The sequence below is a fragment of the Amycolatopsis sp. NPDC000009 genome (genome assembly GCF_055563465.1).
The window spans coordinates 739,922-791,790 of sequence record NZ_JBVHDI010000002.1; the positions used below are offsets into that span (position 1 = coordinate 739,922).

Below are 51,869 nucleotides of genomic sequence, written 5' to 3' on the forward strand. Positions count from 1 at the left end.
ATGTCCTGTAGGGCCCTTTCCCCGGCGCCAGCCCCTTGTAACGGGGCCTTCCTGTACTGGCCCACCTGAGCGCACGACTCGCGGCGGGACCGGTCCCGCCGCGAGTCGTCCGGCTGGACACGTGTGTCGTCCACTCGGTCACGCGTGTCGTCCGTCGGATCACCCGTGCTGCCCGGCGCTGGGTGTCCAAGCCACGACCGGCTCTGGCCCGATCAGCCCCGGTCTTGACTTCGACCAATGGCATCAGCTCACTCACCGTGAGTAGGCGTCCTCCGGCGTTTTCGGGTGCCAATGTGGTCACGCACCGTATTCGGACGGGCGTTCTTCGTTAAAGAAAGGTCCTTTCCCGACAATTCCGAGGGAAAGCCGATCTCCATTTCGGACGGTGTTCACAACACCGGAACACCCCGGACGGAACGGCGCCGGAGCGGCCGCCTGCGCCGCGCCGAGAACGCGGATCCGGGCGGGCGCGAAACAAAAGACCCTAAATGCGTCCGGATAGGACTCACGGTCGCGATCGTTTCGGTCGTCAATCGTGCGGTGGCGAACATTCCGGCGGCCGTTCCGGAATGTTCCGGGTTTGCGGAACCGATTGCCGGGCGGGCGCGCTTCGGCCGCTCCGAAAAGCCTCGGCCGGGCAGGAACCCCGGGGGCCTCCCGGACGTCCACCGGAGGAGGACGGCATCCGGTCGGGCGACGGCCGGGCCGATATGGGAATCTCGCAGCCGAGGCCATGTCGGGCGTGATAGCTCTATGGCGACGTGGCGAGGGACAAACCAGGAGGATCCAGGCGTGCGGTCACGGACCACAGCGGCACCCATGCTGGCGTGCGCGGCGGTGCTCCTCGCCGCCTGCAGCAACACCCCGCCCCCGCCCGTGGTCAGCTCTTCAGCCTCCCCGGTGAGCTCGTCGACCACGAAGACGCCTTCGCAGGTCGTCGTGGGTGTCGACGACGTCCTCGGCGGCTACAACCCCCACAGCCTCGCCGACGCTTCCCAGGTCACGTCGGCGCTTTCGCAGCTGCTGCTCCCGTCGGTGTTCCGCCCCAAGGACGACGGCAGCTTCGAGCTGGACAAGAACCTGATGAAGTCCGCCGAGGTCGTGTCGCAGCAGCCGTTCACGGTCGCGTACACGATCCGCCCGGACGCCTCCTGGTCCGACAGCGCGCCGATCGCCGCCGAGGACTTCGCCTATCTCCGCGAGGCGATGCGCGACCAGCCGGGCGTCATCGGCGCCGCCGGCTATCGGCTGATCTCGGACATCCAGTCGCGTGAAGGCGGCAAGCGGGTCGAGGTCACCTTCGCCAAACCGTATCCGGGCTGGCAGACGCTTTTCGGCAACCTCCTGCCCGCGCATCTGCTCAAGGACGCCCCGAACGGGTGGCAGGGCGCGCTGGCGTCGACGTTCCCGGCGGTCGGCGGCCCGTACTCGATCAAGGGCCTCGACACCGCGCGCGGTGAGATCACCCTGGAGCGCAACGAACGCTATTGGGAGAAACCCTCCGCCCTCGACCGGATCGTGCTCCGTGCGGCCGATCAGGACGGCACACTGGCCGCCCTGCGCAGCGGCAACGACCAGTTCGCGATGACCAGGACCGACGGCACCGGCCTGAAACGGCTCGGGGAACTCGGCTCCGCCGTCCAGCTGCACACGGTCGCGCGTCCCACGGTCGCGCAGATCCTCCTGCGGCCGGTGAGCTCGACGCTGTCGGATCCCAAGGTGCGCGAAGGCGTCACCGCGCTGATCGACCGCGGCAAACTGATCACCGAGGCGACCGACGGCGGCCCGTCCGACAAGCTCCGTGCCGACGCGCAGGTCCGCGTCCCGTCGGCTCCCGGTTTCCAGCCGACGATCCCGGCCCCCGGCCCGCCGTCCGCGGCCGATCCCGTCAAGGGCGAGGAACTGCTCAAATCCGCCGGATACACCAAGGAAGCGGGCACCTGGCGGAAGAACGGGAAGAACCTTTCGCTGGTCGTCGCCTCGCCCGCCAAACAGGAGCCGTACGCGACGATCGCCAAGGAGCTGACGGCGCAACTGGTGGCCGCGGGGATCGAGGTCAACGCGATCGCCCCGCAGCCGAGGGAGCTCTTCTCGACGATGCTGGCCATGCCGGTGCTCGACGGGATCCAGCAGACGACGCCGGAGGGCGCGGGCAACGTCGGCATCGACATCGCGGTGATCGGCCAGGTCACCGGCGGTGCGGACGTCGCTTCGGTACTGGCGTCCACCTTCGGCTGCCGTCCCGATCAGCTCGCCGACCCGGCCAAGGCGGTCGTCCCGGGGAACCCGCTGGGCTTCTGCGATCCGGCCCTGCAGCCCTCGATCGACGCCGCGCTGACCGGCGCCACCCCGGCGGCCGAGACGCTTTCGGCCCTGGAACCGGAATTGTGGCGTCGGAATGTTGCCATTCCGTTGTTCCAGCTGGCCGATACCCTCGCCATCGGCTCTGGTATTTCCGGAGTAACCGCAGGTCCTCCGATGGTGGGCCCTTTCGGGTCCGCGGTGAACTGGACACGGGGTCCGAAGTAGCCGTTTCGAGTCCGAGTCGGACCCTGGCGGGTGACCTTTCCCGGCACGTTCGAGTGGTGGACTGATTCCTCAAGGTAACCAGTGTATTTCCCGATGTCGGCCGCAAGTTACCCTTTGGTCACGATCGCCCCGGAACTGGTGACTGTTCGTGCATTTCCTTTCTAGCGTGCACCGGCAGTGCGCCAAATGAGTGTTGCTTGGCGTGTCATAGGCTCCGGGCCATCTCACCGGAGCGGTGTGGGGTCCTGTTCCGATCTCAGGAACCCAGTGCTAGGAGGGCACACTTCATGAGGAAGTCCAAGGCAGTCTCCGCCTGGTCGCTGGTCGCGGCCTCCGCGCTCGTGCTGAGCGCATGCAGCGGTGGCGACAGCGGCAGTTCCGACCAGAACGGGTCGTCGACCGATATCAAGAGCATGGCGACCGGCAAGGCGCAGAGCGGTGAGAACTTCAAGCTCGCGGACACCCCGGGGTACGAAGGCACCGTCACCGTGGGTATCGACGACGGGTACTCGGGCTACAACAACGACACGCCCGACACCAACACGTCGTACAACACCTACATCCTGACCGCCGTGCTCGCCGGCGCCGACGTGCTCGACGGCAACAACAAGGTGCTGCTGAACAACGACGTGTTCGACTCCTGGGAGGTCACCTCCAAGGAGCCGCAGACCGTCGTCTACAAGATCAAGCCGAACGTCAAGTGGTCGGACAACGAGGCGTTCGACTGCGACGACATGTACCTGTCGTGGCTGGCGCACTCCGGCAAGGCGAAGACCTCCGACGGCAAGCAGGCCTTCCTCGCCGCTTCGACGACCGGCTACCAGCTGATCAACGAGGCGACCTGCAAGGACGACCTGACCTTCGAGACCAAGTACACCGAGCCGTACCTGGACTACAAGGGTCTGTTCAACTCGACCGCGATCATGCCCGCGCACATCGTCGAGAAGAACTCGGGCGTCGCCGACATCACCAAGCTGACCCCGGCCAGCGACCCCGCCGAGCTGGCGAAGGCCGGTGACTTCTGGACCAACGGCTTCAAGGGCTTCAAGGCCGACGTCATGCCGGCTTCGGGTCCCTACAAGATCACCGCGTTCGACGCCAACCAGAAGGCCGTCACGCTGGAGAAGAACCCCAACTGGATCGGTGGCAAGGGTGGCCCCTCCAAGATCGTCGTGAGGGCGATGGAGGACACCAAGGCCATGGCGACCGCGCTGCAGAACGGTGAGATCGACGTCGCCGCTTCGACCCAGCCCGACGCCACCGCGGCCAACACCATGAAGAGCCTTTCCGCCCAGGGCATCACCTACGGTTCGGCCTCGCAGCTGACCTTCGAGCACATCGACCTCAACTACGGTCGCATGTTCAAGGACAAGGACCTGCGCAAGGCGTTCTTCGAGGTCGTCAACCGCCAGGAGATCACCGACAAGCTGCTCAAGGAGGTCCAGGCCGACGCGACCCCGCTGAACAGCATCGTGTTCATGCCGGGCGAGCAGGGCTTCAAGGACCTGTACAGCAGCAAGGCCGGTCTGGGCGCCGAGGCCGCGGCCAAGACGCTGACCGACGCCGGCTGGGTCAAGGGTGGCGACGGTATCTTCGCCAAGAACGGCCAGCGCGCGTCGTTCAAGATCTCGCACAACCAGAACGCCCGCCGTCAGCAGACCGTCGAGATCATCATCTCGCAGGCCAAGGCCGCCGGTATCGAGATCACGGACGACCAGGACGCGAACTTCCTGAAGGGTGGCCGTCTCGCGGCCAGCGACTACGACGCCGCGCTCTTCGGCTGGTCCGCCGCTCCGTTCAAGGCCGAGCAGAAGTCGATCTACATCACCCGTGTCGACGACAGCAGCCAGAACTACCAGGGCCTGTCGAACCCGACGATCGACGCGGCCTTCGAGGCTGCCGTGAAGGCCACCGACGAGGCCGTGCAGCTGGAGAACTACCAGAAGGCCGACCAGGCGATCGCGGACGAGTACGCGACGCTGCCGCTGTTCCAGACCCCGTCCATGTGGGCGTTCAAGGGCATCGACCGCACGTACATGCAGTCGTACAACGGTGTCCTGTGGAACGTCGGTGAGTGGGAGCAGAAGAAGTAGGCTTTTCGCCCGCTTTTTCTCACCATTCGCTTACGCGATCCTGGTGGTACGGGGGTCCGGCCAAAAGCCGGGCCCCCGTACCCGCCGGAAGTAGCTGTTGGCCGTAGGGTTACCGCCACTACGGTGGACAACCGGGCAGCGGTCCAGCACTTCGGCGGCCAGGCCCGGATGAGGAGCAGTTCGTTGAACCTGGTGATCTACATTCTTCGCCGTCTGGCGATATCGATCCCCGTCCTTCTGGTCGGGACTTTCCTGTGTTTCATCATGGTCGCCGGCACCGGTGACCCGCTCGCCGAGATGAAGAGCAACCCGGCCATGAGCCAGGAAGCCATCGCGCAGATGGCTTCGAAGCTCGGGCTGGACCAGGGCATCGTGCCCCGGTACTTCACCTGGCTCGGCAACTTCGTCACCGGCGACTGGGGCGTGTCCATCGCACAGGGCAACGCGCAGGCCGAGGTGTTCCCGAAGGTCATGGCCGCGTTCGAGGTCACCTTGAAGCTCGTCGTCGGAGCCGAGATCCTCGCACTCGTCCTCGGCGTCCTCGTCGGTGTGGTCGCGGCGGTCAAGCAGTACTCGATCATCGACTACATCGCCACCACGCTGGCCTTCCTGCTGTTCTCGATGCCGATCTTCTGCGTCGCCATCGTGCTCAAGCGCTACGCGATCGAGTTCAACGGCTGGGTCCGGGACCTGGGACTGTCCGATGTGCTCGGTAACCCGTGGATCCGCACCACGAGCCCGGAATCGCTGAATTTCGACGGTCCAGGCGGTTTCCTGGCCAGTTACATCGGCGCGTATCTGCTTCCGACGCTGTCCATCATGGCCATCAGCTTCGCCGCGTACAGCCGGTTCCAGCGCGCTTCGATGCTGGAGACGCTGAACGCGGACTACGTGCGGACCGCGCGCGCCAAGGGACTCGCCAACGGCCGGGTCATCTTCCGCCACGCCTTCCGGAACGCGCTCATCCCGGTGACCACGCTGTTCTCCGTCAACTTCGGTGCCGTGCTCTCGGGCGCGATCATCACCGAGACGGTGTTCAACTGGAATGGCATGGGCAAGCTGCTCGTCGAAGCCGTGACCAAGAGCGACACCCAGGTGATGATGGGGTGGCTGGTGCTCATCGCCAGCAGCATCATCGTCGCCAACCTGATCGCCGATCTGATGTACGGCATCCTGGACCCGAGGATTCGCGTTGGCTGACTTGAACTCCCTCATCGCGGCGGAAGGCTCCAAGCCCGCCGATGGCTCGCTTCCGGAGGAGGCGCTCCCCGAGCCGCAGAGTCAGGGCAAGCTGGTCCTGCGGAAGTTCCTGCGGCACAAGCTGGCGATGGTCTGCACCGGGATCCTGCTGCTGCTGGTGCTCACCGTGCTGATCATGCCGATCTTCTGGCCGTACAACTACGAGGACAGCTCGTTCCCGTCCTTCGCGGACCCGAGTGCCGAGTACCCCCTCGGCACCACCCAGGTCGGCAAGGAGATGGTGTCGCAGATCCTGCGCGGCACCCAGTACTCGTTGCTGATCGCGCTGATCGTGTCGCTCGTCGCCACCACCATCGGCACCGTTTTCGGTGCCATGGCGGGGTATCTCCGCGGCTTCACCGACTCGGCGATCTCCCGCGTGACGGACCTGTTCCTGATCGTCCCGCAGATCGCGGCCGCGGCCATCCTGGCCAAGGTGTTCGGCGGCGGTACCTGGTACATCGTCGCGATGGTGCTGGCGGCCTTCGGCTGGATGCCGATCGCCCGTATCGCCAGGGCCGAATCGATGTCGCTGTCCCAGCGCGAGTTCGTGGACGCCGCCCGCGCGTCCGGCGCCGGGACGTTCCACATCGTGTTCAAGCACCTGGTGCCGAACATGGTCGGCCTCATCACGGTCAACGCGACCCTCGCGATCGCGCAGGCCGTGCTGATCGAGGCGGCCCTGTCGTTCATCGGGCTCGGGGTGCAGCTGCCGGACACTTCGCTCGGCCGCGTCATCCTCGAGAACTACGCGCAGCTGCAGGCGCGGCCGGCGCTGTTCTTCGGCCCGTTCGTCGTGCTGGTGCTGATCTCGCTGACGATCAACTTCATCGGTGACGGCCTGCGGGACGCTTTCGACCCGCGGCAGCGCAAGATGAAGGCGTAAGGCTCCTATATCGCGTGAAGGCCCCCTTCCCTCGGCTCAGCCGCGGGAAGGGGGCCTTCACGCGCGTCAGGGGCTCTCGCGACTCGAGTGGGGCGACGACACCCGTGTCGTCCATCCAGTCACGCGAGTTACGCCTCCAATCACGCGAGATACGCCTCCAGACACGCGAGTGTCGCCTTGATACGTGAAGGCCCCCTTCACCGCGTCAGACGCGGTGAAGGGGGCCTTCACGGACTTCCGAGGGTCAGTCGGCCACCGGGGCCAGCTTGCCCGCCTCCCAGGCCGCACGCCGCTCGGCCTGCAGCACCGGGTCCGCGACCGGGGCGGCCGACAGCAGGCGACGGGTGTAGTCCTCGCGCGGCGAGTGCAGGACCTGGTCACGCGTGCCGACCTCGACCAGCTTGCCGTGCTGCATCACCGCGACGCGGTCGGCCAGCAGGTCGACGACGGCCAGGTCGTGGCTGATGAACAGGCAGGCGAACTGCAGCGAGCGCTGCAGGTCCAGGAACAGGTCCAGCACCCGCGCCTGCACCGACACGTCCAGCGCCGAGGTCGGCTCGTCCGCGATCAGCAGCGCCGGGTCGAGCGACAGCGCCCGCGCGATGGCGACGCGCTGGCGCTGGCCGCCGGACAGCTCGTGCGGGTACCGGTTGCGGTAGTGGCCGCCGAGCTCGACCTTGTCCAAAAGGGACGCCACGCGCTCGTTCAGGGCCTTGCCCTGCAGGAACTTGTGCAGCACCATCGGCTCGGCGATCGATTCGCCGATGGTCATCTTCGGGTCCAGTGTGGACGCCGGGTCCTGGAACACGATCGAGAAGTAGCGGCGCAGCGGGCGCAGCTCCTTGTTCGACATGTTCGTGATGTCCTTGCCCGCGATCGACACGGTGCCAGCGGTCGGGCTCAGCAGGCGGATCGCGCAGCGGCCGACGGTCGACTTGCCGGAACCGGACTCACCGACCAGCCCGACGATCTCGCCCTTGGCGATGCTCAGCGAGACGTCGTCCACCGCGCGGTTCTTCGCCTGGCCGCGACGGCCGGGGTACTCCAGCACGAGGTTCTTGATCTCGAGCGCGGGCGCGTTCTCCTCGATCACCGCGGCGAGCTCGGAGTCCTCGAGGCGGATCTCCTCGGCGATCTTCGTGGCCTCGTCGCTGTCGGCGGAGATGCCGTCTTCGAGCAGGCGGCGGCCTTCCGGACGCTGGCCCAGCACGGGGACCGCGGCGAGCAGCTTGCGGGTGTACTCCTGCGACGGCGACGCGAACAGGTCGCGCACCGGCGCCTCTTCGACGATGTTGCCCTGGTACATCACGACCACGCGGTCGGCGAGGTCGGCGACGACGCCCATGTCGTGCGTGATCAGCACGATCGCGGTGTTGAGGGTGTCGCGCAGCTTGCGCAGCAGGCCGAGGATCTCCGCCTGCACGGTGACGTCGAGCGCCGTGGTCGGCTCGTCGGCGATGATGACCTTCGGGTCGCACGAGATCGCCATCGCGATGACGACGCGCTGCCGCAGACCGCCGGAGAGCTGGTGCGGGTACTGCTTGAAGCGCAGCGGCGGGTTCGGGATGCCGACCATCTCCAGCAGCTCGATGGCACGCTTGTCGGCGGCTTCCTTCGAGATGTCCTGGTGCGAGCGGAGCGCCTCACGCAGCTGCCAGCCGACGGTGTAGACCGGGTTCAGCGCGGTCATCGGCTCCTGGAAGATCATCGCGACCTGGTTGCCGCGGATCTTCTGGAGGTCCTTCTCCTTGAGGTCGGCCAGGTTGCGCTCGCCGAGGCGAAGCTCGCCCGCGATCCGGCTCGTCTTCGGGAGCAACCCGAGCACCGACATCGAGGTCACCGACTTACCGGAACCGGACTCGCCGACCACCGCGACGATCTCGCCGGGCTTGACGTCGAATCCGATGCCCTTGACGGCGTCGACCACGCCGTCGTCGGTCGGGAACGAGACGCTCAGGTCGGAGATGGACAGAACCGAACCCGACACGCCGCCGAGGTCCGACGATGCTGCTTCAGTGCTCACCAAGATGCCCTTCGTGGGGGTACATATGGCCACGGCGCAAAGCCCGTGACTCGCGCGAGGATAACCGAGAGTCGCCCGACTAAGGTCGGTGCTCTCCGGCTTCCGTTCCCGACACCCTATAAAGGAAAGCGCGCCGTGTTCGAATTAGTCTTCAAGCCGTGATCTCCGATCTGCCCAAATTGCTCCTCGTGCACGCCCATCCGGACGACGAGAGCATCACCACCGGTGGCACCGTCGCGCGTTACGCGGCCGAAGGCGCCGAAGTGACCGTTGTCACGTGCACTCTCGGTGAGGAAGGCGAGATCATCCCGCCGTCCCTCGACGGTCTCGGTTCGTGGGCTTCGGACCAGCTCGGCGGCTACCGCGCGGGCGAGCTGGCGTCGGCCTGCGCGGCGCTGGGCGTCACCCGGCACCGCTATCTCGGCGGCATCGGCCGCTGGCGTGACTCGGGCATGGCCGGGACGCCGTCGGCGGCCCATCCGCGCGCGTTCTCCGGCGGCGACCTCGACGAGCAGGCGGCTCAGCTCGCCGAGATCCTCGACGAGGTCCGGCCCCAGGTCGTCGTCACGTATGACGCCTTCGGGGGTTACGGGCACCCCGACCACATCCGTGCGCACGAGGTCACGATGGCCGCCGCGCCGAAGGCCGCGTCGGTCGAGCGGGTCTTCCACACCGTCTCTTCCCGCGACGCCGTCGCGGCCGGCCTCGCCGCGCTGCGCGGACGCTCCTCGTTCCGGGTTCCCGAAGACGGCGAGCTGCCGGTGACCCCGGACGAGACCATCACGACCGTCCTCGACGTGAGCGAGCACATCCCGGCGAAGGCGGCCGCGCTGCGGGCTCACGAGACCCAGGTCAGCGTGCCCGCCCAGCCGCATCTCGCGGATCACTTCGCGCTGAGCAACGACATCGCGCAGCCGATCACCCCGAACGAGTACTTCGTGCTCGCCCATGGACCGGCCGAAGGCGCCGCGGCCGATCTGTTCGGGGGCCTCGCGAGGTGAACACGCCGCTCACGTCGCGCCAGCGTCTGCTGCTCGCCCTGCTGACCTTCGACGCGTTCCTGCTCGGCCTGCTCGAACTGTTCTTCCTGCCGCTCCGCCTCGACGGGATCGTGCTGCCGAAGGTCGGGGACGCGCCCCTGCCGGTGACCGTGGTGCTCGCGGTGATCACCACTCCGCTGCTGGTGCGGACGACCGCGAAAGTGGTGCGGCCCTCCTTTTCGGTGATTCCGCTGCTCGTCTGGGTACTAGTCGTACTGGGAATGGGCGCGACCGGACCCGGTGGTGATCTGGTGCTGATACAGGACTGGCGGGCCTTGCTGCTGATCGGCGGCGGGGCGTTGCCGGGAGCACTGGCGCTGGGTGGCGGTCTGGGAAGGACGGCGAAAGCCGCGAAGGGAGTCAGCGGTGGGTGATGCGATTTCGGACCGTCAGGTCGTGGCGGTGCTGCGGCCGTTCGTCCGCGCCTGCGGGCCGATGGTCGACGCGCTGCGCGACGCGGACCCGTTCGGCCTGCAGGCCAGAGGGCGCCGTCACGAGGATCTCGACGGCGTCGAGCCCGGGCTGAAGGACAAGCTGCTCAACGGGATCACCTCGGTCAAGGTGCCCGGTACCGCGGCGTGGGCCGAGATGTCGAACTACCAGCGGACCGACTGGTGGGTGAACCGGGTCGGCCGGTTCACCGCGCTGATCACCGCGATCCCCGGTCTCGGCGGCGCGCTGGCCGACCGGCTCCCCGTGCAGGACGCGCTCGGCTCGGCGGCACAAGGCGTGTTGCTGTGCGCGATCGCGGGGGAGTACGGCGTGACCGATGTCGGCGCCCGCGTCCGGCTGATCGCGTGGGTCCTTTTCGAACGCGACATCGACCCGGTGATCGCGGCGGGCAAACACGCCGAACACGACAAGGCCGCCGAAGACGACGAAGCGGCCAAGCTCACCGAAGAACTCGACGACGCGAAGAAGAAGCACGGGAAGATCACCCTGAAGGCGGCCGCCGGCACGTTGTGGCGGCTCGGCCGGGGCCTGCTGGGCATCGTCGACGAACTGGAGAAGCGGCCTCGCGGCCGTCTTTTCCACCGTGCGCTCGGGAAGCTGCCGGTCGTCGGCATGGCGGGCGACTACCTCGGCGAGCGATCAGGCCTCAAACGCGTCTGGAAGCGGGCACACGAATGGTTCACCGAGCACCCTGAGGGCGAGCTCACCGCCAGAACATGAACGCGTCTTGTCCGTACTGCGCGGCGCGCGTGAAGCCGCCGACGGAATCGAAGATCGCGTAGGACACCTCCCAGAACAGGGCGCTGGCTCCGGGAACGGCGATCAGCACCGCGAACAGCGCCAGCGGCGCCCACGGCCGGACCTTCGCGCCGAACTCCCGCGCGCCGGGCGAAAGGTACGGCTCGATCGCGCCCCAGCCGTCGAGTCCGGGGATCGGCAGGATGTTCAGGATGAACGTGACGACCTGAAGCAGCGCCAGGAACGAAAGCCCGATCACGAGACCGGACGACATCGGCACCAGCGCGATGACGAGGGTCAGCAGGACACCGACGCCGAGGTTGCTCAGCGGCCCGGCGAGTGACACCCACGACTGGACCGCGCGTGACCGCAGGCGTCCGTGTTCGATCCAGACCGCGCCGCCCGGCAGCGGGATGCCGCCGATGACGAGGAATACCAACGGCAGGACGATGGACAGGATCGGATCCGTGTACTTCCGGACGTCCATCGACAGGTAACCCTTGTGGGCGACGCTGTGATCACCGCCGCGGAACGCGACGACCGCGTGTCCGAATTCGTGGAGCGTCAGTGACGCGACCCAGCCGCCGATGACGAGCAGGATCACGCCGATGGTGATCAGCGGGTCGTAGTCCTGGCGGGAAATCGTGGTGTTGTCACCGAAAGCCGCCAGTACACCGCCCAGGACGGTGACCGCGAGGATGCCGAGGAAGATCGGGCTGGGCCGCACTGCTGATCTCTGCACCCCTCCAGTCTTCCGTATGCCCGATGTGAAGTTCTCGGCGTGTCCCCTTGCGCTCCCGCGCGCGGGTATCCCCCGAACTCGCTACTCCGCTTGACCTGACCGCACTACACGGGTGTAATCACAGTGATGTCATTCGTCGCTGGAAGGGGGCGGCGGATGGTGTTTCAACACCGCCAGCCTGGGGAGTGCGTGGACAGCGAGGAGGCGGACGTGCGGTTGGAAGCAGATGGAAGGGAATGGGGGCAAGTCGTGGGTTGGGGTGAGGTCCCGGAGCAGCAACTGGGCGATCTCACCGAGCTTTTCGACGACGCCTCCGCGGAAGAGCAGGACTGGCAGGAACGGGCCCTCTGCGCGCAGACGGACCCGGAGGCGTTCTTCCCCGAGAAGGGCGGCTCCACCCGTGAAGCCAAGCGGATCTGCCTCGGTTGCGAGGTCAAGGACGAGTGCCTCGAGTACGCCCTCGCGCATGACGAGCGGTTCGGTATTTGGGGCGGGCTCTCCGAACGTGAGCGTAGGAAACTGAAAAAGCGAGCTGTGTGACGGCGATCTCCGGCGGCCTGTGCGCGCCGGAGATCGCTTATGCCCGCTTCCACATAGTGGGGCCACCAACGGGTGACAGGGTCGCGTCGTAGGGTGGCGGCACTCGACTTCGCCGCCACATCTGGAGTGCCCGTTGTCCCGCACTGCCGCGTCACCTGTGTTGCGCACGGTCCCCGTTCTGGCCATTGTGGTCTGTCACGACGGCGAGAACTGGTTGCCACTGGCGCTTTCCGCGCTGCGGCGCAGCGGAGTCCGGCCGCGGCACATCCTCGCGGTCGACACCGGATCCACCGACGGGACGGCGAAGATCCTCGCCGACGCGGCGTCCGTCGGCGAAGCACCGGTCCTGGACGGAATTCTCACACTTTCCCGTGATGTCGGCTTCGGCGCCGCCGTCAGCGAGGCCGTCGAGCACGCCGTCGAACGCTGGGGTGATCCCGGTGGCTGGCTCTGGCTGCTGCACGACGACTGTGCGCCGGAGCCCGACTGCCTCGAAAACCTGTTGTCAGCGGCCGAAAACGAGCCCGAGGCGACGGTGCTCGGCCCGCTCGCGGTGGACTGGAGCGACCCGCGGCTCATCGTCGAAGCCGGGTTGTCGACCGACGCCATCGGCCACCGGCAGCAGATCTCACCGGACGAGAACGACACCGCGGTGCTCGCCGTGCCGAGCGCGGGATCGCTGGTGCGGCGGGAAGTCTGGCACGAACTCGGCGGCTACGACCTCCGATTTCCCTTGCTGCGCGAGGATCTCGACTTCGGCTGGCGGGCCAACGCCGCGGGTGGCCGCGTGCTCTCGGTGCCGGCCGCCCGGATCCGGCACGCTCGCGCGCTCAGCACCGGGCAACGCGAACCGGACGCCCTCGGTCTTTCCCTGGCGACGGCGAACCGCGCGCACGGGCTGCGGGTGTTCCTCGTCAACTGCTCCCCACTGTCCTTTTGGTTCGGGCTTTTTCGAATTCCGGTGTTCGCGGTGCTACGGGCGCTCGCGTTCCTGGTGCTCCGGCGCACCGGCGAGGCGGGCGCGGAACTTTCGGCCGCCTGGTACCTGCTGCGCGGCCGCGGCGGGCTGCGCGCGGCCCGCGCCGAACGCCGGAAGACCGGCAGGCCGGGCCGGGTACGCGGGCTGTTCACCGGCCGGATGACGCGGGTGCGCAACGCGGTGCGCGCCGGTGTCGTCGGTCTCGTCCGGCGTGGGGTGGAACGGGATTTCGCCCTCGGGACGGTGCCGGAGAGCGTCGATCAGGAAGGGGCCTGGATCCCGCCGGAGGCGGTGAAGGCCGGACAGGATCGTCCGGTCGGCCCCGGGGCGCTGCCGGCGGGGGCGATGCGCGGTGTCGGCTCGCGGGGGACGGGCCTGCGGCGGCCCAGCGGTGTCGTCGCGGTCGCCGTTCCCGAGCAACCCGCGGCGGAGGGGCCGAAACCGTCGCCGGTGCCGCGGGACGGCGGACGACGGCCGGAACCGGAACTCGTGTTCGTCGAGGTCGACCGGAAACGCGTGCTCGGCGCGACCGTGTTCGCCCCGCCGGTGATCGTGCTCGTCGTGTTGACGGCCCTCGCGTTCGTGGTCAACGGTTCCCGGCTCGGGCTGGATCTCTTCGGCGGGAAGCTGCTGCCGGTCGGCGGGCTCGGCGAGATCTGGTCGTCGTATCTCGCGCCGTGGCACGCGATCGCGGGCGGGACGGCGAGCCCCGCGCCCGCGACGCTGCCGGTGCTGGGGACGCTCGGCGCGATCTTCACCCCGATCGGTGGCCCCGCCGCGCTGGTCGCCATCCTGCTGATCGGCGACATCCCGCTCGCCGCTCTGAGCGCGTACGCCGCCACTCGGCACCTTCGCGTTCGGCGCTGGGTTCGGGCCGTCGTCGCGGCGGCGTACGGCGTGCTCCCCGCGGCCACGGCTTCGGTCGCGCAGGGACGGCTCGACGTCGTCGTCGTGCATCTGCTGCTGCCCCTGGTGATCGCGGGCATCGTCGGGCTGCTGGTGCGCGCGGACTCGCGCTGGCTGCACGTTTCCGCGCTGAGCGCGATCGGGCTGGCGCTGATCGGCGCCTTCTCCCCACTGGCGCACGCGCTGGCGCTGGTCGGGTTGCTGATCGGGTTCGTGGTGCTGCCGTCGCCGACCGGGCTCGCGCGGCGGATCGCGTCGGTCGGCATCGTGGTGTTCCTGCCGCTGGCGTTGCTGCTGCCGTGGCCGAGTGTGCTGCTGCGGCATCCGGAACTGCTGTTGCACGGGCTCGGCGGCGGCGCCACCGCCGCGTCCGGGGCCGACCTCGCCGGGCTGGACCCGGGCGGTCCCGGTGCCTGGCCGATCGGGGTGGCGCTGGTCGCGGCCGCGATCGTCGCGCTGGTGGTGCGGCCGTCGAAGGGCGCCGCCGGCGGTGTCGCGGTCGTCGTGCTGGGTGTGCTCGGGCTGGTGGCGGTGCGGTTCGTGGCCGTGACGCCGATGTCGGGCGGCGCCCACGCGACCGGATACGCCGGGGTGCCGCTGCTGGTGATCAGCGCCGGACTGCTGTGGACGGTGCTGGCGACCTGGCAGCGGGGCGGGTCCGGGGTCGACCCCGCGCCGTGGCTGGCGAAGGTCACGGCGGTGGCCGGGGTGTTCGTGCTGCTGGCGCTGGCGACCGGTGCGGTCGTCGCCGGCCGGGAAGGGCCTTTGCGCGCGGGTGAGCGTCCCTCGCTGGCTCCGGAGATTTCGGCGGAACTGGCCGCGAGTGGCCGCTCGGTGCTGGTGATCGGTGCTGTTCAGGATGGTGCCCGGCAGACCGGTGGGCGGTTGCCGAGTTTCGGCGACGACGAGTTCGCGCCGACGCCGGGCAGCGCCGACCGGCTCGCCTCATGGCGCCGGGACCTCCTGCAAGGCTCGCCGGACGCGGTCAAACAGGCCTTCGCGGCTGCTTTGGCCTCGGGGGTCGCGTACGTTGTCCTGCCGAGCGGCGCCGATGGTGGCGCCTTCGTCGAACTCGCGCGTGACCTGGTGGTTTTGGCGGCGCCGACCTCGGACGGGCGTCCGGTGCTGCGCTTGCTGCCCGCCGGTGGGCAGGTGGCGTTGATCTCGCCGGAACTGGCGCAGGCGGCCGTGACCGGGAAGGGCGCGCCGGGGGCGTCGCCCGGGGTGGCGCCGGTGCAGGCCGGGCTGCCGGACGTGCGGGTGCGCGTCTCGGAGGGACCGACCGGGCGGCTGCTCGTGCTGGCCGCGGAGTTCGAGGCGGGCTGGCAGGCGAGCGTGGACGGCAAGGCGGTGCCGATCGTGCGGGCGTGGGGGCATCAGGTGGCGGTCTCGGTTCCGCCGACGCCGTCGGAGGTCGTCGTGGAGCATCAGGGGACGACGCGGAATCTGCTGCTGCTGGCGCAGATGGCGGCGGTTTTGTTCACGCTGCTGACGGCTGTTCCTACGCGGAGGCGTACTTCCGCTTCTTGAGGTGCTTGGTGTCCTGAAGGCCCCCTTTGAGACGTTGGGCGTCTCAAAGGGGGCCTTCAGGACGTTCGGCCGCCTTGCGCTTCGGGCTCCGATGTCCCCAATGTGGCATTGGGGACACTCAGCGTCCCCAATGTGGCATTGGGGGCATCTCCGCCTCCCGGTGCGGAGGGCAGGTACCCGGCTCAGGTTTCCTGATGTCGCATTGGGGTCGCACAGCGTCTCGAATGCGGCATCGGGAACCTTCTGAGCCACCTGCCCAAGACCGAGCCATCCAGTTGTCCACAGCCCCTTCCCCTTGTGGACAACTCGGCGCTCCAGTGCCGTTTCCGCAGGTCCCGTCGCTGTCGCGCGATACACTGGGCTGGGGACGCCCCCCGGGGAAGGGCGGGGGCTGGGGTGCGGAGGTGAGGGCTATTCGCCTTCGATGACGTCGGGTTCGACGCCGAGGTAGCCCGCCACCTGTTCGACGAGGACATCGTGCACGAGTTCCGCGAGTTCGCCGGGGTCCTTCGCGCGCGCTTCGAGGGGGCGGCGGTAGAGGACGATGCGGGCCCGCGTCGGGAGGCCGGCGCGGTCGACGCCGGCGGGCACGAGCCGCGAGAGCGGGACGGCGCCGTCGTGCAGCACGCCGTCGACTCCGGCCGGTGCGCCATCCGAGCGAACTTCGGGGACGTCGTCGACGGCGACGTCGAGCTTCGTCAGCTCGTGCCGCCACCGCGCTTCGATCGGTTCGAGCGCGTCCAAAACCAGCGCGTCGAACCTTTCCGCCCTGCTAGCGGCGGCGGGAAGGGTCGACGGATACAGCGCCCCGCGCAGGCCCCGGCCGTGCCGGTCCCGGCGCATCCGCCGTCGCTGTCGGGAATCACGAGCCGTCGCCACGAACCGAAGGGTACGCGCTCGGCGATTCAAAGCGCGTGTCGCCGGTACGCCCGGCTCGCGACGCGCTATCGTTCTCGATCGTGCGGAGCGTACGAAAGTGTTCGCGAACGGGTTGTCTCGAACCCGCTGTCGCCACGCTCACGTATGCCTACAGTGATTCGACAGCCGTCGTGGGCCCACTGGCCACCGCGAGCGAGCCGCACTCCTATGACCTCTGCGAGGCGCACGCCCTCCGGCTGACCGTGCCCAAGGGCTGGGAAGTCGTCCGGCACGAAGGGGCCTTCGCCGCCCCGGACCCGTCCGCCGACGAGCTGACCGCGCTGGCCGAGGCCGTGCGCGAGGCGGGCCGGTCCGACAAGCCCGCGCCCGAGCCCGAACCCGAGGGCCCCTCGGGCAGGCGCGGCCACCTGCGCGTCCTGCCCGGCCGCGCCTGACGCGAGGGCTCGCCGGTAGGCTTTCGAGCGCGCCAGAGGGCGTTGTAACGAGACTATTGGCGGGGAGCAGGCGTGCCAGACCTTTCGGGCATCGTGAAGGCCTACGACATTCGCGGCGTGGTCGGTGAGCAGCTGGACGCGGCACTCGTCCGCGACATCGGATCGGCGTTCGCCCTGTTGATCAAGCCGGAGTCCGACTCCGTGGTGATCGGTCACGACATGCGCGACTCCTCGCCCGAGCTGTCCGCCGCGTTCGCCGACGGCGTGACCTCGCAGGGGCTCGACGTCGTGTCGATCGGCCTCGCCAGCACCGACCAGCTGTACTTCGCGTCCGGGTCGCTCAACCTGCCGGGCGCCATGTTCACCGCCAGCCACAACCCGGCGAAGTACAACGGCATCAAGCTGTGCCGTTCGGGCGCCGCCCCCGTCGGCCAGGACTCCGGTCTCGCGGAGATCCGCGACACCGTCGAGCAGGGCGTGCCCGCCTTCGAGGGCCAGCGCGGTTCGGTGACCGAGAAGGACGTCCTCGCGGACTACGCGGCGTACCTGCGCAACCTCGTCGACCTGTCGGGCAGCCGCCCGCTGAAGGTCGTCGTCGACGCCGGCAACGGCATGGGCGGCTACACCGTTCCGACGGTTTTCGCGGGCCTGCCCATCGAGGTCGTCCCGATGTACTTCGAGCTCGACGGCAACTTCCCGAACCACGAGGCCAACCCGCTCGACCCGAAGAACATCGTCGACCTCCAGGCGAAGGTGCGCGAGGAAGGCGCCGACGCGGGACTCGCCTTCGACGGCGACGCGGACCGCTGCTTCGTCGTCGACGAGCGCGGCGAGCCGGTCTCGCCGAGCGCCATCACCGCGCTGGTCGCGATCCGCGAGCTGGAGAAGGAGCCGGGCGGCACCATCATCCACAACCTGATCACGTCGAAGGGCGTCCCGGAGATCGTCGCCGAGCACGGCGGCAAGCCGGTGCGCACCCGGGTCGGGCACTCGTTCATCAAGGCCGAGATGGCCAAGACCGGCGCGATCTTCGGCGGAGAGCACTCCGCGCACTACTACTTCCGTGACTTCTGGCGTGCCGACACCGGCATGCTGGCCGCGCTGCACGTGCTCGCCGCCCTCGGCGAGCAGGCGGGACCGCTGTCCGAGCTGACGGCGGAGTACTCGCGCTACTCGGCCTCCGGTGAGATCAACTCCACCGTCGACGACCAGGTCGCGCGCATGATGGCGGTCAAGGACGCGTTCGGCGCCCGCGACGGCGTCGAAATCGACGAACTGGACGGGCTCACCGTGCAGCTCCCCGGCGGCGGCTGGTTCAACCTGCGCCCGTCCAACACCGAGCCGCTGCTCCGCCTGAACGTCGAGGCCGCCGACGCCGAGGCCGTCCGGGCACTGACCGAAGACGTATTGGCGATCGTCCGTGGGTAACGAATGTGTCGTGAAAACACCCATAGAGACGTCCCACAGGTAGGGAGTAACCATGGCCGTCACGTTCGACGCACAGTTGCTGGAGATCCTGGCCTGCCCGTCCCCCGATCACGCGCCGCTGCGGCCGGGGACGCCGGCCGACCCGGAGGCCGACGCACTGACCTGCACGGAATGCGGTCGCGTGTATCCGGTCCGTGATGGAATCCCGGTACTGTTGCTGGACGAAGCCACCGAGCCGACGACCCCGGATGGCGCCCATGCCGACGGTCCCTGACGAATCCCTGCTCGACGATCCCGCGAGGCTGGCCGAGGCCGACACCGCGGGGCTTCTCCGTGCCGCCGCCATGGCGGGCGCCCAGGTCCGGGCGACCGCCGAAGCCGCGGCCGAAATCGAGCTGAGTGATCGCCTGGACGTCGGGCGCCCGCGCTCGCTCGTGCTGATCGACCGGCCGGGCGTCAGCCGGACGCTGACCAGGCTGGTCGCCGCGCTCCTGACCCCGTCGTGCCCGGTGCCGGTGGTCGTCGCCGAGGTGGTGCCGAGCTGGATCGGCGCGCTCGACGTGGTCTTCGCGCACACCGACGACGCCGGTGACCGCGAGCTGGCCGCCTCCTTGGAACGCGCCGCCCGGTTCGGGGCGACCGTCGTGCTGTCCGCGCCCGAAGAAGGCCCCGTCGCGGCCGCCGTCGCGGGCAAGGGGCTCCTGCTCGCGCCGAGGCTCCCGGTCCCGCCGGAGATGGCGTTCCCCCGTGGGCTCGCCGCCGCCCTGCTGACCGCGAACGCGCTCGGCCTGCTGGTGGCCGATCTGGAGCAGCTCGCGGACCACCTCGACGCGGAGGCCGAGAAGGACTACCTGGCCAGGGACTCGTTCGCGAACCCGGCCAAGGCGATGGCGCTGAAACTGGCCGAGCGCCAGCCGCTGCTGTGGGGGCTGGACCCGGTCGCGGTCGCCGTCGGCGAACACGCGGCCCACGCGTTCGCCGCGCACGCCGCCCTCGTCTGTGACGTGGAGGACTATCGCCAGGCGCTGGCCAGGCCCGCTTTGCGGCGGGCGGCGTTGTCCGGGGGCGTGGATCGCGATATCTTCGCGGACCCGGAAGAGGGGGCCGTCGCGACGCCGAGGGTGCTGCTCCTCTCCGTTCGCACGGGGCCCGCCGCCGAGGCGGCCCGCTATCAGGCGGAAGACCTGCTGCCCGGCGGCGACGTGATCGCCCCGGCCGAAGAGATCGAAACGGACGAGATCGTGCGTGCGGCCGTTCTCGCGCTCCGTTTCGAGCTGGCCGCGGTCTATCTGGGGCTGGCCGTCGGCAGCATCGGCGGCGCCGGGAGGTACACGCCCGCAACGGCGTGAATCCCGAGCGCGACGTAAGCAATGAGGGCCGGCACCACCCGTGCCCGGCGAGGAGTTGAGGTGACAGTGGAGCTGCTGCGCAATGCCGTGCGGCCCTACGCGTGGGGATCCAGGACGACGATCCCCGAGCTGCTGGGGCGCCCGGTGCCGGCGCCGCATCCGGAGGCGGAACTGTGGATGGGCGCCCACCCCGGCGACCCGTCGCACGTCATCGGCCCGGACGGCACCGAGCGGAGCCTGCTGGAGCTCGTCGAAGCCGATCCGGTCGGCCAGCTCGGCACGACCTGCGCCGGCCGCTGGGGCGGCAGGCTGCCGTTCCTGCTGAAGATCCTCGCCGCCGAAGAGCCGCTTTCGATGCAGGCGCACCCGTCGGCCGCGCAGGCGGCGGAGGGCTACGCGCGCGAGGAGTCGGCGGGGATCCCGCGTGACGCCTCGAACCGCAACTACCCGGATCCGACGGCGAAGCCGGAACTCGTCTGCGCGCTGACGGAGTTCCACGCGCTGGCCGGCTTCCGCGACCCGGAGCGCACGATCTCGCTGCTGAAGGCGATCGAGACGCCCGGCCTGGCGAAATACGCGGTGCTGCTGGAGGCCCAGCCGGATCCGGCCGGGCTGCGCGCCCTGTTCACCACCTGGATCACCTTGCCGCAGGCGGCGCTCGACGAGCTGCTGCCCGAGGTCCTCGATTCCTGCGTGAAGCACGTCCAGGAACGCGGCGAGTTCGATGTCGAATGCCGCACCATCCTGGAGCTCGGCGAGTCGCATCCCCGGGACGCGGGCGTGCTCGCGGCGCTGCTGCTCAACCGGCTCACCCTCAGCGCGGGCGAGGCGATCTACCTGCCCGCCGGGAATCTGCACCTGTACCTGCACGGAACCGCCATCGAAATCCTGGCGAACTCGGACAACATCCTGCGCTGCGGGCTGACCCCGAAGCACGTCGACGTGCCGGAGCTGCTGCGCGTCGTCGACTTCGCGTGCGGCGAGATGCCGGTCCAGACCGGTGAACGTGAGGAGCGCATGTCGGTGTACCGCACCGACGCGCCGGAATTCGAGCTGTCGCGGATCGAATGGGAGGCCGGGGACGGCGGCGAGGTCGCCGTCCACGACGTCGGCCCGCAGATCCTGCTGTGCACCGCCGGGAGCCTGCTGGTGACGGCCGACGACGGCGAGCAGGTCGAACTCCGCCGCGGCCAGTCGGTGTGGCTTCCGGCCGCCGACCCCGCCGTCCGGGTGCGGCCGCTGTCTGGCGAGCGCACCCAGGTGTTCCGCGCCACCGCCGGCACCTGCTGATTTCGCGCGTTTAGTCCTCTGGATGCGGTCCTTGCGCGCGCAAGGACCGCATCCAGAGGACTAAACGCGCGGGGGCTTGGCCGAAGTGTGTTCGTTCCGTGTGGTGGGTTCCGCAACTATCGCCCGAAGGGGTGACCCGGCGCTTGGCGTCGGCTCGTCCCGGATGTCGATAGCCAAGGAGCAGCAGTAGTGACTTCCCATCCCGACACGGCGAGCGGACGCGCTTACCGGGTGCCGGTCTCCGCGCGCCCCACCGCCCTGCTCGCCGCGCTCGGAGCCGCCGTGGTGACCGTGCTCGTCCCGGTCGTCGACCTGGTGCTCCCGCTGCCGAGCGGCCAGGACCTGGTCGGCTCCGCGCAGGCGCTGTCGGGGCTGGCGGGCGAAATGATCGAGGCCGTCAAGACCGCGGGCTCCGGCCTGCACGGTCTCGCCGCCGGCGCGGAGAGCAGGCTGAGCCTTCCGCTGCTCGTGCTCGTCTCGCTCGGCGCGCAGGTGCTGCTCACGGCCGCGCTGGTGGTGACGGGCACCCAGCCCGTCCGCGTGATGCTGACCGTCGCCGGGCTGATCAACGTGTTCGCGGTCGCGCGGCTCGGGCCCGCCGCGCCGCCGGTGTGGGACGCCGCGGCCAACGGCGTGCTGGTGATCGTGCTGGCCTGGTTCTCCGCCGGACGGCGCGAACCACGGCTCGGGTGATCCGCGGCCGATGGTGACTTCCGGGGGGTGCCCGTCTGAGGGGTCGGGCACCCCCCGGTCAGGCCGGGGCGGGTTCGGTGAGCGACAACAGCAACCGGACGAGGGTCGAAGCGTTGGCGTCGTGGGGGACTTCCAATCGCTTCGCCTCTTCGCCCGCCGCCTCGGCCGCCTTCGTCTCCCCGACGGCCTCGTACGCCCTGCGCAACACGTGCAGGGTGAGGGCCGTCGCGGGTTTTCCACCCATGGCGCGGAATTCGTCAAGGCAGTGGCGCAGCACGGGAATCGCGCGATCGGCCTCCCCGTCGCCGATCCAGCTCGCGGCGATCGCGCGCGTGCAGGAAAGCTCTCGCGGCCGCTCTTCGAGCGCTCCGGCCAGCCGTCGCGCGTGCTCGTAGGCCTTCACCGCGTCGCTCCGCCGTCCGGCACCCGCGAGGATCGCGCCCTGGGTGCGCAACGACTTCGCCAGCGCCGATTTCGCCGTCGTCCGGCGCAGCACCCGTACCGATTCTTCGATCGTTTCCAAGGACTCATCCGGGCGGCCGTCGAGCATCAGCGACCACGAAAGCCCTTGGAGCGCGACACCGAGCTGACGTTCGTCGCCGCGTTCGCGCGCGTCCGCGAGGCTGCGCCTGTCGATCTCCAGCGCCTCGGAGATCATGCCGAGCCGATGCAGCGCCGCGGACTCCGCCTGCCGTGCGTACGTCCCGCTTTCCTCCACAGTGGACAGTTCGCGGGCCTGGGTCGCGGCGTGGAGGGATTCGCCCGCACGGCCGAGCCCGACGAGACAGCGCGCCAGGTTGGTCTCGACCCACGCCTGCGCGGAAATGTCGCCCAGCTCAGCCAATTCCTTCGAACACTCGCGGTAGCCCTCGGCGGCGAGCTCGTAGTCGCCGCGAACGTGCAGCAGCACCGCCAAGTTGGCCTCGGCGATGACCACGATGTGCCTGTCGCCTGCTTCGCGGGCGGCGTCGCGCAAGGTCTCGTACGCCGTCCGCATATCGGTGTAGTGACTGTGCAAGTACAGGTACGCGCTCAGTCTTTCCAGTATCCGCAACGCTTTCCGCCGCCAGCCGACGGCGCACAGCGACGAGACGGCGGCGACCAGGTTGGCCCGTTCCACGGAGAACCAGGTGCCTGGGTCTCGCAGCAGCCGCTCGACCAGTTCGCCCGCCAACGGCTGCGCGGGCACGTCGTGATCCGACAACGGCATCGGCACCGTCCTCGGCAGGCGCCGGGCCGCCGTGTCGGCCAGGCACAGCGCCGCGTCCGACACCTTCGCGACCGTCGACACCCGCTCGGCGTGGGTCTCCAGCGCCCGGCTCAGTTCCGTGGCGAACACGCGCACGAGATCGTGGACCCGGAACCGCTGCTCACCCGTCGGATCGAGACCGGTGGCTTCGAGCAGGCTGGCCTCGACGAGTTCGTCGATGGCCTCGTCGGCACCTTCGTCATCGATCAGCGTCGACACCGCCCATGCGGGCAGATCGAGGGTGCGGCAGCGCCCGATCAGCCGGAACGCGCGCCGTGCCGCCGGGCTCAGCGCCTGATAACTCAACGCGATACTGCCGCGGACCTGGAGATCACTGACCTGGAGCTCGTCGAGACGCGAGACCTCGTCCTCCAGTTTCCCGGCGAGCTTCCCGAGCGGCAGGCCGGGCCGCATCGCGAGCCTGCTGCCGGCGATCCGCAACGCCAGCGGGAGATTGCCGCAGGCCTTGGCGATACGTTCCGCGTCGGCACGTTCGGCGGCGACCCGATCCGGCCCGGCCAGCCGCGCCAGCAGGGCCATCGCCTCGGCGCCGGACAGCGGCGCGAGATGCAGACGATCCGCCCCTGCGAGCCCGGAAAGCCGCTGTCTGCTGGTGATCAGCACCGCGCTGCCCGGCGTTCCCGGCAGCAGCGCGCGAACCTGCTCGGGGCTCGCGGCGTCGTCGAGCACCACGAGGACCCGCCGATCGGCGAGGCGGCCGCGATAGACCGCCGCGCGCGCCTCGACGTCGTCCGGGATGGCCGGACCGGTGACGCCGAGCGCGCGCAACAGGTCCCCGAGGACGTCGGCCAGTTCGCGAGGGTCGGAGGCGCCCGCCAGCGGGACGAACAGCTGACCGTCCGGAAAGGACCGGCGGAGCCTGTGCGCGGCGGCGACCGCGAGGGTCGACTTACCTGCCCCCGGTTCGCCGGTGATCACGGCGACCGGAACACCCTTGACTTCGCCGAGCAGCTCGGAGAGCTTCGCGATCTCGCTCTCGCGACCGGCGAGATCCGCGATGTCCGGTGGCAGCTGGCAGATCGGGAAGACCGGCGCCACCTTGGCCGAGGGCACCGGGTCCTCGCCGCGCAACACGGCGGCGTGCACCCGGCGGACCTCGGCGCCGGGCTCCACGCCGAGCTCCTCGACGAGGGTGGCGCGCAGATCGCGGTGGACGGCCAGCGAATCGGCCTGCCGTCCGGCGCGGTGCAGCGCGAGCATCAGCTGCGCGGCCAGCCGCTCGCGCAGGGGATGTTCGGTGATCATCGCCTGGAGCTCGCCGGTGAGCTCGCCGTGCCTGCCGTCGGACAGCTCGGCGTCGACACAGTCTTCGAAGGCGGCGAGCCGCTCCGACTCGAGGCGGGCGACGTCCGCGTCGAGGCGGGGGATGTGCAGTCCGGAAAGGACCGGGCCGCGCCATTCCGCCAGCGCCCGGCGGTAGTGCGCCGAAACACGAGCCGCGGGATCGCCCGCCCGCGCCGCCGCCTTCCCCGCCGCGACGGCTTCGCGGAAGGACAGCAGATCGAGGTCGGCCGGCTCGACCACCAGGCGGTAGCCGTGCGGATCCCGCTCGATCTCCAGGCCGTCGAACCGGGCCCGCAGGCGGGAGACGTACGTGTGCAGATTCGAGGAGTACGACTTCGGTGGCGTGTCCGGCCAGAGGGCCTCGACCAGGGCGTCGACCGGGACGGACGAGTTCGCGTTCAGCAGCAGGACGGCCAGCAGGGCGCGCTGGTGCTCGCCGCGCGGCGTGGTACGCCGCCCGGGCGGGCTCTCGATCGTCAACGGTCCGAGCACGCCGAATCGCGGCACGGGCACCTCCCCAGGTCATGAGAGGGGCGAGACTAGCGAGGGGGCCCGACAATTCCGTGACCTGTCCCGCCCGCCGTGTACGGGCTCATCTGCACTGCTAGCCTTCGAACCCGGCATATCGGGACACCATTGGGGAGTTGCACGTGTCTGCAGGTGGCGGAACCAAGGCGATCATCGCCGCGCTCGTGGCGAACGCCGGTATCGCGGTCGCGAAATTCACCGGCTTCCTCATCACCGGATCGTCCTCGATGCTCGCCGAGTCCGTGCACTCGCTCGCGGACACCTCGAACCAGGGGCTCCTGCTGCTCGGCCAGAAGACCTCGCAGCGCAAGGCGACCCGCACCCACCCGTTCGGCTTCGGGCGGGACCGGTACTTCTACTCGTTCATCGTCGCGCTGATGCTCTTCAGCCTCGGCTCGGTGTTCGCGCTGTACGAGGGCATCCACAAGATCTCGCATCCCGAAGAGCTGACCTCGCCGCTGGTGGCGGTCGGCATCCTCGTGGTCGCGATCGGGCTGGAGTGCTACTCCTTCTACACCGCGATCCAGGAATCGAAGAAGATCAAGGGCGACGCGGGCTGGTGGGCGTTCATCCGCCAGGCCAAGACGCCTGAGCTGCCGGTGGTCCTGCTGGAGGACGCGGGCGCGCTGTTCGGCCTGGTGTTCGCGCTCGCCGGCGTCGGACTGTCGGTCGTCACCGGGAACCCGGTGTGGGACGGCATCGGCACCGTGACGATCGGTGTGCTGCTCGGTGTCATCGCGATCATCCTGATCATCGAGATGAAGAGCCTGCTGATCGGCGAAGGCGCCTCCGAGACCGACCTCGACGTGATCGTCGACGAGCTCGCCGCGGGCAAGGTCGAGCGGGTCATTCACATCCGGACGCTGTACATCGGCCCGGACGAGATGCTGGTGGCCGCGAAGCTCGCGCTGGTGCCGGGACTGGAGACCGCGGAGATCGCGCAGGCCATCGACGACGCCGAAGCGCGTGTGCGGGCGAAGGTGCCGACGGCGAAGCTGATCTACCTGGAGCCGGATCTGGACCGCGCGCTGGCCTGAGCCGCCGCCATTCGGAGCAACCCTCCGTACTCCGCCGATCACCGCCACGACCTCCGGGTAGTTCGTTGCTCTCCCACCGCGCTGCCGTCACGACCGGGCGATAGGGTCCCTTGAACCGCAGTCAGGTGTAGGAGGTCAAGGGTGCCTGGAAACGGCCTGTGGCGTACGAAATCCATCGAACAGTCCATCGCGGACACCGACGAGCCGGGGACCAAGCTCAGGCGGAACCTGAGCGCGTGGGACCTGACCGTCTTCGGTGTCGCCGTCGTCATCGGTGCCGGAATCTTCACCCTCACCGCGCGCACGGCGGGTGACTTCGCGGGGCCGTCGGTTTCGCTCGCGTTCGTGTTCGCGGCCATCGCCTGTGCGCTGGCCGCCCTCTGTTACGCGGAATTCGCGTCGACCGTCCCGGTGGCCGGGAGCGCGTACACGTTCTCCTACGCCACGTTCGGCGAGTTCATGGCATGGATCATCGGCTGGGACCTCATCCTGGAGCTCGCGGTCGGCGCGGCCGCGGTGTCGAAGGGCTGGTCCGCCTACCTCGAGACCGTGCTCTCCTACATCTTCGGCAAGGGCACGAAGACGACGTTCGAGCTCGGCCCGATCCCGGTCGACTGGGGCGCCTTGCTCGTGGTGCTGGTGCTCGCCACGCTGCTCGCCGTCGGCACGAAGCTGTCTTCGCGGTTCTCCATGGTGATCACCGGTATCAAGGTCGCGGTGGTGCTGTTCGTGATCGTGCTGGGCATCTTCTACATCAAGGGGTCGAACTACACCCCGTTCGTCCCGGACGCCCAGCCCGCCGGGGAGTCGGCGTCGACCGGCGTCGACCAGTCGCTGTTCTCGCTGATCGCCGGTGGCGGCAGCAGCGCGTTCGGCGTCTTCGGCCTGCTGGCCGCCGCGTCCCTGGTGTTCTTCGCGTTCATCGGGTTCGACATCGTCGCGACCACCGCCGAAGAGACCCGCAACCCGCAGAAGGCCGTGCCCCGCGGCATCTTCGGCTCGCTCGCCATCGTCACGGTGCTGTACGTCGCCGTGTCGCTGGTGGTCGTCGGCATGGTGAACTACAAGGAACTCGCCACCACGGCGGGTGACGGCGGCAAGAAGACGCTCGCGTCCGCGTTCGCGGCCAACGGCGTCGACTGGGCGGCCAACATCATCTCCGTCGGTGCCCTCGCCGGTCTGACCACCGTCGTCATGGTCCTGATGCTCGGCCAGATCCGGATCATCTTCGCGATGTCGCGTGACGGCCTGATGCCGCGCGGCCTGGCGAAGACCGGCTCGAACGGGACCCCGAAGCGCGCGACCATCGTCGTCGGCGGATTGGTCGCGGTCGCGGCGACGTTCTTCCCGGCGGACAAACTCGAGGAAATGGTCAACGTCGGGACACTGTTCGCGTTCGTTCTGGTCTCGGCGGGTGTGCTGGTGCTGCGCAAGACCCGGCCCGATCTGCCCCGCGCCTTCCGGGTGCCGTGGGTTCCGGTGATCCCGATCCTGGCGATCGTCGCCTGCCTGTGGCTGATGCTGAACCTGACCGTGCTCACGTGGCTGCGCTTCCTGGCGTGGATGGCGCTGGGCGTCGTCATCTACTTCGCCTACAGCCGTCGCCGTTCCCTGCTCGGCAAGCAGGACAAGGGCGAGGTGCCGACGTCCGTATCGGACTGATCATTCTCGTTTCGGCGGCCCACCATTCCTTTGTGGATGGTGGGCCGCTTCGTCGGGGGCCCCGATCTCCGGTGTGAAATCGGTGTGCGCTAACGTCCGGGCTCTTGCCTCACCCCGACGGGTGAACGGGACTCGTGGAGAAGTACCGCGAGTTGACCTTCGTCCCTCAGAAGAGGCAACCGCGCTTTCTCTCGTTTGTCCCCCGATCGGTACAGGAGAGCTCTGAATGCAGATCATTTCCGGACGGCGTGTCCGCTCCGCTGTCACCGTCGTCGCGCTGGCGACCGCCGCCCTGCTCGGCGTGACGGGCACCGCGCTCGCGTGCCACACCGACGACCCCCGCGCGATCCCGACGCCGAAGAACGTCAGCACCTGTGAGAAGGCGAAGCTGCCGGGCACCGAGATCTCGACGAAGGACCTGACCTTCACCGGTGGCACGGAGAAGGACAAGTACCTCAACATCACCGCGGTCGGCGAGGGCGTCACCGTCACCGCGATCGTCGTCAAGGGCGGCGACGGCTACAACATCTACGAGCCCGGCAAGCGCGGTCTCGCCAAGACCCCGCCGTGGGAGAAGCTGCGCTCGCCGATGAACGGCGGCGGCAAGCAGGCCGACATCAGCCACTGGTTCGCCTGTGGCGAGAAGAAGACCAAGCCGACCGAGCCGACGAAGCCGAGCGAGCCGACGAAGACGACGACGGCCAAGCCGCCGACGACCGCGCCGACCACCACCACGGAGAAGCCGTCGGAGACCTCCGCTCCGTCGAGCACCGCTGTTCCCGCCCCGAACGTCGGCGGTAACGGCGGCAACGGCGGCGGCCTCGCGGACACCGGTTTCGACAACGCCTGGCTGCTGTGGGCCGGTGGCCTGCTGGTCCTGGCCGGTGCCGGCGTCCTGGTCCTGCTGCGCGTGCGCCGCAAGGCCGACTGAAACTAGGTAATGCCTGAAGGCCCTCTTCCTCGTGAAGGGGGCCTTCAGCGCATTTGCGGGAAGTCCCCGAACAGCGATCCCTGCTCGCCCCAAGGGTTCTTCGGGCGGGGGCGGCCGAGGCCGGCGGCCATCGCGACGGCGTTGTCCCATTCGGCGTCGACGACGTAGTCCGTGTGCTTGAGGACTCCGGGTGCCCAGCGGTGCCGCCCGGTCGGCCCGCGCATCGGGTCGGGCAGCCAGTGGTCGCCGCCGAGCACCAGGACGCCTTGCTCGTCGGCTTCGGCGGCCAGCGGCCCGGTTCCGCCGCCGGGCAGGTAGCCGTCGCCCAGCAGTTTCCCGGCCACCACGCGATGCCGCCACGTCGTGACGCCGCCGCCGAAGATGTCCGTGCCGCGGCACAGCGCGCGCCAGCGGCCGTCGAGATCCCGGTACAGCCCGGCGAGTTGCTCCTGCGGCAGCATCGCGGGGAAGGCGCGCTGGTAACCCCACTGCAGCGGCGATCCCGCGGTCAGCAGCCCGACCCGGTCGCGGTCCTCGGGCGGCAGATCGGCGATCACCCGCGCCGCGGCGAGCACGGTGAGCAGACTGCCGAGGTTGTAGCCGGAGAGCACGACCCGGGTGCCCGGATCGGCCAGATGTTCCTTGACCCGGTCCGCGAGTTCCGGGACGACCCGGAGCGCGTAACTCGGCGGAACGGTCGGATGGGCGGCACGCGGCCAGAAGCACACGAGATCCGCCAGCGCGCCGAGGTGACGGCTGCGTTTGGGGGTCGTCGCGGCGGCGAACACGACGCGCAGCAGCCCGGCCGCCATCGCGCCGAGCGCGAACACGCCGATCGCGGAAATCGGCTTGAACCAGCCCGGCAGCGGACCGAAACCGAAGCGCAGCACCAGAAGCGCCCCACCGCCGGCCGCCATCGCCAGCGCGACCGTGAGCGCGAGATGGTGCAGATGCTTGCGTTCCCACGAAGCGCGGGCCCAGGCACTCGCCGCTTCCTCTTCCTGCGCCTTGTCGATCTCCATCAACGCGACGATCTCCGGGATGCCGCGGCGCAGCCGTCGCAGCGGGACGGCGACCGCGAACCCCAGCACACCGAGGACGACGGCGAGCGCGAGACCGGCACCCCACAGCACGGTCACCAGGGAGTAGGTGTCGGGCAGGCGGAGTTCGCTCGCGCCGACCAGCTGCCGCAGCGCGACCGCGAGCCCCGCGCCGAAGCCGCCGCCGAGCAGACCGGCCAGCGCGACGACCGGTGCCGCCGCCCATCCGCCGAGCCAGGGCCGCAGCCGGTGCGGCAGGTGTTTCCACGTCGGCCGTCCGAGCAGCGCGGCCGGGACGAGGATCAGCGCGAACAGCACGGTCACCGCGACCATCGCCGCCCCCAGTGCCTCGACCGTCCCGTCCGCTCCGCCGAGTCCGCCGCCTGGGAGCCCCGCGGGCAGCGGCGTCCTGCGCACGACGGCGATCCCGACCAAGACGACGGCGACCCCGATCAGCCCGCCCCGGATCACCGGCCCGGCCGAGAACCCGACCGTCGAGGCCATCAGCGTGGCGAGGACGAGCGCCAGCGCGCAGATCCAGACGACCAGATCGAACGTCGCGGACGGCAGCCGGAACGGCCCGCCGAGCAACGGAAGCGCGACACAGGTCAGAGCGGCGACGGTGTGCAGCGTGCGCAGTCCGGGCGTCCGCGGCAGGTCCTGTGGTTGCAGCGGGCTCGAACTGTGCGCGCGGTGCAGCCTGTTCCGCGATCGCCAGTCCGACGACGGGATCCGGTCGAGCACGAAGATCAGCGCCAGCAGCGGGACCACCCCGATCGCCGTCCGCAGCGGCGCGAAGTCCCGCAGGAACGACGGCGCTCCTTCGAGACAGGATGAACCCGGCGCGAGGCACTGCGCGGCGAACAGGTCGAGCGAGACCACCGCGAGCTGGCTGATCAGCAGCATCGTCAGCAGCAGCGACGCCACCCGGAGCAGCCCCCGGCAGACCCCGCCGAGCAGCGCCGCGAACCGCCTGCCCTCCGGGACCGGCGGCAGCATCCAGTGCGCGACGTTCGCCAGCGAGAACGGGAACAGCAGCGCCCAGGTCGCCTTCGCGGCGCCCCCGGAGGTCATCCCGCTCCACAGGTAGCCTTCGAGGATGCGCGGGATCGAACGGCCGAGCGCGGGCAGCACCGGACCGGGAGCGGGACGGCGCAGCCGGTCCGACGGCCGGATCAGCCTGCCGATCCCGTCGCCCGCGACGTCGACCACCGACGTCGAATCCAGCAGGCTTTCACCGCTCGTGCCCACTAGCCCGGGTACGCGTATTTCGACGACGCGGGTATCGGGACCCGGCATGACCACGGTGAAGGCCTCCAAACCGTTCCAGTGGGCTTTGAGCCGACAACGGTACTGTTCCGATGTCATCCAACCTTGGAGGAAGCGCGCATATGACCCCCGAAAGCGTTGCCAAGCGGCACGACACCCGCAACGGCATCGAGTTCGCCGTCGCCGATCTCGAGGCCGCCGAGTTCGGCCGCAAGGAGATCCGCCTCGCCGAGCACGAGATGCCGGGCCTGATGGCGCTGCGCCGCGAGTACGCCGAGGTCTATCCCCTGCGGGGAGCCCGGGTCTCGGGCTCGCTGCACATGACCGTACAGACCGCGGTCCTGATCGAGACCCTCGTCGCGCTCGGCGCGGAGGTGCGTTGGGCCTCCTGCAACATCTTCTCCACCCAGGACCACGCCGCCGCGGCGGTCGTCGTCGGCCCGCACGGCACCCCCGAGGAGCCCAAGGGTGTCCCGGTGTTCGCCTGGAAGGGCGAGTCGCTGGAGGAGTACTGGTGGTGCACCGAGCGGATGCTGACCTGGGACGGTGAGGGTCCGAACATGATCCTCGACGACGGCGGCGACGCCACCATGCTGGTGCACAAGGGAACCGAGTTCGAGAAGGCCGGTGTCGTCCCCGCCCCGGACGAGGACACCTCGGACGAGTTCCGCGTATTCCTGCAGCTGCTGAGCGCTTCCGTCGCGGCCGACACGAGCAAGTGGACCAAGATCGGCGAAGGCGTCCGCGGCGTCACCGAGGAGACCACCACCGGCGTGCTGCGGCTCTACCAGCTCGCCGCGGCCGGTGAGCTGCTGTTCCCGGCGATCAACGTGAACGACGCGGTGACCAAGTCGAAGTTCGACAACCGCTACGGCATCCGGCATTCGCTGATCGACGGCATCAACCGCGGCACCGACGTCCTCATCGGCGGCAAGGTCGCGGTCGTCTGCGGTTACGGCGACGTCGGCAAGGGCGCCGCGGAATCGCTGCGCGGCCAGGGCGCGCGGGTGATCGTCACCGAGATCGACCCGATCTGCGCGCTGCAGGCGGCGATGGACGGCTACCAGGTCAAGAAGCTGGAGAACGTCCTCGGCGAGGCCGACATCATCATCACGACGACCGGCAACAAGGACGTCGTGCTCGTCGAGCACATGGCGAAGATGAAGCACCAGGCGATCCTGGGCAACATCGGCCACTTCGACAACGAGCTCGACATGGCGGGCCTGCAGCGCTACCCGGGCATCCGGCGCATCAACATCAAGCCGCAGGTCGACGAGTGGGTGTTCCCTGCCGGGGGTCCGGGGGCCGCCCCCCGGGGTGAGCAGAGCCCCGACGGCAAGAGCATCATCGTGCTGTCCGAGGGCCGCCTGCTGAACCTGGGCAACGCGACCGGGCACCCGTCGTTCGTGATGTCGAACAGCTTCTCCAACCAGGTGATCGCGCAGATCGAGCTGTTCACCAAGCACGAGGAGTACGACAAGGAGGTCTTCCGCCTCCCGAAGAAGCTCGACGAGAAGGTCGCGAAGATCCACCTCGACGCGCTCGGCGGTGAGCTCACGAAGCTGACCAAGGAGCAGGCCGAGTACATCGACGTGGACGTCGAAGGCCCGTTCAAGACCGACCACTACCGGTACTGACCGCTGCTGGCCTCGTGAGTGGCAAGGACGGTTCTAACCGTCCTTGCCACTCACGAGGCCCGACGCGCTAGCGCCATTCGACCTCGATGCCGGCCAGCCCCGGCCCGGCGTCACTGAAGAAACCGCTGGTCACGCCGCCCATGTCGAGGGGAAGCTCCTCGGACTCGACGGGCACGGCGTCGTCGCGAGTCCGGAACTGCCGGGTGCAGCGGGCGGGCAGCGCGCCGAGCGCGAACTTCAGCTGCACCAGGTAGCTCGAACACTGGTCCCGCAGCATCCGGAAGTACCCGGGCGACGCGGTGCCGGAGTCGTCGCGGACCTCGAAGCAGAACACGTGGATCTCGCCCTCGGCGAGCTTCCGGTCGAAGAGCAGTTCGGTGGCCATCGTCTCGGCCCCGGCGTTGCGCCGGATCCGGCCGACGCGGCAACCCTCGGCGGTGATCAGCTCGACGTCGCCGATATTGCAGCCGGGGTCGCCGTTGTAGACGGTGACGTACCGGTCCGGGCCGTGCCGCCGGGCCCGGCAGACGAGCCGGGTCTGGAGGCCGACCTGCCGGTGTGCGGCGTCGAAGGTGATCGTGTCGTGCACCGAGAGCATCTCGAGGTCGGCGTTGTAGCGGTTGGACGACGGGTACGCACCCAGCTCGGCCAGCAGCTGGTCGACGATCGAGCCCATGTCGCCGGACCGGATGTCGTGGAACGACGCGGCCATCTGGTGTCCGCGCGTCCGCGTCGTCCGCGGTCCGATCAGCACGACGAGCGCGTCCGCGGGCAGCTGCAGCACCGACTCCAGCGCGCGTACCGCGGGAAGCGCCTTGGGCACCTCGGGCTGGCGTAATCCGCGCTGCCAGTAGCTCAACGTCGACTGTCCGATTTGGACGCCGCGGAGCCCGAGATGGGCGCGGAGCCGGGCGAGGGACAGGCCCCGGTAGGCGATCGCCTGCCGGAGCGCGTGATGGAACTCGCCGCTGCGGAGGGCCTCGACGAGTTCCTTGGGCAAGGCTTCGAGCGGTTGACGGCGCGTGCCGTCGATGATCGTCGGGGTGTCATCGTTCGAGGCGAGCTTCCCCGCCGAGAACGTATCGGCACCGTCTCGTGTCACCGCTCGTCCCTTCACCAGACCAGTGTGTGCGCTGAGCGTGAACACCGCGGAACGTTCACGTTAGCAGCGCACTGTGAACACTACGTCCCCCGTTCGGGGTGGTTGACCCCGGAAGAGTGACCGTTCCGGGGTGTGGAAACGCCCCGGAACGGTCCGTTCCGCCGAGTGCCCATCTTGCTCTCTGTGAGCCTGCTGTTCACCGTTGTGACCACATTGGTTCGCCATGGTGACCAGGAGGCCCGTCGTGCCTGTGTTCTCGAGGAGGTTTTGCGCCGCCGGCGCCGCGAGTCTCGTGGCGTGGCTGGCGATCCAGACCCCGGCGAGCGCGCTGCCCTCGGCGCCTGCCCGCCAGAACCCCATCGCCATGCAGGCGCAGGAAAAGTCCCAGTGGTGCTGGGTGGCTTCCGGCAACACCATCGCGGCACACCACGGTGTGACCGTCACGCAGAACGAATTCTGCCGGATCGCCCACGACGAGCGACGCCGGGAGTGCGCCGACAAGCCGGGAACGCTGGGCGACGTCCGGCGCGCCTTCGGCAAGCTCGGCTTCTCCTCACCTGGGAACTACCTCAAGGGCCGCATCCCCTACGCCGCCGTCCAGGCCCAGACCGGCGACGGCAAGCCCGTCCAGACGCGGGTCGGCTGGGCCTCGGGCGGCGGCCACATGCACGTCCTCTACGGCTCGGACGCCGGCCGGAAGTGGATCTCGTGGGGGGATCCACTGCCCACCGGCAACCGCTACAACTGGTCGACCTACGACTTCTACTCGGCGAACAAGTCCTTCACCTGGACCCACACGCTCACCGGGATCCGGCGATGAGCGCGCGGCGGTTCCTCGGGCTCGCCGGGCTGGTCGCGGTCGCGCTGCTGGTCTCGGCGCCCGGAGCGCGCGCGGATCACCTGTCCGGTGAAGACCTCGCGGCCGCGAGGGCGGCTGCCGACGACCCCACGTTGCGTGCCGAAATCGGCCGCTTCTTCACTCAGACGGGTGGTTCGGGTGCTACGCCGTCGGTGAGTGTCGTCGACGAATCCTTCCCGGTTTACGAGCTTTCGAGGGATTTCGTCGCCGGTGACGGCGCGGTCGCCGGGCGGCTCGCCTACGTCGCGGTGCCGGTGACGGCGTCCGACGGCCGGTCCGCGACCGTCTGGTCGGTCCGCGGCGACGACGGTGTCTGGCGCGTCGGCAACATCGCGTCGGGTGACCGGGAAAGCGAACTGGCCAGGAGGCTGCCCGCCGGCGCGACGCTGCTCCACGAACCCCAGGTCGACGCCTGGTACGCGCTGCGCGACGGGCGGGTGACCCTGCTCGACTCGGGTGCCAGTGGCTCCGCGAGCGGTGCGTCGGCCACTCTCGCGGAGTACCAGAAGACCGTCTCCGGCCGGTACGGCGCCATGCTCGCGAACTCGCCGTACGCCCAGGAGGGCAAGGCCGGCGGCTACAACGCCCAAGTGATGCCCCGCGGCGACGGTGGCCCCGCGCCCGACGCGCAGGACACCGGCTTCGTGCCGCTGCTGATCTTCGGCGGCTTGCTCCTCATCGGTGTCGCCGGCTTCTTCCTGCACTCGAAGAGGCGCGTCCCCTAGCGGACCGGTGGGCCGGGCGTGAGCTGACCCGTCTGGCCCGCCGGTCGACCACGGCGCCTTACAGTAGTGCCCGTGGGACGACTCGTGGTGATCGAAGGTCTGGACGGCGCGGGCAAGCGCACCCTCGCCGACGCGCTGACCGGCGCGCTGAACGCCGCCGGGGCGAGCGTCACGTCCATCGCGTTCCCGCGGTACGGCGAGAGCGTGCACGCCGATCTCGTGAAGGAAGCGCTGCACCGCGGCCACGGCGACCTCGCCGACTCCGTCTACGGCATGGCGATGCTCTACGCGCTCGACCGGCGAGGCGCGGCGGACGAGATCCGCGCGCGTCTCGGAGACCACGACGTCGTGCTGCTCGACCGGTACGTCGCGTCGAACGCGGCGTACGGCGCCGCCCGGCTCCATCAGGGCGCGGACGGCGAGTTCGTGCGCTGGCTCAAGGAGCTGGAGATCGACCGGTTCGGCCTGCCGGTGCCCGTCGCGCATCTGCTGCTCCGGGTCACCGCCGACGTCGCCGCCGACCGCGCGCAGCGCCGCGCGGAGAGCGACGCCGACCGTGCGCGGGATTCGTTCGAGACCGACGACGCGCTCCAGAAGCGGTGCTCGGTGGTCTACGACGAGCTCGCCGCGACGGGCTGGCTCGCGCCCTGGCACGTTCTCGACGGCGTCACCGGTGTCGATACCCCGCCTCTCGCGACCACCCTCCTCCGCGATTAGTCCTCTGAATGCGGTCCTTGCGCGGCGCAACTACCGCATTCAGTCCTCTAAACGCGTGAGTAGCCAGGTGTGGAACTCGCCGATGTGGTGCTCGGACGGCATCAGCACTCCGCCGCCGCGATAGGCGCGGGACGCCATCGCGGGCTGACAGCGTTCGCAGGCGTCGAAGTCCTGCTCGTTGACGCGATGGAACAACTCCACCGACCGGGACACGTCCCGCCCCGATGCCACGACGTCCTCGGAATAGAGCCAGTCGCATTCGACGACCGTCCGGTCCGGCGCGAGCGGATACATCCGGTGGAAGATCACGTGGTCCGGCACCAGGTTCACGAACACCTGCGGCCGGATGGTGATCGCGTAGTACCGCCTGTCCTGATCGTTCGCGACACCGTCGAGCCGGTCGAAGCCCGTCGTGCCGTCGATGGTGAAGCCGTCCACCGTCTCGCCGAATTCGGCGCCGTGCCCGACGTAGTACTGCGCCGCGTACCCGTCGGCGAACTCCGGCAGCACCTCGGTCAGCTCCGGGTGGATGGTCGCGCAGTGGTAGCACTCCATGAAGTTCTCGACGATCAGTTTCCAGTTCGCCTTGACGTCGTAGGTGATCCTGCGCCCGACCGTAAGCTTGTCGAGACCGTAGCGCTCGATCGATTCCAGATCGCCCAGCCGCTCCCGCACCGCGCCTTCGACGCCGTCCTCGAACGACGGCGGATCCGCGGCGAGGCAGACCCACGCGTAACCCAGCCATTCCCGCAGGCGCACGGTGTGCAGCCCGTACTCGGAACGGTCGATGCCGGGCAGGTTCGCCAGGTTCGGCGCCGCGATCAGCTTGCCGTCGAGCCCGTACGTCCACGCGTGGTACGGGCACTGGAACGCGCGTTTGACCGTCCCCGACTCCTCCGTGCACAGCCGCGCGCCGCGATGGCGGCAGACGTTGAGGAACGCCCGTAACCCGCCGTCCCGTCCGCGGCTGACGAGCACGCTCTCCCGTCCGACCTGGACGGTCCGGAAGTCGCCCGCCGACGGCAGATCCGCCGCCCTGACCGCGCAGAACCACTGGCGTTCGAAGATCTTCTCCTGCTCGGCCGCGAAGATCGCGGGATCGGTGTAGTAGCCGCCGCCCAGCGTCGGGATGAGGCTCGTCATCCCGGCACTCCGGCGAACCGGGCGATCGGCTGCCTTGTCGTGCCGTCCACCACCAGGTCGACGACGACGTCGTAAGGGCTCATGCGGCGCTCCTGATCCGGTTCATGCCGGGGTCGAACAGCGGTTCCCGGGCGACGACGGCGGGGATCCGCTCGCCGAAGTACTCGATCTCCAGCGGCCTGCCCGGCTGGGTGAACTCCACCGGAAGCCAGGCGTACGCGATGTTCTTGCCGACGGTGTAGCCGTACGCGGCGCTCGTGACGTACCCGGCGGGACGGCCGTCGGCGAACACCGGCTCCTTGCCGAGCACGACCGAGTACGGATCGTCGACGGTGAGACAGGTCAGCTTCCTGGTCACCGCTTCCTCCGAGCGCCCGGCCAGCGCGTCCCTCCCGATGAAATAGCCCTTGTCCATCCGCACGGCGAAACCGAGCCCGGCCTCGTACGGATCGTGCTCGGCGGTGACGTCCGTTCCCCACAGCCGGTATCCCTTCTCCAGCCGCATGCTGGAGAAGGCGTCCCGTCCCGCGGCGATGATCCCGTGTGCCTGCCCGGCTTCCCAGAGCGTGTCCCACAGCCGTCGGCCGAGGTCCGCGCTCGTGTACAGCTCCCAGCCGAGTTCGCCCACATAGGACAGTCGCATCGCGGTCACCGGCACCAGGCCGACGTACGCCTGTTTCGTCTTGAAGTACCCCATCGCCTGGTGCGAGAAGTCCGTTGTGGACAGTGGCTGGAGCACGGCCCTGGCGAGCGGGCCCCACAGCCCGATACAGCAGGTGCCCGGGGTGGTCTCGTGGATCTGCGCGGCGCCGTCGCCGGGGAGATGCCGTCGCAGCCAGTCGATGTCGATGGCGCTGTTGACGCCGACCTGGAACCTTTCGGCGCCGAGCCGGGCGACGGTCAGGTCGCTGCGCACACCGCCGTCCTCGTCGAGCAACAGCGTGTAGGTGACCGAACCGGGCTTCTTGTCGAGCTGGTTCGTGGTCATCGTCTGCAGGAACGGCAACGCGCCCGGGCCGGTGACCTCCACCCGTTTCAGCGACGTCATGTCGAACATCGCGACCCGTTGCCGCGCGACCAGCGCTTCGGCGCCGCCGATCGGCGACCAGTACCGCGCGGCCCAGTCGTTGCGCTCCGGGACGAGATCGACCTCCGGGAGGTCCGCGTTCGCCTCGTACCAGTGCGGACGCTCCCAGCCGCTCGCTTCGAGGAAGAACGCGCCGAGCTCCGTCTGCCGGTCGTGGAAGGGGCTCGTCCGCAGCGGCCGCGGTTCTTCCATGGGCTGCAAGGGATGGACGACGTCGTAGACCTCGGCGAAGCTCTGGCAGCTGCGTGCCATGACGTACTCCGGGGCCAGCTGCGCCCGCTCGAACCGGGCGAGGTCGCATCCGTGCAGATCCACGCCGGGCTGGCCGTCGACGAGCCACCGCGCCATGGCGCTGGCGACCCCGGCCGAATGCGTGATCCAGACGGCTTCGGCCACCCAGAACCCGTCGAGCTCCGGGTGTTCGCCCAGCAGCGGCATGCCGTCCGGGGTGAAGGAGAACAAGCCGTTGATGCCTTCCTCGACCTTGGTGTCGCCCAAGGACGGCAGCAGATCGACGGCGGCGGCCCAGGACGGTTCGAAATCCGCGGGGGTGAACGCGAGTTCCGACGGCATTCCCTCGCCGGTGCCGATCTCGTGGGGAGGCAAGGGCATCGGCCGGTGCCCGTACGCGCCGATGCCGATCCGGTCGACGTGCTCGCGGAAGTAGAGGTCGGCGTCCTGGTGCCGCAGGATCGGCCGCGTGGCCTCCTCGGTCACGCCGGCGAGTGACGGCAGCGGGCTGGTGCGCGCGTACTGGTGCGCCATCGGGACCAGCGGGATCGCGAGGTCCACCAGTTCGCCGACCAGCGGCCCCCACATGCCGGCGCACGAGAGCACGATGTCCGCGCGGAAGCTCCCCGTCTCGGTGGTGACGCCGGTGACGCGGCCACCCGCGCGTTCGACTCCGACGACCTTCTGCCGCGCGAGGAATTTCGCGCCCCGGCCGATCGCGCGGCGGGCCTGCGCCTCGGCTGCGCGAAGGGGTTTGGCCAGACCGTCGGAGGGGATGTGGAATCCGCCGAGCACCTTGGCCGGATCGAGCAGCGGATGCAGCGCGGCGCATTCGTCCGGCCCGACGAGCCTGCTTTCGACGCCGGACGCGGTGGCCCAGCCGTGCCGCCGTTCGAGGTCGGCGAGCCGCTCCGGCGCCGTGGCCACCTCCAGCCCGCCGACGGGCCGGAAGCACGGGTTCCCGTCGAGGTCGAGCGCGCCGTACTTCGCGACGGTGTACCGCGCGAACTCGGTCATCGTGCGGCACGAGCTGGTCTGGAAGACCAGACCGGGGGCGTGCGAACTCGATCCACCGGTGGTGAACAGGTCGCCCTGGTCCAGCACGGTGAGGTCGGTCCAGCCTCGTTCGGTGAGCTCGTCGGCGAGCGCGCAGCCGACGATACCGGCGCCGATCACGACGACGCGGGGTCCTGGGGGCATGGTTCGGGGTACCTCCTGCCTGCCTGGAGAGTCCACAAAGGACGTCCGGGCATCGGGGTGACAGGCGCTGTTGCGGATGAGGCACGTTGTTCCGTCTTCAGCAACAAAGTGAGGCACGCGCGGGCGCGCTGTCAAGAGCCCGAAAAGGTCGGCCTCTTCACTCCGCGAAGTACCCGAGCTGAGCCGAAAGATCCGCCGAAGCCTCGGTCAGCGGCCGCACGATCTGCCGCACCCGCTGCTTCGAAAGCCGGTACGACGGACCGGACGCGCTCATCGCCGCGACGACGTCGCCGCCGGGGCCGCGCACCGGCACCGCGACCGCGTGCATCCCCAGCTCCAGCTCCTCGAAGCAGGCCGCGTACCCGTCCTCGGCGACCCGCTCCAGCTCGGCGGCCAGCTCGTCGGGATCGACCGTGGTCCGCGGCGTGAACCGTTCGAGCTTCCGCCGGAGCAAACGTTTGCGCTCGACGTCGCCCAGGTACGCGAGCAGCACCTTCCCGCTGGACGTCGCGTGCAGGGGAGTGCGCTGCCCGGTCCAGTTCTGCGTGGTGATCGCGGCCGAGCCGCGGGCCTGGCTGACGTTGATCGCGACGCCGTCGTCGGCGATCGCGATGTTGACCGTCTCGCCGAGTGTCTCCGCCAGGCCCTGGCAGGTCTGCCTGCCCAGTTTCGCCAGGTCCATCCGGCCGGTGGCGGCGCCGGCGAGCCGGACGACACCGAAGCCGATCGCGTATTTCCCGCGTTCGCCGAGCTGCTCGACGAGGCCGCGGTTCTCCAGGACGCTCAGCAGGCGCGACGCCGTCGACTTGTGCACGCCCAGTTCGCCCGCGATCTCGGTGATCCCGGTTTCCCCGTTGCGCGCCAGCAGTTCCAGCACGCTGATCGCACGGTCGACGGACTGCACCTGACTGGGCGTTGCGTTCCCCGCGTCCTGGTTCCGCATGACGCAACAGTAGCCGTTTCGCCCGGATCCGCTCGGCTGAGTGGGCGAATCCCTTGACGTACCGGCCCCTCGAGGGTGATTGTTGCGCATAGCACGTCCCGTCTCGTAATACGCAACATCATCCAACCGTCGGTCCTTTCCCCGGAGGCCCCGATGATCCGTGCCTGCTCCGTCTCCGAACTGCCCGAAGGCGAAGCCCTCCGCTTACCGGGCCCCGTTCCGGTCTCGGTCTTCCATTCCGAGGGCGCCTATTACGCCCTCGACGACACGTGCAGCCACCAGGACGCGTCGCTCGCCGACGGCTGGATCGAAGGCTGCTACGTCGAATGCCCGCTGCACGCCGCGCGATTCGACCTGCGGACCGGCGCCCCGGACTGCCTGCCTGCCAAGAACGCCGTGCGCACGTACCCGGTCGTGATCGCGGACGGCGTGATCTACGTGGACACCGAGGCGCGCCGGGAAGTGGCTTGAGATCGGTCGCCGTCGTCGGCACCTCTCTGGCGGGACTTCGCGCGGCACAGGAGTTACGCCGTCGGGGTTTCGACGGGCGGCTGGTGATGATCGGTGCCGAACCGCCGTACGACCGGCCGCCGCTTTCGAAGGATTTCTTGCTGGGCAAGGTTTCCGCTGAGGACGTCGCGCTCGCCGGGCAGGACGATCTCGACGCGCTGGCCGCCGAATGGCACCTCGGCGTCCGCGCCGAGAAGCTCGGCCGCGAAGGGGTGACGCTCGGCGACGGCACCACGATCGCCGCCGACGGCTACGTCGTCGCGACCGGAGCGGTGGCCAGAACCCTCGGCGCGGCAAGGGATCTGCCCGGTGTCCACACGCTGCGGACCCTCGACGACGCGGTCACGCTGAAACGCGCTCTCGCGGCGGGGCCGTCTTCGGTCGTCGTCATCGGCGCGGGATTCATCGGTGCGGAGGTCGCGTCCGCGTGCCGCCTGCTCGGGCACGAAGTGACCGTGGTCGAGGCCATGCCCGTGCCGCTCGCCTCCGTCCTCGGCGCGCGGATGGGCGCGGTGTGCGGAGAACTGCACACCGAGAACGACGTCCGGCTGAGCGCGGGCGTCCCCGTCGCCGGGTTCGCCGGCGACGGCCGCGTCACCGGTGTGCGGCTCGCCGACGGCCGCGAGCTCCCCGCCGATCTCGTCGTCGCCGGAGTGGGGGCGCGGCCCGCCACCGGATGGCTGACCGGATCCGGGCTCGCCGTCGACGACGGCGTGCTGGTCGATTCCGGCTGTGTCACGGCGAATCCCCGAGTGGTCGCGGTGGGTGACGTCGCGCGGTACCGCTGCCCTGTGCGCGGCAGGCGGGTCCGCGCCGAGCACTGGACGGCGGCGGCGGAACAGCCGGGCGTCGCGGTCGCGAACCTGCTCGCCGGCTCGACCGTCACGCATTTCGCACGACACGGTTACTTTTGGTCCGATCAGTACGGTCGGCGGCTCCAATTCGCCGGAGTGGCCACGGAAGACGTGCGGATCGCCGAAGGCGACGTCGCTTCGAAGCGGTTCGTCGCGACCTATCACCGCGGCGACGTCCTGGCCGGTGTGTTCGCGATCGACTCCCCGAGACCGTTCACCAGGCTCCGACGTGCGCTCTAGCGTCTGATGGTGAACCCGCGTCCGCGATCGACGTCGGCAGGACGCCGCACGGTCAGCCAACTCACGACAGGAGGCAGGGCGCCCTGCCACCGCGATAGCGGGGCCTTCGGCCGGGCGGGTTCACGCGTTGGTCAGTTTTCCGAGTACATCCCCAGCTCCGCCAACAGGCTCTAGGGCCCGAAGACCCTACTCGGATGGAGCAATTTGCCCGATTCGATGATCTTTCTGGTGGTCACATCGCCGGGTCGCGCGCCCGCGCCGGGAAACTAGTGCGAACATAGGTTTATGAAGGCACGTGTTCTGGTCGTCGACGACGACCCTGCTCTCGCGGAGATGCTCACCATCGTGCTGCGTGGGGAGGGGTTCGACACAGCCGTCGTGGCCGACGGCTCACGGGCGCTGCCCGCGCTTCGTGAGCTGAAACCGGACCTGGTCCTCCTCGACCTCATGCTGCCCGGGATGAACGGCATCGACGTCTGCAAGGCGATCCGGGCCGAGTCCGGCGTGCCGATCGTGATGCTCACCGCCAAGAGCGACACCGTGGACATCGTCCTCGGGCTCGAGTCGGGGGCCGACGACTACGTGGTCAAGCCCTTCAAACCGAAGGAACTCGTGGCCCGCGTCCGCGCCAGGATGCGCCGCACCGAGGCCGAGCCCGCCGAGTCGCTGACGATCGGCGACCTCGCGATCGACGTCCCCGGCCACGAGGTGACCCGCGAGGGGAAGGCCATCCCGCTGACCCCGCTCGAGTTCGACCTGCTGGTCGCGCTCGCCCGCAAGCCGCGCCAGGTGTTCACCCGGGAGGTGCTCCTCGAGCAGGTGTGGGGATATCGCCACGCCGCCGACACCCGGCTGGTGAACGTGCACGTCCAGCGGCTGCGTTCGAAGGTGGAGAAGGACCCGGAACACCCCGAGGTGGTGTTGACCGTTCGCGGTGTCGGATACAAGGCCGGCCCGCCGTGATCACCCCATGAACGGACGCTTGCGAAAGCTCGCCCAGACCACGATGCGCCACTTCCGGCGCATCGTGGTTTTCGTGCGCCGCAAGGTCGTCTCGTTCAACGAACTGTGGCGGCATTCGCTGCAGTTCCGGGTCACGGTGTCCACGCTGGCGCTGTCGTCGGCCGTGGTGTTCGTGCTGGGCATGGTGCTGCAGAACCAGATCACCGAACGGCTGCTGGAGACCAAGCAGAACGCGGCGATCGCGCAGACGAGGGCCGTCGTCGAGACCGCGGCCGGTGAACTGATCGGCGTCGGCACCGAAAGCCCCGAAGCGCTGACCGCGCGGATGAAGAACGCGCTGAAGAAGATCACCAGCACGACGACTTCGCAGGACGGCGCCGGATCGGCCGCGGGCACCTTCGAGCCGGTGCTGGCGGCGGGCGGGCGTGACCAGTCGAACAAGCCGGTGTTCGCCGGCCCCTACGACAGGGTGCCTGAGCGGCTGCGCCAGTTCGTGGAGACCGAGCAGGTCAGTCACCTGATCCACACGGTCACCGAAGCCGACGGCGGCAGGACGACGTACCTGATCGTCGGCGCGCCCGTCAGCACGATGATCAACCCGCTCCAGCTCTACCTGCTGTACCCGCTCACCAGTGAGCAGAACACCGTCTCGACCGTGCAGAACACGCTGCTCGTCGGCGGTCTCGTCCTGCTGCTCCTGCTGGCCGGGATCACGAACCTGGTCACCAGGCAGGTGGTCCGGCCGGTCCGGCAGGCCGCCGCGGCGGCCGAGCAGTTCGCGGGCGGGGAGCTCGACCAGCGCCTCGCCGTGCTCGGTGAGGACGATCTGGCCAAACTCGCCGTGTCCTACAACGAGATGGCCGCGAGCATCCAGCGGCAGATCCGCCAGCTGGAGGAGTTCGGCGGGCTGCAACGCCGGTTCACCTCCGACGTCTCGCACGAGCTGCGCACCCCGCTGACCACCGTCCGGATGGCCGCCGACGTGCTGCACGCGTCGCGCGAACAGTTCCCGGCCGGGCTCGCGCGCTCCACCGAGCTGCTGGTCGACGAGCTCGACCGGTTCGAGGCCCTGCTCGGCGACCTGCTGGAGATCAGCAGGCTCGACGCGGGTGTCGAGGAGCTCTCCGCCGAGCTGATCGACGTCCGGCCGATCGCGACCAGGGCCGTCGAGCAGGTCCGGGTGATCGCGGGGAACGCGGGCAGCTCGGTCGAACTGGTCCTGCCGGAGGAAGAGGCGCACGCCGAGGTCGACGCCCGCCGTGTCGAGCGGATCCTGCGCAACCTGCTGGCCAACGCCGTGGACCACAGTGAGGGGAATCCGGTGGTGCTGACCCTCGCGGTCAACGAGACCGCGGTCGCCATCACCGTGCGGGACCACGGTGTCGGGCTGCGGCCGGGCGAAGCGGAACTGGTGTTCAACCGGTTCTGGCGCGCCGACCCGTCCCGTAACCGCCGGACCGGCGGCACCGGGCTCGGCCTCGCGATCAGCCAGGAGGACGCCCGGCTGCACGGCGGTGTGCTCGACGCGTGGGGCGAGACCGGCGACGGCGCCTGTTTCCGGCTCGTGCTGCCGCGGCGGCAGGACACGCCGATGGGGGAGAGCCCGCTGGTCCTGCCACCGCCCGATCACACGCCCGCCGAACCGCACGGATCGTCCGGACTGCTCGAAGTCCGCCCCGCGCCCGACGCGATCCTCGCCGAGCCAGAGGAGGTCGGCCGGTGAAACGGCTGCTACCACTGCTCGCGGTGTTGCTGCTGCTCGCGGGCTGCGCGAACATCCCGCTCGAATCCCAGCCCGTCGTCGTCTCCGGGGACAAACCCGGCCAGGCGCCCGCGGACGTCGCCGAGCCTGCCGCCGGGATCGACCCGCTGACCGTCACCCGCCAGTTCATCCGCAACTCCGCGAAACCGGGAACGGCGAACGCCGACGCGCGGGTGTACCTCGACGAGGAGGCCCGGCGCAACTGGAAGCCCTCGCAGGGCCTGACGATCATCGACGACACCTTCGGCACCGTTTACGACACTTCGTCGTCTTCCCCGAACCCGGACGAGCAGGTGGTGAACGTCCGCGGGTTCAAACTCGGCAACCTGAGCCCCGACAGCGCGTTCATCCCGGTGAAGGCCGAGTACTCGCAGCAGTTCAAGCTGCGGAAACAGCCGAACGGCCAGTGGCGGATAGTGGACCCGCCGCAGGAACTCGCCGTCACCGACGAGGACTTCGCGCTCAACTACTTCCGGGTGCCGATCAGCTTCTACTCGCCCGACTCCGGCGCCTTCGTCCCCGACCTCCGCTACGTCGCGGCGAAACCGCAGGCCGGCTTGCCCGGCCGGGTGATGGACCTGGTGCTGCAGGGACCGTCGGAAGGGCTGAAGGGCGCGGTCAAGGACCTGCTCGGCGACCAGGTCACCACCGAAAGCAACGTCCGCAGCACGGACGACGGGACACTGGACATCAACCTGACCGGTGTCGGCGGGGCCAGCCTCGCGGACCGGAACCTGATCGCCGCGCAGATCGTCCTCTCGCTGCAGACGGTGACGCTGAGCCGGATCCGGCTGCTGGCCGACGGCACCGCGCTGGTGCCGGACCACGAATACTGGCGCTCCAGCGAACTGCCCAACTACAACGTGGACATCGCGCCCAACTCGGAACTCCGGGGCCTGATGACCGTGAACGGCCGGGTCCGGTCGCTCGAAGACGGGCAGCCGGTCGGCGGGCCCGCGGGCAACGGCGGCTACAAGGTCGTCAGCGCCGCGCAGTCCGTCGACGGGAAACGGCTCGCGGTGGTCGAAGAACGCGACGGCAGGCAGTGGCTCCGGGTCGGCGACCTCGGGCACGACCTCGCTTCGGTCGACCTGTTCGGCGGCAGCCTGAGCCGTCCCACCTGGCGGCCGGTCGCCCGGGGCGGCGGGGTCTCCGGCGAGGTCTGGACGGTCGTCGACCACAACACCGTCGCCAGGGTCACCCTGGCCGCGGACGGCCGCTGGGTGAAGGCCGGCGTCGACGCGACCATGCTCACCGGCCTCGGCCAGATCACCGAACTGCGCCTCTCGCGCGACGGGTCGCGGCTGGCCGCGGTCGTCAACGGGCAGCTGGTGGTCGCCTCGATCGTGCGGACGGCGGACTCGGTGGCCCTGCGGGCACCGCGGAAACTGCAGGAACGCGACCTCAAGGACGTGGTCGACGTCGACTGGGCGACCCAGGATCACCTGATCGCCGCCACGTCGTCGACCTCGTTGCCGGTGGTCAAGGTGCCGCTGGACGGGCAGCGGATGGACGCGTTCAACAGCTCGAACCTGACCCCGCCGGTGCACGGCGTCACCGCGGCGCCGAGCAGGCAGAACCTGGTCGCGGACGCGGGCGGGCTGTGGGTCGCCTCCGAGCTGGGCGAGGTCTGGCGGCCGCAGGCGCACACCGTCACCGACGCGGACCCGTTCTACCCGGGCTGAGCCCTTCGGACGGCCGGCACGTTGCGAAAGCCACTTTCGCAACCTTCAACGTTGCGAAAGTGGCTTTCGCAACGCCGGCCGACGACACGGCAGCCCCTCCAACCCCTCCAGAGGGAGCAAGGGACCTTTAGTAACGCTAGCTTTCCTAGCGGCGCTAGAAGGTCGGGACCTGCGGAAGTCCGTGAAGGCCTCCTTGAGGGACCCAGAGTCCCTCAAGGAGGCCTTCACGGACCGAGGCCAGGAGCGCGAAGCCCCCGAAGCGCCTGAAGCCTTCTCCAAAACTGCGGTCATGACCGGTCCCCTTAGGACGAAAAGGGTCCAAAGCGGACCTCTCACGACACGACGCGACCCGGAACTGTCGGAGCCCCGGCCGACACTCGCCCCATGGCCAAACTCCTGGATCTCCTCATCCCCGCCCGCTGCGCGTCCTGCGGAGCGCCGGGTGCGCCCTGCTGCGCCACCTGCCAGGCCGCTTGGGGTTCGCTCAGCGAGATCATCCGCGGCCCGACGGCCGGTCTCGTACCCGTGTACGCCCTGGCTCCGTACGCCGACGAGGCCCGTCGCCTGATCCTCGCCTACAAGGAACGCGGCCGCCGCGACCTCGCTCCGTCCTTCGGCCGGGCCGTCGCCGAGGCGCTCGCCGAGTTGCCGGAGCCGGAGCCGTGTCTCGTCCCCGTGCCCTCGCGCCGGCACGCCTCGCGTATGCGCGGCGGGCCGCACGTCCGGCGCGTCGCCGAGGAATGCGTGAAAGTGCTGGCGGGCAAGGGAAAATCCGCGACAGTGGCGCCGGTCCTCAGGCTCGGGTCCGGAGTTCGCGACGCCGTGGGGCTCACCCGGGCCGAGCGGTCGGCGAACCTCGACGGCCGTATTCGCCTCGCTCCGGGAGCCTGCCGGGAGAAGGTCGTTCTCCTTGACGACGTCATCACAACCGGAGCGACCGCCGCCGCTTGTACGCGCTTTCTGGACATAAGCGGAATTCACGTTTCGGCGGTGGTGGCACTGGCCGCCGCCGGGTGAGCGGGCCGTCACCTACAAGAGTGATGAATGATCGGGAACGGGAATGGGTACAAGGGCGTTGACGGGATATGAGGGAGCTCGAGGGGAACACTCCGACGGCCCGCCACTCCACCGGGGTGGCGGCGGATTCCCTCGGGTGCGGTGTTCTAGGCACCCTCCGCTTTTTCCTGTCCGAAGGCTTGAGCCGTCCGCGTGAAAAGAAATCACGGGGACGACGCCCGACAGGCCGGATTGTCGCGCTGGCCGCACGCTCTTCGTCGCGTGCGGTGACGAGGTCTCACGTCCTGATATCCCCCGGCTCGGGGGCTGTTGCTCGCGGCGTGATGCAGCTAACGTGCAGCGCTATCAGCAATCCCGGCAGGCAGGGAGGTGACCAGCCCATGTCCCTGGCGCCGGAGCCGCGCTGAGTCCGCGCTCGGACATCCGACACGAGACGTCGTGGCCGTATGCCGAGTTCCCTCATCGCCCGCGATCCGGGCTTCGTCCCCGCATTACCGGCGCCCTAGTGAACACATCTACAGCTCGCAGTCATTTCAGCGAGGGAGGTCGTGTATGGACATCGTCGTTAAGGGCCGCAACGTGGAGGTGCCCGACCACTATCGGGCACTCGTCAGCGAAAAGCTGGCCCGGCTAGAGCGCTACGACAAGAAGGTCATCCGTTACGACGTGGAGCTCTTCCACGAGCCCAATCGCCGGCAGTCGAAGAACTGCCAGCGCGTCGAAATCACCGGTAAGGGCCGTGGCCCCGCCGTACGCGCCGAAGCGTGTGCCGGCGACTTCTACGCAGCGCTGGATTCCGCACTGAACAAGCTCGAAAACAGGTTGCGGAAGACACACGACCGCCGGCGCGTGCACTACGGCCGCAGCCGCCCGGAATCCGTCGCCGAGGCGACTTCGATGGCGGCCGCCGGTGGCATGACCACCGACACCCGACATCTGGCGGGTACCGCTGTGCTCGAAGCGCCGGAGGCCGAACCCATGGCCAACGGTTTCGCTGTCGAGAGCGGTGACTTCGAGATGCCCCAGCAGCAGCGCTGGGATGACGGGGTGACCGAACACCAGCCCGGTCGCGTCGTCCGCGAGAAGAAGCATGACGCGGAGCCCATGACGGTCGACCAGGCTCTCTACGAGATGGAACTGGTCGGTCACGACTTCTACCTGTTCAACGACTCCGACGCCGGGTGCCCGAGCGTCGTCTATCGGAGGCGAGGCTTCGACTACGGCGTCATCCGGCTGAGTTAGGCCGGCCCCACGTCCAGACGGCGGCCCGCACGCGTCCCGTGCGGGCCGCCGTCATGTCCGGAACAGGCGTGGTGCGGCCTCGTCCCGTCAGGTACCGACCGACGGTGCGTGCGCGAACACCGAGGTGTTCCCTACGATGGGGGCGGACGGTGGTGCGTTACCAGGCACCACCGCGTACGAGATTGCCCGGGACCGGCTCGGGTGCGATCACAATCAGCTAGTGAGGTCGACCGGATGGTGCTGAACCGCCTGCTCCGCGCGGGCGAGGGCAAAATGGTGAAGCGGCTGCGACACATCGCCGATCACATCAACACCCTCGAAGACGACGTCAAGGACCTTTCGGACTCCGCGCTGCGGGCCAAGACCGACGAGTTCCGTAAACGGCACGCGGACGGCGAGTCCCTCGACGACCTCCTTCCGGAGGCCTTCGCGGTGGCGAGGGAGGCGGCCTGGCGCGTGCTCGGCCAGCGGCCCTACGACGTCCAGCTGATGGGCGGCGCCGCGCTGCACCTCGGCCAGGTCTCCGAGATGAAGACCGGTGAGGGCAAGACCCTGACCCAGGTCCTCCCCGCGTACCTGAACGCCGTCTCCGGCAAGGGTGTGCACGTCATCACGGTGAACGACTACCTCGCCAAACGTGACGCCGAATGGATGGGCCGTATCCACCGTTTCCTCGGTCTCGAGGTGGGGGTCATCCTGGCCGACCAGACGCCCGAGGTCCGCCGCCAGCAGTACGCCGCCGACATCACGCACGGCACGAACAACGAGTTCGGCTTCGACTACCTCCGCGACAACATGGCGTGGAGCCTCGAGGACTGCGTTCAGCGCGGCCACAACTTCGCGATCGTCGACGAGGTGGACTCCATCCTCATCGACGAGGCCAGGACGCCGCTGATCATCTCCGGCCCGGCCGACCAGTCCTCGCGCTGGTACATCGAGTTCGCGCGGATGACCCCGCTGATGAAGCCGGACGTCCACTACGAGGTGGACATCCGCAAGCGCACCGTCGGTGTCACCGAGAAGGGTGTCGCGTTCGTCGAGGACCAGCTCGGCATCGACAACCTCTACGAGGCCGCGAACACGCCGCTCGTCGGCTACCTGAACAACGCGCTGAAGGTCAAGGAGCTCTACAAGCGCGACAAGGACTACATCGTCCGTGACGGCGAAGTCCTCATCGTCGACGAGTTCACCGGCCGCATCCTGCACGGCCGCCGCTACAACGAGGGCATGCACCAGGCGATCGAGGCCAAGGAAGGCGTCGAGATCAAGGCCGAGAACCAGACGCTCGCCACGATCACGCTGCAGAACTACTTCCGGCTCTACGACAAGCTGGCGGGGATGACCGGTACCGCCGAGACCGAGGCGGCCGAGTTCCACCAGACCTACAAGCTGGGTGTGGTGCCGATCCCGACCAACAAGCCGATGGTCCGCGCCGACCAGGCCGACCTGATCTACAAGACCGAGCAGGCCAAGTTCGAGGCCGTCGCCGAGGACATCGCCGAGCGGCACGAGAAGGGCCAGCCGGTGCTGGTCGGCACCACGAGTGTCGAGAAGTCCGAGCACCTGTCGAAACTGCTGCTCAAGCTGGGTGTCCCGCACGAGGTCCTCAACGCCAAGCACCACGACCGGGAGGCCCTGATCGTCGCCCGCGCCGGGCGAAAGGGCGCGGTCACGGTCGCCACCAACATGGCGGGCCGCGGTACCGACATCGTGCTCGGCGGCAACCCGGATCTCATCGCCGACGAGGTGCTGCGCGAGCGTGGCCTCGACCCGGTGGAGCACTCCGAGGAGTACGAGGCCGCCTGGCCGAAGGTGCTCGAGGAGATCCAGGCGGAGACCAAGGCCGAGGCCGAGGAGGTCCGCGAGGCGGGCGGGCTGTACGTGCTCGGCACGGAGCGGCACGAGTCGCGCCGGATCGACAACCAGCTCCGCGGTCGTTCCGGCCGTCAGGGCGACCCTGGCGAGTCCCGGTTCTACCTGTCGCTCGGTGACGAGCTCATGCGCCGCTTCAACGCCACGATGGTCGAGCGGGTCATGACCACCATGCGGCTGCCGGACGACGTGCCGATCGAGCACAAGATGGTCTCCAAGGCGATCAAGAGCGCTCAGACGCAGGTCGAGCAGCAGAACATGGAGATCCGCAAGAACGTCCTCAAGTACGACGAGGTCATGAACGAGCAGCGCAAGGTGATCTACGCCGAGCGCCTGCGCGTCCTCGAGGGCGAGGATCTGCGCGAGCAGATCGAGCACATGCTGGTCGACGTCATCAACGCGTACGTCACCGAAGAGACCGCCACGGGCTACGCCGAGGACTGGGACCACGAGAAGCTGTGGACGGCGCTGAAGCAGCTGTACCCGGTCAAGGTCACCTGGGAAGAGCTCAACGAGGACGACGACCTCGACGCCGACAAGCTGCGTGAGGCGCTGCTCGAAGACGCCCACCGTGCGTACGACGAGCGCGAGGCCGAGATCGACGCGAAGGTCGGCGAAGGCGCGATGCGGAGCCTGGAGCGCCAGGTGATGCTCACCGTCCTCGACCGCAAGTGGCGTGAGCACCTCTACGAGATGGACTATCTCAAGGAGGGCATCGGCATGCGGGCCCTGGCGCAGCGCGACCCGGTCATCGAGTACCAGCGCGAAGGCTACGACATGTTCCGCGCGATGCTGGAGTCGCTGAAGGAGGAGGCCGTCGGCTTCCTGTTCAACCTCCAGGTCGAGCAGGCCGAGCCCACCACGCCGGCGCCGGAGTCGGCGTCCGCGCTGCCGGCCGGTGTCGGTTCCGGGAACGGCCAGGCCGCGGGCGGCGATGGCAGGCACGCCCGTCCGACGCCTCCGCAGGGCCCGGCGACCGACACCCAGTCCGTGCCGTCCGCCTTGCGGGGCAAGGGACTCGGCGGTGGTTCGCAGTCCGGGCTGACCATGTCGGGCCCGTCCGAGGACGGCGGCGTCGAGTCGCATTCGGACAGTGCCGGCAGCGCCGGTGGTGACCAGAGCGGAACCCGCCGGGAGCGTCGCGCCGCGCAGCGCGCCTCCCAGAAGAAGGGCAAGAAGGGCCCGCGCCGCTAAGAGCCTGTCTTTGATGCCGGTTGTGGGTATGGGTCGGGCCTCTGCTAGTGATCTTGACACCACATCACGATCATTCCCAGCAGAGGCCCGGTCT

General features: G+C 69.2%; 39 protein-coding genes. 30 read left to right on the plus strand and 9 right to left on the minus strand.

Annotated elements, in window-relative coordinates:
* The first annotated feature begins 819 nt into the window (after positions 1-819).
* The 4 genes from ACZ3HL_RS09670 to ACZ3HL_RS09685 all read left to right on the plus strand — a co-directional run bounded on the left by ACZ3HL_RS09670 (position 820) and on the right by ACZ3HL_RS09685 (position 6,747).
* On the plus strand, positions 820-2,529 hold the full coding sequence (locus tag ACZ3HL_RS09670; protein ID WP_465530038.1) for an ABC transporter family substrate-binding protein: 1,710 nt from the start codon (positions 820-822) through the stop codon (positions 2,527-2,529).
* A gap of 287 nt (positions 2,530-2,816) precedes the next feature.
* The gene (locus ACZ3HL_RS09675; RefSeq protein ID WP_465529953.1) at positions 2,817-4,622 is read left to right on the plus strand and encodes an ABC transporter family substrate-binding protein; all 1,806 of its coding nucleotides are present in this window, start codon (positions 2,817-2,819) and stop codon (positions 4,620-4,622) included.
* Positions 4,623-4,805: 183 nt separating this feature from the next.
* Entirely contained in the window at positions 4,806-5,822 is a 1,017-nt protein-coding gene (locus ACZ3HL_RS09680; protein WP_465411232.1) for an ABC transporter permease, read from the plus strand.
* Positions 5,815-6,747, plus strand: coding sequence for an ABC transporter permease (locus ACZ3HL_RS09685; RefSeq protein WP_465529955.1), 933 nt, complete (start codon positions 5,815-5,817; stop codon positions 6,745-6,747). The genes ACZ3HL_RS09680 and ACZ3HL_RS09685 overlap by 8 nt, the downstream gene beginning before the upstream one ends.
* 244 nt (positions 6,748-6,991) lie before the next feature.
* Here ACZ3HL_RS09685 and ACZ3HL_RS09690 read toward each other — a convergent pair whose 3' ends face one another.
* Entirely contained in the window at positions 6,992-8,770 is a 1,779-nt protein-coding gene (locus ACZ3HL_RS09690) for an ABC transporter ATP-binding protein (protein ID WP_465411146.1), read from the minus strand.
* A gap of 158 nt (positions 8,771-8,928) precedes the next feature.
* On the opposite strand from ACZ3HL_RS09690, the gene mshB reads away from it, so the two are divergent.
* The 3 genes from mshB to ACZ3HL_RS09705 are packed head-to-tail and all read left to right on the plus strand — an operon-like array spanning position 8,929 to position 10,983.
* The gene (gene mshB, locus ACZ3HL_RS09695; protein ID WP_465529957.1) at positions 8,929-9,771 is read left to right on the plus strand and encodes an N-acetyl-1-D-myo-inositol-2-amino-2-deoxy-alpha-D-glucopyranoside deacetylase; all 843 of its coding nucleotides are present in this window, start codon (positions 8,929-8,931) and stop codon (positions 9,769-9,771) included.
* Complete coding sequence (locus tag ACZ3HL_RS09700) at positions 9,768-10,184, plus strand: hypothetical protein (protein ID WP_465411148.1); 417 nt, start codon at positions 9,768-9,770, stop codon at positions 10,182-10,184. Before mshB ends, ACZ3HL_RS09700 begins: the two co-directional genes overlap by 4 nt.
* Complete coding sequence (locus tag ACZ3HL_RS09705; RefSeq protein ID WP_465529959.1) at positions 10,177-10,983, plus strand: hypothetical protein; 807 nt, start codon at positions 10,177-10,179, stop codon at positions 10,981-10,983. Before ACZ3HL_RS09700 ends, ACZ3HL_RS09705 begins: the two co-directional genes overlap by 8 nt.
* On the opposite strand, the gene ACZ3HL_RS09710 is transcribed toward ACZ3HL_RS09705, so the two are convergent.
* Complete coding sequence (locus ACZ3HL_RS09710; protein WP_465530040.1) at positions 10,967-11,728, minus strand: site-2 protease family protein; 762 nt, start codon at positions 11,726-11,728, stop codon at positions 10,967-10,969. The genes ACZ3HL_RS09705 and ACZ3HL_RS09710 overlap by 17 nt on opposite strands.
* A gap of 171 nt (positions 11,729-11,899) precedes the next feature.
* On the opposite strand from ACZ3HL_RS09710, the gene ACZ3HL_RS09715 reads away from it, so the two are divergent.
* Together ACZ3HL_RS09715 and ACZ3HL_RS09720 are read left to right on the plus strand one after the other, a co-directional pair.
* A complete protein-coding gene (locus ACZ3HL_RS09715) occupies positions 11,900-12,283 on the plus strand; it encodes a WhiB family transcriptional regulator (protein ID WP_007028952.1) in 384 nt (127 codons plus the stop codon).
* Positions 12,284-12,416: 133 nt separating this feature from the next.
* Entirely contained in the window at positions 12,417-15,698 is a 3,282-nt protein-coding gene (locus ACZ3HL_RS09720) for a glycosyltransferase (RefSeq protein WP_465529961.1), read from the plus strand.
* A gap of 411 nt (positions 15,699-16,109) precedes the next feature.
* On the opposite strand, the gene ACZ3HL_RS09725 is transcribed toward ACZ3HL_RS09720, so the two are convergent.
* Positions 16,110-16,541: a metallopeptidase family protein gene (locus ACZ3HL_RS09725; RefSeq protein ID WP_016337110.1), complete on the minus strand. Its 432-nt coding sequence runs from the start codon at positions 16,539-16,541 to the stop codon at positions 16,110-16,112.
* A 116-nt stretch (positions 16,542-16,657) separates the two neighbouring features.
* Here ACZ3HL_RS09725 and ACZ3HL_RS09730 point away from each other — a divergent pair, with 116 nt between their 5' ends.
* The 6 genes from ACZ3HL_RS09730 (at position 16,658) to ACZ3HL_RS09755 (ending at position 21,771) form a co-directional block, all read left to right on the plus strand.
* Positions 16,658-17,011, plus strand: a complete 354-nt coding sequence (locus ACZ3HL_RS09730; protein ID WP_073848429.1) for a DUF3499 domain-containing protein — start codon at positions 16,658-16,660, stop codon at positions 17,009-17,011.
* Between the two features lie 72 nt (positions 17,012-17,083).
* Entirely contained in the window at positions 17,084-18,439 is a 1,356-nt protein-coding gene (locus tag ACZ3HL_RS09735) for a phosphomannomutase/phosphoglucomutase (RefSeq protein WP_465411151.1), read from the plus strand.
* 52 nt (positions 18,440-18,491) lie between these two features.
* Complete coding sequence (locus ACZ3HL_RS09740; protein WP_034305251.1) at positions 18,492-18,713, plus strand: Trm112 family protein; 222 nt, start codon at positions 18,492-18,494, stop codon at positions 18,711-18,713.
* Positions 18,697-19,788, plus strand: coding sequence for a hypothetical protein (locus ACZ3HL_RS09745; RefSeq protein ID WP_465529963.1), 1,092 nt, complete (start codon positions 18,697-18,699; stop codon positions 19,786-19,788). The genes ACZ3HL_RS09740 and ACZ3HL_RS09745 overlap by 17 nt, the downstream gene beginning before the upstream one ends.
* Before the next feature lie 66 nt (positions 19,789-19,854).
* Entirely contained in the window at positions 19,855-21,078 is a 1,224-nt protein-coding gene (gene manA / locus ACZ3HL_RS09750) for a mannose-6-phosphate isomerase, class I (protein WP_465530042.1), read from the plus strand.
* Positions 21,079-21,267: 189 nt separating this feature from the next.
* The gene (locus tag ACZ3HL_RS09755; protein ID WP_465529965.1) at positions 21,268-21,771 is read left to right on the plus strand and encodes a hypothetical protein; all 504 of its coding nucleotides are present in this window, start codon (positions 21,268-21,270) and stop codon (positions 21,769-21,771) included.
* A 58-nt stretch (positions 21,772-21,829) separates the two neighbouring features.
* Here the strand turns inward: ACZ3HL_RS09755 and ACZ3HL_RS09760 are convergent, their stop codons facing one another.
* Positions 21,830-24,832 (minus strand): AfsR/SARP family transcriptional regulator, encoded by a 3,003-nt coding sequence (locus ACZ3HL_RS09760; protein ID WP_465529967.1) that lies wholly within the window; start codon positions 24,830-24,832, stop codon positions 21,830-21,832.
* Positions 24,833-24,975: 143 nt separating this feature from the next.
* On the opposite strand from ACZ3HL_RS09760, the gene ACZ3HL_RS09765 reads away from it, so the two are divergent.
* From ACZ3HL_RS09765 to ACZ3HL_RS09775, 3 genes are all read left to right on the plus strand, one after another.
* Positions 24,976-25,890 carry a cation diffusion facilitator family transporter gene (locus ACZ3HL_RS09765; RefSeq protein ID WP_465529969.1) on the plus strand — a complete coding sequence of 305 codons (915 nt, stop codon included), beginning with the start codon at positions 24,976-24,978 and terminating at the stop codon, positions 25,888-25,890.
* A 141-nt stretch (positions 25,891-26,031) separates the two neighbouring features.
* Positions 26,032-27,552: an amino acid permease gene (locus ACZ3HL_RS09770; RefSeq protein WP_465529971.1), complete on the plus strand. Its 1,521-nt coding sequence runs from the start codon at positions 26,032-26,034 to the stop codon at positions 27,550-27,552.
* A gap of 226 nt (positions 27,553-27,778) precedes the next feature.
* Entirely contained in the window at positions 27,779-28,483 is a 705-nt protein-coding gene (locus tag ACZ3HL_RS09775; RefSeq protein WP_465411157.1) for an LPXTG cell wall anchor domain-containing protein, read from the plus strand.
* 44 nt (positions 28,484-28,527) lie between these two features.
* Here ACZ3HL_RS09775 and ACZ3HL_RS09780 read toward each other — a convergent pair whose 3' ends face one another.
* Positions 28,528-30,822, minus strand: coding sequence for a hypothetical protein (locus ACZ3HL_RS09780; protein WP_465411158.1), 2,295 nt, complete (start codon positions 30,820-30,822; stop codon positions 28,528-28,530).
* A gap of 92 nt (positions 30,823-30,914) precedes the next feature.
* Between ACZ3HL_RS09780 and ahcY the strand changes: the two genes are divergently transcribed.
* The gene (ahcY, locus tag ACZ3HL_RS09785; RefSeq protein WP_465529973.1) at positions 30,915-32,429 is read left to right on the plus strand and encodes an adenosylhomocysteinase; all 1,515 of its coding nucleotides are present in this window, start codon (positions 30,915-30,917) and stop codon (positions 32,427-32,429) included.
* Between the two features lie 67 nt (positions 32,430-32,496).
* On the opposite strand, the gene ACZ3HL_RS09790 is transcribed toward ahcY, so the two are convergent.
* Positions 32,497-33,531, minus strand: a complete 1,035-nt coding sequence (locus tag ACZ3HL_RS09790) for a hypothetical protein (protein ID WP_465411160.1) — start codon at positions 33,529-33,531, stop codon at positions 32,497-32,499.
* A gap of 250 nt (positions 33,532-33,781) precedes the next feature.
* Between ACZ3HL_RS09790 and ACZ3HL_RS09795 the strand changes: the two genes are divergently transcribed.
* The 3 genes from ACZ3HL_RS09795 (at position 33,782) to ACZ3HL_RS09805 (ending at position 35,832) form a co-directional block, all read left to right on the plus strand.
* Entirely contained in the window at positions 33,782-34,351 is a 570-nt protein-coding gene (locus ACZ3HL_RS09795; RefSeq protein WP_465530044.1) for a papain-like cysteine protease family protein, read from the plus strand.
* Complete coding sequence (locus ACZ3HL_RS09800; protein WP_465411161.1) at positions 34,348-35,115, plus strand: hypothetical protein; 768 nt, start codon at positions 34,348-34,350, stop codon at positions 35,113-35,115. The genes ACZ3HL_RS09795 and ACZ3HL_RS09800 overlap by 4 nt, the downstream gene beginning before the upstream one ends.
* 84 nt (positions 35,116-35,199) lie before the next feature.
* Positions 35,200-35,832, plus strand: coding sequence for a dTMP kinase (locus ACZ3HL_RS09805; RefSeq protein ID WP_465530046.1), 633 nt, complete (start codon positions 35,200-35,202; stop codon positions 35,830-35,832).
* A gap of 39 nt (positions 35,833-35,871) precedes the next feature.
* On the opposite strand, the gene ACZ3HL_RS09810 is transcribed toward ACZ3HL_RS09805, so the two are convergent.
* The 3 genes from ACZ3HL_RS09810 to ACZ3HL_RS09820 all read right to left on the minus strand — a co-directional run bounded on the left by ACZ3HL_RS09810 (position 35,872) and on the right by ACZ3HL_RS09820 (position 40,436).
* Complete coding sequence (locus tag ACZ3HL_RS09810; RefSeq protein ID WP_465529975.1) at positions 35,872-36,975, minus strand: aromatic ring-hydroxylating oxygenase subunit alpha; 1,104 nt, start codon at positions 36,973-36,975, stop codon at positions 35,872-35,874.
* Between the two features lie 79 nt (positions 36,976-37,054).
* The gene (locus ACZ3HL_RS09815) at positions 37,055-39,493 is read right to left on the minus strand and encodes a GcvT family protein (RefSeq protein WP_465529977.1); all 2,439 of its coding nucleotides are present in this window, start codon (positions 39,491-39,493) and stop codon (positions 37,055-37,057) included.
* A gap of 157 nt (positions 39,494-39,650) precedes the next feature.
* A complete protein-coding gene (locus tag ACZ3HL_RS09820; protein WP_465529979.1) occupies positions 39,651-40,436 on the minus strand; it encodes an IclR family transcriptional regulator in 786 nt (261 codons plus the stop codon).
* Between the two features lie 153 nt (positions 40,437-40,589).
* On the opposite strand from ACZ3HL_RS09820, the gene ACZ3HL_RS09825 reads away from it, so the two are divergent.
* From ACZ3HL_RS09825 to secA, 8 genes are all read left to right on the plus strand, one after another.
* Positions 40,590-40,907, plus strand: coding sequence for a bifunctional 3-phenylpropionate/cinnamic acid dioxygenase ferredoxin subunit (locus ACZ3HL_RS09825; protein ID WP_465529981.1), 318 nt, complete (start codon positions 40,590-40,592; stop codon positions 40,905-40,907).
* Entirely contained in the window at positions 40,904-42,040 is a 1,137-nt protein-coding gene (locus ACZ3HL_RS09830) for an NAD(P)/FAD-dependent oxidoreductase (protein WP_465529983.1), read from the plus strand. The genes ACZ3HL_RS09825 and ACZ3HL_RS09830 overlap by 4 nt, the downstream gene beginning before the upstream one ends.
* Before the next feature lie 285 nt (positions 42,041-42,325).
* On the plus strand, positions 42,326-43,003 hold the full coding sequence (gene mtrA, locus ACZ3HL_RS09835) for an MtrAB system response regulator MtrA (RefSeq protein ID WP_005150760.1): 678 nt from the start codon (positions 42,326-42,328) through the stop codon (positions 43,001-43,003).
* A 43-nt stretch (positions 43,004-43,046) separates the two neighbouring features.
* Positions 43,047-44,726 carry an MtrAB system histidine kinase MtrB gene (gene mtrB / locus ACZ3HL_RS09840; protein WP_465411237.1) on the plus strand — a complete coding sequence of 560 codons (1,680 nt, stop codon included), beginning with the start codon at positions 43,047-43,049 and terminating at the stop codon, positions 44,724-44,726.
* A complete protein-coding gene (locus tag ACZ3HL_RS09845; protein WP_465529985.1) occupies positions 44,723-46,450 on the plus strand; it encodes an LpqB family beta-propeller domain-containing protein in 1,728 nt (575 codons plus the stop codon). Before mtrB ends, ACZ3HL_RS09845 begins: the two co-directional genes overlap by 4 nt.
* A 384-nt stretch (positions 46,451-46,834) precedes the next feature.
* On the plus strand, positions 46,835-47,467 hold the full coding sequence (locus tag ACZ3HL_RS09850; RefSeq protein WP_465529987.1) for a ComF family protein: 633 nt from the start codon (positions 46,835-46,837) through the stop codon (positions 47,465-47,467).
* 552 nt (positions 47,468-48,019) lie between these two features.
* Positions 48,020-48,709: a ribosome hibernation-promoting factor, HPF/YfiA family gene (gene hpf, locus ACZ3HL_RS09855; protein WP_007028981.1), complete on the plus strand. Its 690-nt coding sequence runs from the start codon at positions 48,020-48,022 to the stop codon at positions 48,707-48,709.
* 234 nt (positions 48,710-48,943) lie between these two features.
* Entirely contained in the window at positions 48,944-51,775 is a 2,832-nt protein-coding gene (gene secA, locus ACZ3HL_RS09860; protein WP_465411169.1) for a preprotein translocase subunit SecA, read from the plus strand.
* Positions 51,776-51,869 lie beyond the last annotated feature (94 nt).

Coding starts and splice junctions, on each gene's coding strand:
- secA (WP_465411169.1), top strand. CDS start 48,944: ATGGTGCTGAACCGCCTGCTCCGCGCGGGCGAGGGCAAAATGGTGAAG.
- ACZ3HL_RS09725 (WP_016337110.1), bottom strand. CDS start 16,541: ATGCGCCGGGACCGGCACGGCCGGGGCCTGCGCGGGGCGCTGTATCCG.
- ACZ3HL_RS09740 (WP_034305251.1), top strand. CDS start 18,492: ATGGCCGTCACGTTCGACGCACAGTTGCTGGAGATCCTGGCCTGCCCG.
- ACZ3HL_RS09810 (WP_465529975.1), bottom strand. CDS start 36,975: ATGACGAGCCTCATCCCGACGCTGGGCGGCGGCTACTACACCGATCCC.
- ACZ3HL_RS09815 (WP_465529977.1), bottom strand. CDS start 39,493: ATGCCCCCAGGACCCCGCGTCGTCGTGATCGGCGCCGGTATCGTCGGC.
- ahcY (WP_465529973.1), top strand. CDS start 30,915: ATGACCCCCGAAAGCGTTGCCAAGCGGCACGACACCCGCAACGGCATC.
- hpf (WP_007028981.1), top strand. CDS start 48,020: ATGGACATCGTCGTTAAGGGCCGCAACGTGGAGGTGCCCGACCACTAT.
- mtrA (WP_005150760.1), top strand. CDS start 42,326: ATGAAGGCACGTGTTCTGGTCGTCGACGACGACCCTGCTCTCGCGGAG.
- ACZ3HL_RS09745 (WP_465529963.1), top strand. CDS start 18,697: ATGCCGACGGTCCCTGACGAATCCCTGCTCGACGATCCCGCGAGGCTG.
- ACZ3HL_RS09715 (WP_007028952.1), top strand. CDS start 11,900: ATGGTGTTTCAACACCGCCAGCCTGGGGAGTGCGTGGACAGCGAGGAG.
- mtrB (WP_465411237.1), top strand. CDS start 43,047: ATGCGCCACTTCCGGCGCATCGTGGTTTTCGTGCGCCGCAAGGTCGTC.
- ACZ3HL_RS09675 (WP_465529953.1), top strand. CDS start 2,817: ATGAGGAAGTCCAAGGCAGTCTCCGCCTGGTCGCTGGTCGCGGCCTCC.
- ACZ3HL_RS09820 (WP_465529979.1), bottom strand. CDS start 40,436: ATGCGGAACCAGGACGCGGGGAACGCAACGCCCAGTCAGGTGCAGTCC.
- ACZ3HL_RS09670 (WP_465530038.1), top strand. CDS start 820: ATGCTGGCGTGCGCGGCGGTGCTCCTCGCCGCCTGCAGCAACACCCCG.
- ACZ3HL_RS09850 (WP_465529987.1), top strand. CDS start 46,835: ATGGCCAAACTCCTGGATCTCCTCATCCCCGCCCGCTGCGCGTCCTGC.
- ACZ3HL_RS09780 (WP_465411158.1), bottom strand. CDS start 30,822: ATGCCGGGTCCCGATACCCGCGTCGTCGAAATACGCGTACCCGGGCTA.
- ACZ3HL_RS09825 (WP_465529981.1), top strand. CDS start 40,590: ATGATCCGTGCCTGCTCCGTCTCCGAACTGCCCGAAGGCGAAGCCCTC.
- ACZ3HL_RS09800 (WP_465411161.1), top strand. CDS start 34,348: ATGAGCGCGCGGCGGTTCCTCGGGCTCGCCGGGCTGGTCGCGGTCGCG.
- ACZ3HL_RS09775 (WP_465411157.1), top strand. CDS start 27,779: ATGCAGATCATTTCCGGACGGCGTGTCCGCTCCGCTGTCACCGTCGTC.